This window comes from Streptococcus sciuri (assembly GCF_024814375.1).
Lineage (GTDB): Bacteria > Bacillota > Bacilli > Lactobacillales > Streptococcaceae > Streptococcus > Streptococcus sciuri.
In genome coordinates this window covers 346028-403698 of sequence record NZ_JANUXX010000001.1, presented here as the reverse complement: position 1 = coordinate 403698, position 57671 = coordinate 346028, and the positions used below count along the sequence as shown (strand labels likewise).

Genomic DNA, 57671 nt, shown 5'->3' with positions numbered 1-57671 from the left:
GGATAGTGACTTAGGTTATTTTAAAGAAGCTATTGATTATTATGCACAGTTAGATAATCGTGAGATTTTAGAGATGACAGGTGTCTCTACTTATCAACGTATTGGTCACGCTTATGCTGCTCTTGGCAAACTTGAAGCTGCGATTGAGTTTTTAGAAAAAGCTATTGCAATTGAGTATGATGATCAAACTGTTTTTGAGTTAGCTGTGATTTTATATGAGATGGGAGAGTACCAAAAAGCTAATCTCTATTTTAAACAGCTTGAAACTATGAATCCAGATTTTGACAATTATGAGTATATCTACGCTCTTTCCCTCCAAAAAGAAAATCAAGGTAGAAAAGCTCTAACATTGGTACAGCAAGGTCTTTCTAAAAATAGTTTTGACAGTAATCTCTTATTATTAGCATCGCAATTATCTTATGAGCAACACGATAGAGATTCAGCTGAAAGGTATTTATTGGAAGCTCGGCGTGTTTCGGATGATACCGAGGAAATTCTTATGCGTCTAAGCAATCTTTATCTCGAAGAAAATCGCTATGAAGATGTGGTTATGTTGGATAAAGAAACGACTGATAATATTTTAACTAAATGGAATATTGCAAAAGCTTATCGTAAGTTAGAAAACGAAGAGAAAGCCTATGAGGTCTATCAAGCTTTGGAAACTGACCTTTATGATAATCCAGAGTTTTTAGAGGACTATGCTTATCTCCTATATGAATACGGTTATAGAGAACACGCTAAGAGTATAATAGAGCATTATCTCAAGCTTGTTCCTGATGATATAACCATGGCTGATTTGTTGGAAAATCTCCGTCTTGATTAGGTAAAAAATTCACAAACTTTTTTGATAAACTTAGTTATATTCTATGTTATAATGAGAATAAGTTTGTGAAATCATCTGATTAAGAAGATTTTTAATTCTTGTTAAGTAAGGAGAGGTTGGTATGACAGATTCCAAAAAACAGTATGGTGCAGATTTAATCGTTGATAGTCTCATCAATCATAAAGTAGAGTATGTTTTTGGTATTCCAGGGGCCAAGATTGACCGTGTCTTTGATACTTTAGAGGATAGAGGACCTAAGCTTATTGTAGCGCGTCACGAGCAAAATGCTGCTTTTATGGCACAAGGTATTGGACGTATAACAGGTGAGCCAGGTGTTGTGATTACAACAAGTGGACCTGGTGTATCGAATCTAGCAACAGGTCTTGTGACAGCAACAGATGAGGGTGATCCTATTCTAGCAATTAGTGGACAGGTAAAACGTGGTGATTTGCATAAGCGTGCCCATCAATCTATGAATAATGTTGCTATGTTGGAACCCATTACTAAATATGCAGCAGAGATTCATGACCCTAATACATTGTCAGAGACAATTGCTAATGCTTATCGTCAAGCAAAGTCTGGGAAACCTGGTGCTAGTTTCCTATCGATTCCGCAAGATGTGACGGACAGTACAGTTTCTGTCAAAGCTATCAAACCCTTGACAGATCCAAAACTAGGCTCTGCCTCGGTAGCAGATATTAATTATCTAGCACAGGCGATTCGCAACGCTGTTTTGCCAGTCTTTCTTCTTGGCAATGGTGCATCTACAGAAAGGGTTACAGCTGCTATTCGACGCTTACTAGAAGTAGTGAAATTACCTGTTGTCGAAACGTTCCAAGGGGCTGGTATTGTCTCTCGTGATTTAGAGGAGGATACTTTTTTTGGGCGTGTTGGGCTCTTTCGTAATCAACCTGGTGATATGCTTTTAAAACGGGCTGACCTTGTGATTGCCATTGGTTACGATCCGATTGAGTATGAAGCACACAACTGGAATGCTGAAATTTCAGCTCGAATTATCGTCATTGATGTTGCTGAGGCGGAGATTGATACGTATTTTCAGCCAGAGCGTGAGTTGATTGGTGATATTGCAGATACACTTGATTTGTTATTACCGGCTATCAAGGGTTATGAGCTTAGCGGAGGTTCTCGCCAATATCTTCGAGGTTTGCGTGAAAATGTTGTTGAGGATATCAAGTTTGCTCGAAATGCTGAGAGTGGTCTAGTACATCCTCTTGATGTGATTGATAGTTTGCAGGCACATATCACCGATGAGATGACCGTTACTGTAGATGTAGGGAGTCACTATATTTGGATGGCACGCTATTTTAAATCTTATGAAGCACGGCACTTGCTTTTTTCAAATGGTATGCAAACACTCGGAGTTGCTCTACCTTGGGCAATTGCAGCAGCACTTGTTCGCCCTAAAGAGACAATTATTTCAATCTCTGGGGATGGTGGCTTTCTCTTTTCTGGACAGGAACTTGAGACTGCGGTTCGCTTGAGACTTCCTATTGTTCATATTATTTGGAATGATGGTAAGTACAATATGGTTGAGTTCCAAGAAGAGATGAAATATGGACGTTCATCAGGTGTTGACTTTGGACCTGTGGACTTTGTTAAGTATGCCGAAAGCTTTGGTGCCAAAGGTTATAGAGCTGACAGCAAAGAAAGTTTTAACCAGATTTTACAAGATGCCTTAGTTGAGGCGCAGAATGGTCCAATATTGATTGATGTGCCGATTGATTATAAGGATAACATTAGCTTGGGAGAGACCATTTTACCAGATGAATTTTACTAAAAGAGGAAATTATGTCAGAAGCAATTAAACTTTTTCAATACAATACCCTTAGTGCTTTGATGGCAGGGCTTTACGGAGGTACTTTGACAATAGGTGAGTTGCTAGAGCATGGTGACTTAGGGCTTGGCACTTTGGATTCTATTGATGGTGAGCTAATTGTACTAGATGGAAAGGCTTACCAAGCAAAGGGTTCAAATGGTCGAGTTGAAGTCGTTGAAGTATCAGAAGATGTTAAGGTGCCTTATGCAGCCGTTGTTCCTCATAAAGCTGAGGTGATTTTTAAACAACGCTTTGAGATGTCAGATGAGGAGTTAGAAAAGCGTATCGAGTCCTACTACGATGGAGTTAATCTTTTTCGTTCAATTAAAATAACAGGTCGTTTTTCACATATGCATGTACGTATGATTCCAAAATCAACTTCTGATCGTAAGTTTGCAGAGGTTGCAACACATCAGCCTGAGTATACAAAAGACAATGTATCAGGGACTATTGTTGGTATATGGACACCTGAGATGTTTCATGGAGTGAGTGTTGCAGGCTATCATTTGCACTTTATCTCAACTGATTATACCTTTGGTGGGCATGTAATGGATTTTGTTATTTCAGAGGGTATCATCGAAGTGGGAGCTGTTGATCAACTCGATCAGCGCTTTCCAGTTCAAGATCGTAAATATCTTTTTGCTAAGTTCAATGTGGATGAACTCAAAGATGACATTGATAAGAGTGAGTAAAAAGGCTGGATTTTCCAGCCTTTATTTTTTGATACGCATGTATTCTATCTTATCCTTGTTAGGTGTGACGCGTAGGGTTTTTTGACCAGTATAGGTGACGAACCCTGGCTTTGCTCCTGTTGGTTTATTGAGACGCTTTGCTTCAATCATATCAACTTGTACAAGATTTGATAGGCGAGCTTTAGAATAGTAAGCAGCTAGTTCAGCGGCATCAGTTTTGACTTGATCGCTGGGATTGAGATTGTCACGAATAAGGACGTGGCTACCTGGAATATCTTTAGCGTGAAACCATAGTTCTCCTTTTTTTGCCATTTTAAAGGTCAACTCATCGTTTTGGAGATTGTTACGCCCAACTAGAAGAAGTGTTTTCCCATCAGTTGCTAGATATTGTTCAGGTTTTTGGCGCTCTTGGCGTTTATCGTGTTTGCGACGTTTGATAAAACCTGTTTGTATAAGCTCGCAACGAATGTCAGCAACAGTCTTTAGAGAGGCTTGGTTGAGCGCTATCTCGACACTCTCAAGATAGTCGATGGTGTGTTTGGTCTCCTCTATAATGGTACCTAGATGCTTAACAGTTTCTTTTAATTTTTGGTATTTTTTAAAATAACGTTGTGCATTTTGACTAGGTGTCAGTGATTTATCTAGGTTAATCGTTATTTTTTGGTTGGTGTAGTAGTTGTCTAGTTCTACACTATCCCTATCATTTGGAACCAAGGAAAGATAGGTTGTTAATAGCTCTCCCTTTTGACGGAACTCTTCAGCAGATGCTGTTGCTTCTAATTCCTTTTGTTGTTTGGCGAGTTTTTTGATATTTTTATCCAATTCTGTTTGGATGCGATGAATCAAATCGCTTGCTTGCTGGCTAATGCGGTCACGCTCTGCTTTGTCGTGATAATAATAATCTAACAATTCGCAAAGACTATCAAAGCTTTGCCTACTGTCTGAAAAAGAGATAGCTGAAAAGGACTTTTGTGTTAGGCTAGGTGTTACAGGTTTAGTAAAGAAAGAGCGAAAAACATCTAGGGTCTTCTGCTCTGAAGAGGATAGAATATCTGCTAATTCACTAGCTGTATCACGTCCTAAACCTTGAAAGTGAGATTGTAGCGTTTTAGGTGTAAGTTCTTGGGTTTGTAAGATTTCAAAAAGCTGTTCATCAGCAATATCAAAAGGATTTTTCACATTCTTTTTAGGTGGTGCGATATAGCTAGATCCTGGCAAGATTGTACGGTAGCTGTTTTGCGAAAATCCGACATGCTTAATAGATTCAATAATTTTTCCTTCATTTTTATCAATGAGTAGGATATTGCTGTGTTTGCCCATGATTTCAATGATAAGAGTTACTTGAACATGATCACCGATTTCGTTTTTGTTGGAGATAGTCATCTCTAGGATACGATCATTTTCTATTTGTCTAATATCTTCAATAACGGCACCTTGGAGATATTTGCGCATCATCATGGTAAAAGTGTTAGGGTGTTGAGGATTTTGAAAATTATTTTGAGTGACTTGGATACGTCCAAATACAGGGTGAGCAGATAATAAAAGTTTATAATTTTGGCGGTTGTTGCGAATGGTGAGTACCATTTCATACTCAAAAGGCTGATTGATTTTTTGGATACGTCCATAAAGGATTAGTTTTCTTAATTCTTTTGTTAAATAATGTAGGAAAAAACCATCAAAAGACATAATATTTACAGAAAATAGCTTCTCTGTTTCCTCCCTCCAAACTTAGTCGTATTCTTATTATAACATAGGATTCTTTAAAAGATTATCTAAAAAAACACTTGAAATTTTCAGAATATAGTGTATACTCAAATAGTAGTGTATTTCATTTTGGAAAGGAGACTAGCATGACAGTCGCAATCTTAACATCATGGCAAAGCTGGCGTGGATAAGGTTGTATTTATGGTGAGCATAGATACGACTTTTGTGTGCTTCAAAAACGTATCTATGCGCTAGTCTGTTTTATTATCAAGCGTAGCGCATGGTATGGTCTATCAGGCGCTTTTTGTTTTTTGAAGTTTACGGTAAAGAAATAATATGAGGAGAAATTTACATGAAAAATAAAGCGTTGATAGCAACGTTAATTGGTTTAATTGTTTTGGTTTGTGGAGCTCTTATCTATGATGTGACCAGTCATCAAGATTACCATAAAAATAAGGTAGTTAAAGTTGGTATCTTGCAATATGTCACTCACGAAGCTTTAGATGAAATTGAGAGAGGAATTGAGGGTGGTTTGAAGGAAGCAGGCTATTCTGGGGATAATATCAAGTTGACCGTGTTGAATGCTGAAGGAGACCAAAGTAAAATTCAAACCATGAGTAAGCAATTGGTTGCCGCTAAAAATGATGTGGTGATTGGGATTGCGACACCAGCTGCTCAAGGATTGGCTTCTGCAAGCAAAGATATTCCAGTTGTTATGGGAGCTATCTCAGATCCAGTTGGAGCAAAGTTGGTCAAAAATCTTAAAAAACCAGAGAGCAATGTAACAGGGGTCTCTAACCAAGTTCCTATTAAGCAAACAGTTGAGCTTATCCAAGAGGTAACACCCTCTGCCAAAACTATCGGTGTGCTCTACGCTAGTAGTGAGGACAATTCCGTCTCACAAGTCGCACAGTTTAAAAAATACGCTCAAAAAGCAGGTCTAACGGTTAAAAAGTATGCAGTGCCTACGACCAATGAAATCAAAACTACTATGTCTGTCATGACTGGACAAGTTGATGCTATCTTTATTCCACAAGACAACACCATCGCTAGCGCTTTCACGACTGTTGTCAATGGAGCAAATAGTGCAAAAATCCCAGTCTACTCCAGTGTTGACACTATGGTGAAGCAAGGCAGTATTGGATCTATCGCACAAAGTCAGTACGGTCTTGGCATCGAGACGGCTAAGGTTGCGGTTAAGCTATTAGCAGGTCAAAAAGTAGCAGATGTTCCTGTCAAAGTTGTCGACACAGGTACTGCGACGCTGAACTTAAAAGCAGCTAAACTCTTAGGCATCACTATTTCTGATGATCTGCTTAAAAAAGCAGATATCTCGGTCAAAGAATAAGAATTAGAAAGAGAAGATTATGATTATTTCGTCTGTATCACAGGGTTTGCTCTGGGGGGTGTTAGGGTTAGGGATTTATCTGACCTTTAGGATTTTAAATTTTCCAGATATGACTACAGAGGGTTCTTTCCCACTTGGAGGAGCGGTCACAGTGACACTTATCAACAGTAACATTAACCCTTTACTTGCAACTCTAGCAGGAATGTTTGCAGGAATGTTTGCAGGTTTTGTAACAGGACTTCTTTATACCAAAGGAAAGATTCCGACTTTATTAGCAGGTATCCTGGTGATGACCTCGTGTAACTCGGTCATGCTTATGGTTATGGGACGTGCGAATTTAGGATTATCTGATCGCAGGCTGCTACCAGATTATTTTCCTTTTAGAGATGATGTCAATTTGCTCGCTTTAGGACTGATTGCAGTTGTTTTCGTCATTAGTGGTGTGCTGTATTTTCTCTACACACGTTTGGGACAAGCCTATATTGCCACAGGAGACAACCCAGAGATGGCAAAAAGCTTCGGCATCAATACTGATCGTATGGAGGTTATGGGACTTATTGTCTCTAATGGTTTAATTGCTTTATCGGGTGCTCTTGTCAGTCAGCAAGATGGCTATGCAGATGTTTCCAAAGGAATAGGTGTTATTGTCATCGGACTTGCTAGTATTATTATCGGTGAGGTGCTTTACTCGTTCAATTTGACGCTGCTTGAGCGTTTGATTGCTATTGTGATTGGTTCTATTTTGTATCAATTTTTAATTACAGCTGTCATCGCATTAGGCTTTAACACGAATTATCTCAAATTGTTCAGTGCTATTGTACTTGCCATTTGTCTTATGGTGCCGGTACTTAAACAGAAAATTTTTAAGGGGATGAGGTTGTCTAGATGAAAGCAATTGTTGAACTAAAAGATGCAACAGTTCAAGTCAATAATGGTTTTGATGAAGTTAAAACGATTCTCGATCACATCAATTTAACGATTTATGAGCATGATTTCATCACTATTTTAGGGGGAAATGGTGCTGGCAAATCAACTTTGTTTAATGTTATTGCAGGCACACTTGAGCTAACGAGTGGTAGTATTGCTATTCTTGGCAAAGATGTAACACAGTTACCTGCGCAAAAGCGAGCGAACTACCTTTCTCGTGTTTTTCAAGACCCTAAAATGGGAACTGCCCCACGCATGACTGTTGCTGAAAATCTACTTATTGCTAAATTTCGTGGGCAAAAACGTAGGTTTGTCCCACGACGAATCCATCACTATCAAGAAGATTTTGAGCAGTTAGTACAAAAAACAGGAAATGGACTTGAAAAGCATTTGGCGACACCAACAGGGCTTTTATCGGGTGGTCAGCGTCAAGCGCTCAGTCTTTTGATGGCGACTTTGCAACGTCCAGAACTTTTACTACTTGATGAGCATACAGCAGCGCTTGACCCAAAGACTAGCGTATCATTGATGAACTTGACCGATGAGTTTGTGTCTGGAGATAAGCTTACTGCTCTTATGATTACTCATCATATGGAGGATGCCTTAAAATATGGCAATCGTGTGCTAGTTATGAAAGATGGAAGTATCATCTCTGACTTAAATCAAGAGCAAAAAAGACAGCTGACCATTACAGACTACTATCAGTTGTTTGACTAACATGTAAAAAAGACTAGCGGAGACTAGTCTTTTTCTCTTGTATAGTCATTAAGAGAAAGTTTTGCTAAATTATGATATAATGAAAAGGCTATAAATCGACTTGTTAAGAACAAGGACCGTATGTAAATGAAAATATGAAGGAGTTAAAATAAAATGGAAGATATCAAAATCATGGCATTGGGAGGTGTCCGTGAAAATGGTAAAAATTTGTATATCGTAGAAGTCAATGATTCTATCTTTGTACTTGATGCTGGACTGAAATATCCAGAAAATGAACAACTTGGTGTGGATGTAGTTATCCCAAACTTAGAGTATCTGATTGAAAATAAAAAGCGTGTGCAGGGTATCTTTTTGACCCATGGGCATGCGGATGCTATTGGGGCTTTGCCTTACATCATCTCAGAAGTGCGTGCACCTGTTTTTGGTTCCCCTTTAACCATAGAATTAGCAAAGCTTTTTGTCAAAAATAATAGTTCCATTAAAAAATTTAATAATTTTCACGTGATTGATAGTGAAATGGAAATTGAGTTTCAAGATGCTGTCATTTCTTTCTTTAAGACCACACATTCTATCCCAGAAAGTATGGGAATCGTAGTGAGTACAAAAGACGGCAATATCGTTTACACGGGTGATTTCAAATTTGACCAAGCGGCTAGAAAATATTATCAAACAGACCTTGGTCGTCTAGCTGAAATTGGTCGTCAGGGTGTCTTGGCGCTTCTTTCAGATTCCGCAAATGCTACCAGTACAGAGCAAACTGCTAGTGAATTTGAAGTGGGAGATGAGATTGATAATGTTATTAGCAGCGCTGAAGGGCGTGTTATTGTAGCAGCGGTAGCGAGCAATTTAGTACGTATCCAACAAGTATTTGATGCTGCTGCTGAATGTGGTCGTAAGGTCGTTTTGACAGGATTCGATATTGAAAATATTGTTCGCACAGCGATTCGCATGAAAAAAATACGCCTTGAGGATAGTCAATTGCTCATCAAACCAAAAGATATGAATCAATTTGCTGATAATGAGATTGTTATTCTCGAGACAGGTCGTATGGGTGAACCTATTTTAGGGCTTCAAAAGATGGCGATTGGACGTCACCGTTATGTTGAGATTAAGGAAAGCGATTTAGTCTTTATTGTGACAACACCAAGTATTGCACAAGAAGCACTTGTCGCACGTACGGAAAACTTGATTTATAAAGCAGGCGGTACGGTAAAGGTTATTACGCAAGACTTACGTGTATCCGGTCATGCTAACGGACGTGATCTCCAACTCATGCTTAATCTTTTAAAACCACAATATCTCTTTCCTGTCCAAGGAGAGTATCGTGATTTGGCTGCTCATGCTGGTTTGGCTCAAGAAGTGGGAATGTTTCCGGAAAATATCTACATTATCAAATGTGGAGATATTATGGTACTTCACGAAAATGGTTTTATTCATGAGGGTGCAGTTGCTGCGAGTGATGTGATGATTGATGGAAATGCTATTGGTGATGTTGGCAATATTGTTCTTCGTGATCGTAAAGTACTCTCAGAGGATGGTATCTTTATCGTTGCAATTACGGTCAATAAAAAAGAAAAGAAAATTATCTCAAAAGCCAAAGTCCATACACGTGGTTTTATCTACGTTAAAAAAAGTCGTGATATTTTGCGCGAGGGAGCCGAGGTGGTCAATGCTAGTGTTGAAAACTATTTGGCACAAGACAGTTTTGATTGGGGTGAACTCAAGAGTGTTGTGCGTGATGATATCAGCAAGTTTTTATTTGAACAAACCAAGCGTCGTCCCGCTGTTCTCCCTGTTGTGATGGAAGTCCGCTAATACGTTTATAAGGAGATTTGCTATGGCGTTTTTAAGAATAGAATACCATTCAAAAGCACTTGCGATGGAACGTTGGGTCAATGTGATTTATCCAGATGGTTTTGAGATTGACGAATTAGAAATCGATGATAAAGATATCCCTGTATTGTACCTTTTACATGGAATGGGAGGTAATGAAAATTCATGGCAAAAAAGAACTGATATTGAGCGTCTTTTGCGTCGTACTAATCTCATTGTGGTGATGCCATCAACAGATTTGGCTTGGTACACAAATACCCAGTATCAGATGGCTTATTTTGATGCTATTGCGTTTGAGCTACCACAAGTCTTACATCGCTTTTTCCCAAATATGACGACAAAACGTGAAAAAACGTTTATTGCAGGACTTTCTATGGGAGGATATGGTGCCTATAAAATTGCGATGAAAACCAATCATTTCTCATATGCTGCTTCCTTTTCTGGAGCATTAGGATTTTCTTACGATATGCTAGATTTAGCACAAAAACTCGATGATATGACGCCATCTTACTGGAAGGGTATCTTTGGTGCATTAACACCTGAAAATTTTGAGCAACATAGCTTATCTGCTCTTGCTCAGGCATCTGATAAGAAAACGAAGTATTATGCTTGGTGTGGTTATGAGGACTTTCTTTTTGACCTTAATGAAAGAGCTGTTAAGGGTCTTAGGGACTTAGGACTGGATATTGATTATCACAAAGATCACGGAAAACATGAGTGGTACTATTGGAACAAGCAACTGGAAAAACTGTTTGAGTGGTTGCCGATTGATTACAAAAAAGAAGAACGTCTCTCTTAAGTAGGCAGAAATGTTTCCCTTCTACCTTGTTGCAATAAAAGCCAATATTTATAAGTAGATTGTGAGATGGTATATGACATTTATTTTAAAAATATTGTTTGCCTTTCCAAGAGTTGTAGGAGGTCTTGTTTGGCATCTGTTTTGGAGAATTATTAAGCTAGCTCTAGTGTTTGCTATAATTCTTTTTGTAATCAATTTTTATGCTGAACATAGTAACTCTACTCTTGCCCAAGTTATCTTTCACATCAAAGAGATGGTATCCAATTTTTTAGTTTGATGTTAGTATATGAGGTAAGCCAAACATTCTCTTACAATTGTATGATTTATGAGATACATCCCAAAGTGATGCTGTATAGCACGTGATACATGTTGATATAAAAACTTATCAGAGCAGGTTTTGCCTGCTTTTTTGAGTTATAAATACTAGTTTGAAAATGCTGTCATAAAGACTAAAAAATGGTATAATAAAACCATAAGATACTTTGTAAATAGTTAAAAGCGTAATCAATGATTAGAGTATAGGAGTAACTATGGAAGAATTCAAAAAAATAGCTGGTGTCACAGCAGCGCAGTATGTCAAAGATGGTATGACGGTAGGTCTGGGAACAGGTTCGACCGCTTATTATTTTGTCGAGGAAATTGGACGTCGCATCCAAGAAGAAGGACTCAAAATTGTTGGTGTTACTACTTCTAATCGTACGACTGCCCAAGCAGAGAGTTTGAAGATTCCTTTGAAATCAATAGATGAGATTGACAGTATTGATGTGACAGTTGATGGAGCAGATGAAGTTGATTCAGATTTTAATGGTATCAAAGGTGGAGGCGGTGCCCTTCTTATGGAAAAAATCGTTGCTACACCAACAAAAGAATACATTTGGGTAGTTGATGAGACTAAGATTGTCAAACACCTTGGTGCCTTTAAACTACCTGTTGAGGTGGTTCGGTATGGTGCAGAGCGTCTTTTTCGTGTCTTTGCTCAAAAGGGATACAAACCAACCTTTCGTGAGCAAGATGATAAACGCTTTGTAACTGATATGGGCAATTTTATCATTGACCTCGACTTAGGAGAAATAGATGATCCTGTAGCCTTTGCCAACATGCTGGACACAACAGTTGGTGTTGTTGAACACGGCTTATTTAACGGTATGGTCAATAAGGTGGTTGTCGCTGGAAAATCAGGTGTCACAGTGCTAGAAAGCATAGAACAAGGAGGTAAGCATGTCAATATTTGAACGTATTCATCTTATTGTATTAGATTCTGTTGGAATTGGAGCTAGCCCTGATGCTAATAATTTTGCTAACGCTGGTGTTCCAGATGGTGCATCAGACACTTTAGGGCATATCTCAAAAACAGTCGGGTTAGATGTGCCACATATGGCAAAAATCGGTCTGGGTAATATTCCGCGCCCTCAAGTCTTGAAAACAGTGCCACAAATGTCTCAGCCAACTGGTTATACGACTAAATTAGAAGAAGTATCACTTGGCAAAGATACCATGACAGGTCACTGGGAAATCATGGGACTGAACATTACGGAACCATTTGATACATTTTGGAACGGTTTTCCAGAAGAAATCATCACCAAAATTGAAGCATTTTCTGGGCGCAAGGTTATCCGTGAAGCTAATAAACCTTATTCAGGAACAGCAGTTATTGAAGACTTCGGTTCACGTCAGATGAAAACTGGAGAATTGATTATCTACACATCAGCAGATCCAGTGTTACAAATCGCAGCTCACGAAGACATTATCCCACTTGAGGAGCTTTATCGTATCTGTGAATACGCTCGTTCTATTACGCTTGAGCGCCCATCTCTTTTAGGACGTATCATTGCTCGTCCTTATGTAGGAGAGCCTAGTCATTTCACACGAACAGCTAATCGTCGTGACTATGCAGTGTCGCCATTTGCACCAACTGTGCTTGATAAACTCAATGAAGCAGGTGTTGACACCTATGCCATTGGAAAAATCAATGATATCTTTAATGGCGTTGGTATCAATCACGACATGGGACATAATAAATCAAATATGCATGGTGTTGATACTCTGATTAAAACCTTGAAACTTATAGAGTTTAAGCGTGGTTTTTCTTTTACCAACTTAGTAGATTTCGATGCTCTTTATGGACATCGCCGCAATCCACAAGGTTATCGTGATTGCTTGCAGGAGTTTGATAAGCGCTTACCAGAAATTATCGATAATCTAGGAGATAAGGATTTGCTCTTAATCACAGCCGATCACGGCAATGATCCAACTTATGCTGGTACTGATCATACACGTGAATATGTGCCTTTGCTTGCTTATAGCAAAGCCTTTAGAGGCAGTGGTGTGCTACCAGTCGGACATTATGCCGATATTTCAGCAACTATTGCCGAAAACTTTGAAGTTGATAAGGCAATGATTGGAGAATCTTTCTTGGATAAATTAAAATAAGGGAGAGTTGAACAGTGCTGTTTAGGTTATGTTCTAAGATAGGTGGAGAACAGAAAAACAACAAATAGAAAAAATAAGCGACAAGTCATTGCTTACTTGGATCTTAGCATGAACGGCTATATTGTAACTCTCGATGACTGTGTAGATTGGTTAGAACTAATCACAGGGGGAGGCAATGGCTATGGTGATTTTTATGCTAGTATTGATACTGCTTATGGGATGGAAAAACTACGATTGAATTAACCGAAAAATAACCTAGCTTTACTAGGATAAGATAAACCATGTATTTACAAAAAATAGTTTTCGAATCTCTTATGCCAATATTATTAAGGAAAATCAAGAATATTTTGTGAGAGACTTAAAAGTACAGTCAGGTGGTGATATTTGGTGTGTGGATGCGATTATATAGTATCCAGCCTATTAAAATGGCTTGGTGGATTAACTTCATTTACCCCTTGTACTGATTATTTTAAGCAAAGGTGGTTCTCTTTATCAAAATATACAAGAAAAATAGACGCTACAATGACTTGACAATCGTTGTCATGGACAGTTTGTTGAGATAGTTTATCAAGTCAAAAAATGAGGAAAACAATGACATTATTAGAAAAAATCAATGAAACTTGTGCTTTTTTGGCACAAAAAGGTATAAAAAATCCTGAATTTGGACTTATTTTAGGGTCAGGATTAGGGGAGCTTGCTAAAGAGGTAGAAAATAGTATTGTATTAGATTATGCGGATATCCCTAATTGGGGACGCTCTACTGTTATTGGACATGCTGGAAAGCTTGTTTACGGTGAGCTTTCTGGACGTAAAGTGCTAGCGCTTCAAGGACGTTTTCATTTTTACGAAGGCAATCCTCTCGAAGTTGTCACATTTCCTGTACGCATTATGAAATCTTTGGGTTGCGAAGGTATTGTTGTGACGAATGCAGCAGGAGGGATTGGATATGGTCCAGGGACTCTCATGGTCATTTCAGATCACATCAATATGACGGGGCAAAATCCTCTGATTGGGGAAAATGTAGATGACTTTGGTCCACGTTTTCCAGATATGTCTAACGCTTATACAGCTGACTACAGAGAGACAGCTCTTACTGTGGCTGAAAAAATAGGTATTACACTGGATGAAGGTGTTTATCTAGGTGTGACAGGACCATGTTATGAAACACCTGCAGAAATCCGTGCTTTTCAGACACTAGGAGCAGATGCAGTTGGTATGTCGACTGTGCCAGAGGTAATCGTGGCGGCTCATTCAGGACTTAAAGTGTTGGGGATTTCTGCAATTACAAACCATGCAGCGGGTTTCCAAAGTGAACTTAATCACAATGAAGTTGTAGCGACAACAGAGCGTATCAAAGAAAACTTTAAGATGCTTATCAAAGCTATATTGTCTGAATTATAAGAGAATCGGTGTCATTATTCATTTTATTATCCATAAGAATTGAAGTAGCAGATGCTTACAGGGGTTGGATAAAGGTATCTCAAGCGCTTGTGTAAACAAAAAAAGAACAGCTTTATGATGATTATGGGTAGGTAAACAATCTGTTAAAGCAGTTCTTAGAGGAGTTGATGGCAAGTGACGAAATGGTCATATAATTTACGTTTATGCTTAGCTATTTTATTCACCAGCTTTTTTACAGGTCTGGGTGGTATTCTCATGCATGAACTTTTCAATTTTGTAGAGTGGCTAGCGTATGGGAAAACAATGGAAAACTTCCTAGTATGGGTATCATACGTTACTCCTACTAGACGATTATTAGCTATTGTTGTAATGGGGATATTTTCTGCTATTTTTTGGTATTATCTACAACGTAAACATGCTTTAGTCTCCACCAAAGAACAGTCCACAAGTGAGAAAGAAAGGAAATTGCAACCTTATTTTTGGCAACATATTCTGCACACTTTTGTTCAAATTGCTTTTGTTGGGGCAGGAGGTCCTGTTGGAAAAGAGGGAGCACCACGTGAGTTTGGAGCATTGAGTGCAGGACGTATTGGACATCGTTTTGATTTGACCTTACAAGACAAACATTTACTTATTGTGTGTGGTGCTTCAGCAGGTTTAGCTGCTGTTTATCAAGTTCCCTTGTCCAGTTTTTTCTTTGCTTTTGAGACTTTTGCTTTGACTTTATCACTACGAAGTGGAGTGATTGTCCTTTTTACGACTTATGCGGCAGCGATTTTAGCTAACCCTATTGTTACCAGTCATGCTATGTATGACATTCCTAAGGTTACTTTTACCGTCAATGATTTTCCAGCACTTATCTTTCTCGCCTTGTTGATTGCTCCATTGGGAGGATGGTTTCGTTTTCTTACTCAAAAAGCAAATCGTTATCGCAAAAAAGATAAAACGATTTTGTATTTTTTACCTCTAGCATCTCTAATAACTGGATTATTTGCACTTGTTTTTCCTTCTATTCTTGGCAATGGTAGTGCTTTGATACAAGAAGCTTTTAGCGGTCTTAGCTTTTCAAGAGCTGCTATATTATTTGTCATCAAAGCAAGTGTTATTCTTCTTTGCTTTTTAGCAGGAGCTTATGGAGGGACATTGACCTCCTCTTTTGCTTTAGGTAGTTTGTCAGGACTATTGTTATTTGATTTGTCACACACTTTATTAGGTATTACGCACCCTGAATTTTTGATGTTAGCAGGTGCCGCCAGTTTTCTTGCAGTGACGATGAAAGCTCCTCTTACTGCAGCAGGCTTAGCAATTGCTTTTACGAAACAAAATCCAGCCTTACTCATTCCGATTTTATTCTGTGTTTTTTTGACCACTACATTACATCAATTTTTAAGTAAACAAAACTAAGGAGTTTTATCTATGTCTATTCATATCGAAGCTAAAGTAGGTGAGATTGCTGATAAGATTTTATTACCAGGCGATCCTTTACGCGCCAAGTTTATCGCAGAAAATTTCCTAGAGGATGCTGTTTGTTTTAATAAGGTTCGTGGTATGTTTGGTTTTACAGGTACATACAAAGGACATCTTATTAGTGTCATGGGTACTGGGATGGGAATGCCTTCTATTTCCATTTATGCGACAGAATTGATTACCTTTTATGGTGTTAAAAAGCTTATCCGTATAGGAACAGCTGGTTCTCTAAATAAAGAGGTACATGTACGTGATTTAGTCCTTGCACAAGCTGCAGCAACAACGTCTAATATGATCAAAAATGAGTGGTCTTTGTATGATTTCCCTCAAATAGCTGACTTTGAATTACTCGATAAAGCTTATCATATTGTAAAGGATCTTGGTATGACAGTTCATATGGGAAGTGTTTTGTCGGTAGATGCCTTTTATTCAGACTTTTCTGCCACTAATATCAAGCTCGGTGAAATGGGAGTAAAAGCTGTTGAAATGGAGACAGCAGCTCTATACTACCTTGCAGCCAGATACAAGGTACAGGCTTTAGGTATCATGACTATTTCAGATAGTTTGGTCAATCCAGATGAGGACACAACTGCACAGGAACGTCAAACGACTTTCACGGATATGATGACAGTTGGTTTGGAAACTTTGATTGCGGATTAGATGAGAGGGTATAAAAAAGACCACCCTATCCTTTTGAACGGTATCTCAAAAATGAGACAGAAAATCTAACGATTGAGGTGTTTTTTATGAGATTAACCGATGACGATAAATTAATGTTTTACAATTTGAGAAAACAAGGAATGTCATAGCTTAAACTTATGGATCAGTATGGAATTGAAGTTGTTAAAAAAATAAATATTATCCATGAGAATTAAAACAAGAAATGTTGGATAAAGTTTTGATGAATGGTCAATCATAAAATCAGAACTCCCAGATTATACGTTACCAAATTGTGACATGCTCCCCAATTGGATAGCACAATGCAAGAAAAATGGGTGTTTAAGAGAGGAAAATGCTTTTTTGCAGTATTGCTGCTAATCGCTTCATATCTAACTTTTTGAGCTTAAAGAAGTTTTGCAGATATATTTGCAACCTAATCTGTTTCGTACAACTATCTCCAAAAAGTTAAAAGTAGATTTGACTGAGAGACGAAGTCAAAGTTCGCAAACAACAGTGACAATTAGAGAAAGCGTCAAAGGAGGATTCAGACTAGTTTCCTTATAGGCTTTAGCTTGACGCTCAAAAGATAAGAACTATGGGCTTAAGAATCAGATTCAACAAAGTGCAAAGCTTTATGAAACTTATGAATCTGATTGTACACCTTCAATGTGAACATCAGTGCTCATCATACAAGGGGAGACTAGCAAGAAAGCTGATAATTTTATCTAACGTCAATTTAAAGCTTCAAAACCATACGAAAAATGTTATGTAATTACCATTCCAGTTAGTTCACAAAATCTCTATTTATCACTAGTTTTATCATGATTTTCTTAATCAAAAAGGATTCGTCCCATGTGTCCCGTAAAAGCAGAAGCCTAGACAATGGCATGATAGCGTCCTTCTTTGCTATCTTCAATCATCAATATTTTATAGTTTTGAGAAAATTTTAAGTTATTTGATGTTCTTAAATAAGTTATTATGATTGTTACAATAACAGGTGTAAAGTCAGACTAAAAGGACTTAGCCCTACATAATACAGAACGAAATCCTATCAGTAATTACTTGTCCAACCTTTTAAGAGCGCACACTTTAAGGAAGAATGCTTTTTGTTTAATTCTTTACATATCTCTCAAAAAATCTGTTATAATCTCAATCGGAGGAGAAATAGTATGTCTACATTCACACGATTAGATACTAAAATTTTAGTTTCTGTGCTGATAGCAGTGTTAGTTTCTTGGTTGATTCCAAGCATATCTGTCTTACCTGCAGTTTTTGCTGCGCTTTTGTGTGTGCAAGATGAGCAAAAAGGAACTTATAAGGCGGGATTAAATCGGCTACTGGCTACTGTTATTGGTGGCGTGTTTGGTGTCCTCATTACTATACTCGTTAATATCTGGTCTTCAAAAATCTTCATTTTTATAGCGCTAGCCTTTGCAGTTAGTCTCACTCTTTGGGTTAGTAAAGTCGCTAAACTTCCCCCTTTTATCGCTCGTATTTCCGTTTTAACTTTCTTTTTGGTTGTTTTTATTGGTCAAGGACAGAGCATGCATTATATCCTTGAGAGGTTAGTTGCTACCTTGTTTGGAGCTTTCATTGCTTGGGGTGTTTCAGCTAGCCTAAGTAAGTGGTAATCTGTCTTTGTTTTGATATATCAAGTGAGATATAGAAAAAAGTGCAATTTCGGTCAGGAATGCACTTTTTTAATCATTTAAGGGAACTTCTTCAAGAAGATAATCAATAAATTTTTCTCCCATCTTAGAGAGGTTAGCTTTTTCGTGACGGATGTAAACAATATCAATCATATCCTCAACATCTAGTGGGATAGAGACGATATTGTCGCCATTTAGTTTGCTATTTAGGATACCTGTTGCAATAGTATAGCCATCTAAACCAATAAGTAGGTTGAAAAGTGTCGCACGGTCGCTCACAACGATAGATTTTTTATGAGGAATTTGTGACATGATTTCTTCAGAAAAGTAAAAAGAATTGTGAATACCTTGATCATAACTCAGATAAGGGAAATCTTCCAAATCTTCTAGGCGGATGAGTTCTTTCTTAGCGAGGGGATTGTCTTTACTGACAAAGATATGAGGATGTGCCTTGAAAAGGCTGGTATAAGTCAAGTGATTATCGTCAAACATCTTAGTCAATACGTCACGGTTGTAACTGTTGAGAAAGAGTACACCGATTTCAGAACGAAAATTTTTCACATCGTCAACGATTTCCCAAGTGCGTGTCTCACGCAAAAAAAGTTCATACAGAGTCATGTCTGCCTCGCCTAAAAGCGAAACAAAGGCATTCACCACAAAAGCGTAGTGTTGAGATGAGACGCTAAATAGCTCGCGGTGTGTTGTTTTAGATTTGTAACGTTCTTCAAGAAGGGCGGTTTGCTCAACGACTTGTCTAGCATAGGATAAAAACTCTACGCCATCCTTAGTGAGAGTGATTCCTTTTGGATTTCGGTTAAAAATATCAATACCCATCTCACGTTCCAAATCGCGTACGGCATTTGAAAGACTTGGTTGTGTGATGAAAAGTTGTTTGGCAGCTTCGTTCATACTACCAGTTTCGACAATTTTAATAATGTAGTGTAACTGTTGAATTCGCATGCTTTTAGTTTAGCTTAAAAAAGCTTTATTTTCAAGCATATAGTCATATTTTAACTGGTGATTTTTAATTGAAAAAAGGATAGATTGTCATTTTATGGTTGAACGGAGAATTTTTTTAATATATTTTGATTTACTGCGTTTTAATTATGGTATACTAGTAGACATGGGGCTAGTAATCTGTCTCAACAAAAAGATATAGTTAGTATGAGCCGCTTATTGAAATAGGATACTAATCGTATATTGTGAAATCACTTAGTATGATTGTAAAGTTTTTTGACTTAGGTAGAAAAAATACTTGATAAGGAGAAAAAAGATGTTATACTCATCAGCACAGCACAGCACAAGTTGATTATGTAATTGACTGTGTTTTTTGTCGAACCTTAAAGAAGACTTTTTCACAAAACTGTGAGGAGGTCTTTTATTATGCATAAAAATAATATTTTTCCACCAGAATTAGTGAATACTATTTGCTTGGGGGATTCAATTGAAATATTAAAACAACTACCTGAATCCTCCGTTGACCTTATATTTGCAGATCCTCCCTACAATATGCAGTTAGAAGGGAAATTGAAACGTACGGATGGCAGTATCTTTCAAGGAGTAGATACTGTTCAATGGGATAAATTTTCAACTTTAGAATCCTATAAACGATTCACAAGAGCTTGGTTGATAGAGGCTCAAAGGGTTTTAAAAAAGGATAAATCTTCTTTATGGGTTATTGGTTCTTTTCAAAATATCTACATTGTTGGAGATATTTTACAAGAACTAGGTTTTTGGATTATTAATGATATTGTTTGGTCAAAAACAAATCCAACTCCCAATTTTTTAGGGACAAAATTTACCAATAAACAAGAGACTTTAATTTGGGCAACACCTACTAAAAACACTAAGTATCACTTTAACTATAAAACAATGAAAGTTTTAAATGGTGGGAAACAGATGACTAGTGTTTGGGAGATTCCAGTAGCGTCAGGAAATGAACGTATAAAAACGGACGATGGAGAAAAGCTACATCCGACCCAAAAGCCAGAAAAGTTACTATACAATATCATTATTTCATCTAGTAAGCAGAAAGATTTAATTCTAGATCCATTTATGGGTTCTGGCACTACAGGTGCATTAGCTAAACGATTGGGTAGAAATTTTTTTAGCATTGAACGAGATGAGAAATACCGAGAATATGCCATAAATAGAATAGAGAATGAAGAAACGATATCGGACGATTTTACCAATGCTAAATTTGATATAAAAGCTCCTAGAGTAAGGTTTTGTGAACTCGTTAATTTGGGATATATTTCTAGAGATGAAAAAATTTTCTTTAAAAAAACGAATCATTATGCTTATGTATCAACAGAGAAGGAACTTTTTTATAATGGGAACCATTATGGTATATCAAAGTTAGGTGGTGTTCTAAGTGGTAAAGGGTCAAATGTTAACGGATGGGACGTTTGGTTTGTGGAACGTGACGAAAAGCGTATTTCTTTATCAATGATTAGAAGTGAATATAGAAGAAAGGAACTTGGTTTTGATGATAAATGAAGAATTAAAATCAATAATGGATGAATATATACCATCTAATTTTATAAAATCTACAATAGAGAAACTAGCTGATAGCCCTGAGCGGCTAACAGGTGTTTTACACGCTAATACTTTTGAATTAGGTAGTATAACATCATTTGGTTATTCTAGGAACAATTCTTTTGGTAATGCTATTGAAAGTGTTTTCAGAGAAATTATTGCATCTAATGGATGGACTATTGAAAAGACTAGTTACAATTTAGATGATTATCATTTAAAAACGCCAAGAATGAATAAAAAGAAAAAGATATCGGTTGACCAAGTATTCTCAAATAACATAAATGTTATTTTCATTGAACAAAAAATAAGAGATGACCATGATACTTCAAAATGGGAAGGGCAATGGAATAATTTTGAATATAAGTTAAAAGTTTTAACAGAAGTATATAAGGAGAAAGAAGTTATCGGTATTATGTGGATGATTGATGATAATTTTGAAAGAAATAAAAATAGTTATTTAGATAAAATTGAAAGAATAGATTCTCTCTTTCAAAATAAAGTGTTTTTAATCTATGGAGATGATATTGATAATACATTAAATAAATTGGATGGTCAGCAAAATCTTTATTATCAACCTTTATATCATTTTTTGAATAATTGGCATAACGAAAGTGTAAAAGTACCGGATTTGAATTTTGATAAATATACATATGATTGCTTAAAAGTTTTTCAGGGGTTAAATGAAAAACAAGCTGTTAATTTTTTTACAAATAAAGAAGTCATAGAAGAAGTTTTCCCTATTATCTTCCCCCATATGCAAGCTATAAAAACCTATCTTTTTATGTTACAAAACAAGGACAAAAAAAGTAAAAAAGAAGAAGTGATACTACCAATTCTTGAAAAATTAAATAATCAATTTGATGTTGTTTCAATGTGTAAATAATCATTTTATAGCAAATTTCTTTGTTGAAATATTGATAAGCATGCGGATTTGTTTGCTTTTTTAGAGCGATTGTGTTATATTTGAGGTGTTATATAGTCTTGATAGAAGTAGCAGGTAGGGTTCAGTGTCCAATGAACAACAAGATAAGCATCAGTTGAAAATTCAAAAATTATTAGTCAGTATCCATTTTGTGACACTCTTTCGTGATGAGCTGAGATGGCTGGATAAGTCAAGTTCATTGCAGGGGACAGGATATTCTACAGCACAAGTTAAAAATGATACAAAGGATATTTTGCAGGCTATTGATGCTATGGAAAAGCAAACACGCTTGATTCAATCTATTTTTTGGTATGATGAATCCTCTTTTAAGCTTATGGATAGAACTTTGGAAGTTGTTGAGACTTGGCTTGCTGGAATTGAAAATATCTTTGAAATCTGTCAGAGTAAGGAAGTTTTTCAAGCCATTATTAAGGACAAGGGGCATGTCGGCTTTGCTGTTTTATCAGACGTTTACACGTCTCTTATTACTATCTATCGTTCTTTAAGTGGGTTTGATGATGAGATGCAAGCACAGGTTGCTTCCATTGTCGCAAAGACTTTAGTCACTGAAAATGGCACAGATGTCAGTTTTGATAATTAACGTTCTTGATAATGATTGTTAGAAATGCTAGAATGGAGAACGTGCAACCCTTTAACATAGTCCAGAGAGGCTAAGAAGGGGTACGAATAAAAAGTTTGGAAGTATTCTTTCCTACTATTTTTGTGTACCTCGCCTCTTTGGAGCGAGTTTTTTTGCTAAGGAGGCAAGTACATGCTACTAAAGGAAAATATGATAATTGTCTCACAACGTGAGATAGCACCGCGTATTTATGAGATGGTTCTGACAGGTGATTTGGTCGATAGTATGACAATCGGGCAGTTTTTGCATATTCGTGTGCCAGATGCCACTAAGCTTTTGCGTAGACCTATTTCGATTTCACAAGTGGATAAGACAAAGAAAGAAGTGACGCTTGTTTATCGGATTGAAGGTGCAGGTACAGAGCTATTTAGCAAACTTTGTGCAGGTGATATTTTAGATTGTATGGGACCACAGGGCAATGGTTTTCATATTGATTTTTTAGAAGAAAAAGAGGCTGCTTTAATTGTTGGAGGTGGAATTGGTGTCCCTCCTCTTGTCGAGCTTGCAAAGCAATTGCATGAACGTGGTGTTTGTGTGACAGCGGTCTTAGGATTTGCAACTGCAGATGCGGTTATTTTGGAAAATGAATTGGCATGCTATGCTGATGTTATTGTGACCACAGATGATGGCTCCTACGGTATTAAAGGCTATGTCTCAACAGTGATTGACGAGATGACACAGACGTTTGATGCGGTTTATGCTTGTGGAGCGCTAGGGATGCTAGCCTATGTTGATCGTAAATTTGAAAAGCATCCTCATGCGTATATTTCTCTAGAGTCACGTATGGCATGTGGTATGGGGGCTTGCTATGCTTGTGTAGTACACCTTAGAGAACAATCAAATGTTGCGAATAAACGTGTTTGTGAGGAAGGTCCTGTATTTGAGACAGGCAGCATTATCTTAGAGTAAGGAGTTGTTATGTCTGATAATCGTTTAGCGGTCAATCTTCCAGGATTGGCTTTGAAAAATCCTGTCATACCTGCCTCTGGCTGCTTTGGCTTTGGGCAAGAATACGCCAAATATTATGACCTCAATCAGCTAGGCTCTATCATGATAAAGGCAACCACACGTGAGGCTCGCTTTGGCAATCCGACACCACGTGTCGCAGAGACGCCATCAGGCATGCTCAATGCTATTGGTCTGCAAAATCCGGGAATTGATGTCGTTCTGGCTAAAAAGCTAACTTGGTTAGAGCGCCATTTTCCAGAACTCCCTATCATTGCTAATGTAGCAGGTTTTTCCGTTGAAGAATATGCCTATGTTTCGCAAAAAATCTCAACGGCAAACAACATAAAAGCAATTGAACTCAATATTTCCTGTCCCAATGTTGACCACGGTAATCACGGTCTTTTGATTGGTCAGGTACCAGAGCTGGCTTATGAGGTAGTCAAGGCGAGTGTCGAGCATTCAACTGTACCAGTCTATGTTAAATTGACTCCAAGTGTGGCTGATATCACAACGGTTGCTAAGGCAGTTGAAGATGCAGGTGCCGCTGGTCTGACCATGATAAATACTCTTGTCGGCATGCGTTTTAACTTAAAAAATAGACGTCCCATTATTGCAAATGGAACTGGCGGGATGTCAGGCCCAGCTATATTTCCAGTAGCGCTTAAACTCATTCGTCAGGTGGCTATGTCAACACAATTGCCTATTATCGGTATGGGAGGTGTGGATAGCGCTGAGGCTGCAATTGAGATGATGATTGCAGGTGCATCGGCTATTGGCGTTGGGACGGCTAATTTTACAGATCCTTATGCTTGTCCTCGCATTATTGCAGATTTACCAGCAGTCATGGAGAAATATGGAATTGAAAGTCTTGAGACCTTACGAGATGAAGTGAGACAAAGTTTGACAAATCATTGACAAAACGTCTTCTAAAACGGTATAATAAACGTTATAATAAATAACCTTTAAAGATAGTCCAGAGAGGCTGATAAGGTGTCTGCGAGAAAGTAACAGGGGTATGGTTTACCCATTTTTGTGTCACCTTGCCTCTTTGGGGTGGGGTTTTTGTGTATGGAGGAAAAAATGATTGAAGAACGTCCGATTATAGCTCTTGATTTTCCCTCTTCTTCTGAGGTTAAGACTTTCTTGGCACGATTTCCAAAAGAAGAAAAGCTTTATGTCAAGATTGGTATGGAGCTCTACTATGCTTGTGGCAGTGAGATTGTTTCTTATGTTAAAGAACTAGGGCATAGTGTCTTTTTGGACTTGAAATTGCATGATATTCCAAATACAGTCAAATCTGCTATGAAAGTGCTTGCGCAATTGGGGGTTGATATGACCAATGTCCATGCCGCAGGAGGGGTAGAAATGATGAAGGCTGCTCGACAAGGATTTGGTCAAAACGGTAAGTTAATAGCGGTTACCCAATTGACTTCAACTAGTGAAAATCAGATGCACAGTGATCAAAATATCCAAACAAGTCTTGCTGAATCAGTCATTCACTATGCACAAAAGACTGCAGAAGCTGGACTTGATGGCGTCGTTTGTTCCGCTTGTGAGGTTGAGGTGATTAAGAGGGCAACGTCTTCTGCTTTTATCTGCTTGACACCTGGTATTCGTCCTAAGGGTAGCCAAACAGGTGATCAAAAGCGAGTGGTGACACCGGCTCAAGCAAGGGTTATTGGAAGTGATTATATTGTTGTTGGGCGTCCTATAACACAAGCTACAGATCCAGTTGCAGCCTACAAGGCAGTTTATAAGGAATGGAATCAGGAATAAAGTAAATGGGAAAAGTAATATTCAAAGATATTTTCGGTGATGGTTTTCGCTATTGCTATGATGATGGTAAACAGGAACATTTCGTCTCTTCTTTATTTGGTGACAGTTATAGGGGAGATAAAGGGTCACGCATAGAGCCTGCTTTTTTAGGCGGTTATAAAGTAACACGTTACGATGGGCATATGGAAACTGCTCGTATCTAAAGATATCAAAGGAGAAAAAACATGACATTAGCTAAAGACATTGCACGTGATTTATTGGACATCAAGGCTGTTTATCTCAAACCAAATGAACCGTTTACTTGGGCAAGTGGGATTAAATCTCCAATTTACACAGATAATCGCATCACCCTCTCTTATCCAGAGACACGTACCTTGATTGAGGACGGTTTTGTAGAGACAATCAAAAAAGCTTTTCCTGACGTTGAGGTTATCGCAGGGACTGCGACTGCAGGTATCCCACACGGAGCGATTATTGCTGATAAGATGCGGTTGCCATTTGCCTATATCCGTAGCAAACCAAAAGATCACGGTGCTGGTAATCAAATTGAAGGTCGTGTGGTCAAAGGTCAAAAAATGGTCATCATTGAGGATTTGATTTCGACAGGAGGATCTGTACTGGAAGCGGTGTCAGCAGCTAAGCGCGAGGGAGCAGATGTTCTCGGCGTGGCAGCTATCTTTACCTATGAGCTGCTAAAAGCAAGTCAAAACTTTACTGCAGCTGGTGTGAAATTAGTCACTTTGTCTAATTATAGTGAGTTAATCAAAGTTGCTAAAGTGCAAGGATACATTGATGCAGATGGTCTGACTTTACTGAAAAGATTTAAGGATAATCAAGAAACTTGGCAAGACTAAAATGATTCATCGAAATGCTTTGTTTGTTGTGATTTGCTATTTAAAAGTTAAACAATCCCTGACAAGAGGAGAAATCTATGGAGCATTCGAGCTGGCATGCTTTGATTAAGCAAGAAGTACCAGAACGTTACTTTGCTAAAATTAACCAATTTATGGATTATGAGTACGCTCATGGTGTGATTTATCCGCCACGAGAGAAAGTTTTTAATGCGATACAGATGACTCCTCTAGAGGAGGTCAGAGTGGTTATTTTAGGTCAAGATCCCTATCACGGTCCTAATCAGGCACAGGGATTGTCCTTTTCTGTCCCAGAGAATATTCCTGCACCACCGTCTCTTCAAAATATTCTTAAAGAATTATCAGATGATTTAGGACAACGTGACCATCATGATTTGACACCATGGGCACAGCAAGGGGTGTTGCTTCTAAACGCCTGCTTGACAGTGCCTGCTGGGAGAGCAAACGGACATGCTGGGCTCATTTGGGAACCTTTCACAGATGCTATCATTAAAGTAGTCAATCAAAAGGAAACGCCTGTTGTCTTTATTCTTTGGGGTGGATATGCTCGTAAGAAAAAGGCGTTGATTACTAATCCAATTCATCATGTCATTGAAAGTGCACACCCAAGTCCACTTTCAGCATATCGTGGTTTCTTTGGTAGCCACCCTTTTTCACGAGCAAATGCTTATTTAACTCAAGACGGGCTTGAAGCAATCGATTGGTTAAAATAATGGGAAAAACAGATGATTTATTTTTTAGCAAGTAATCCCATCATTTATGAAAAAAGACGTCTTAATCCCGCAAATGCTTTTGTTAATCTTTTGAAAGAACATCTACCTAGCAAGTTTAGCGCTCTTTTTGTATGTTCGGATCCGAACGATAACACGTTTACAGATCAATATGCTGCTGATGTAAAAACGGCTTTTGAAGCCGAAGGCATGACATTTGAAAAATATGCGGTGCTGGATAATCGAACGGCAAATCAGGCTTTTAGCTTGGTAGCTGAGGCGGACTTGCTTTTCTTAGCGGGTGGGCATGTGCCTACGCAGAATGCTTTTCTGAATTCAGTTAGTATGCGTGAACTGCTGCAAAGCAGCAATAAACTTGTCATCGGCTCAAGTGCAGGTTCTATGAATGCGGCGGAGCTTGTTTATGCACAACCAGAAGAAGCAGGCGAAGCGATTTCAAAAGATTATCAGCGTTTTTTAGCTGGTCTTGGAATTACCCAAGTCCAGTTAATTCCACACTATCAAGAAACAAAGCATCACATACTTGATGGGCTTCGTGTTTTCGAAGATATTATCTATCCAGATAGTAATGGTCGCTGTTTTTACGCCATTTGTGACGGTAGTTTTCTGTATGGGAATGGAACTGTTGAAATGATTTACGGTGAAGCTTACCGTATCCAAAATGGCGCATTGTCGCAGATAAATGCTGAAAATGAAACTTATCAATTTAGAAAGTGAGTTTAGTATGTTATTAATTAAAAATGGTCGTGTTGTTGATCCCAAATCTGGCTTTGATCAGGTTGCAGATGTTCTTGTTGACGGCAAAAAAATTATTAAAATTGCTGATTCGATTGAAGAAGCTAGCGCTGAAATCATTGATGCTACAGGGCTTATTGTAGCACCGGGTTTGGTGGACATTCACGTTCACTTTCGTGAACCTGGTCAAACTCATAAAGAAGATATTCATACAGGAGCATTGGCAGCAGCAGCAGGTGGTGTGACGTCTGTAGTCATGATGGCTAACACGACACCGACCATTTCAACGGTGGATACATTGAAAGAGGTTTTAGCTTCTGCTTACAAGGAAGCTATTCACATCTACAGTGTAGCGAGCATCACAGAAAGTTTTGATGGTCAGCATTTGACGGATTTTTCTGCTCTTTTAGAGGCAGGTGCAGCTGGTTTCTCAGATGACGGTATTCCTCTGACTTCTACTAAAACTTTGCGTAACGCTTTGAAATTAGCTAAAAAAAGTGATGCACTGATTTCTCTTCATGAGGAAGATCCAGAGCTGAATGGTGTTTTGGGACTTAATGAGGATATTGCACGTAAAGCATTTCATGTCTGTGGGGCGACTGGTGTGGCAGAATACAGCATGGTGGCGCGTGATGTGATGATTGCCTATGCAGAGGAAGCACGTCTTCACATTCAGCACTTGTCTAAGGCAGAGTCTGTCGCATTAGTTGAGTTTATCCAGGGACTGGGTGCCAAGGTTACAGCAGAAGTATCTCCTCAGCATTTTTCTAAGACGGAGAGTCTGCTCTTGTCTGCTGGTGCTAACGCTAAAATGAATCCACCACTTCGTCTTGAAAGCGACCGTTTAGCTGTTATTGAAGGACTAAAAAAAGGTGTTATTTCTGTCATTGCAACGGATCATGCCCCTCATCACGCAGATGAAAAAGCAGTCGACGATATTACTAAAGCGCCATCTGGCATGACAGGTCTTGAAACATCGCTATCGCTTGGACTCACTTACTTAGTTGCCGCAGGACACTTGAGTTTATTAGATTATTTAGCAAAAATGACAATTAATCCAGCTCAACTTTATGGCTTTGATGCAGGCTACTTAGCGGAAGGTGGCCCAGCAGATTTAGTTATCTTTGCAGATAAAGAGGAACGTATAGTAACGAGTCAATTTGCCTCAAAAGCAGCTAATTCGCCTTTTATTGGAGAAAGTCTCAAAGGAGTAGTGAAGTACACTGTGGCAGACGGTGTAGTTGTCTATCAGAATCATCATTAAGAGTATAGTCGTGAGGAACTCCTTACGATTTTTTGGGAACTATCGCTATTTGTTTAGAATTTTGATACAATAAACAACTAAGGAGTGAAAGAGATTCATCGGAATGGAGTGTCATGGAGCGTCATAAGCAAGATTATCAATTGTCATCAGAGTCAATCCTAAGACCTGTTTATCGAGGCGTTTTGGTTGGATTGCTTGTTGGGATCTTAGTCGGTGTATTTCGCCTACTGATTGAGAAGCTATTAACACAGGTGCGCACTCTTTATCAAGAATCGCATGATAAACCGTATATATTGATTGTGATTATTGCTTTTAGCCTTACCGTAGCGCTTATCGTAGCTTTTTTGATAAAGTCAGATCCAAATATTAAAGGTTCGGGAATTCCTCATGTGGAGGGAGAATTGAAAGGGCTTTTGCATCCTAATTGGTGCTCAGTTGCTTGGCGCAAATTTTTAGGTGGTGTTTTAGCTATTTCATCTGGCTTGATGTTAGGACGTGAGGGACCTAGTATCCAGTTAGGGGCTATGGCAGGTAAGGGTCTGTCAGAACTCATGAAAGCAGGACGAACAGAACAACGTATCCTGATAGCTAGTGGAGCTGCAGCAGGACTATCAGCTGCTTTTAATGCCCCCATAGCTGGTCTCCTTTTTGTCGTTGAGGAGGTTTACCACCACTTTTCACGGATGGTCTGGATAACAGCTCTCGTCGCTAGTCTTGTCGCAAATTTCATTTCTTTAAATATTTTTGGGTTAAATCCAGTGCTTGCTATGCCAAAAAAACTAGCATTTTTAGAGCTTCATCAATATTGGATTTATTTACTTTTAGGTCTTTTACTTGGTATATCGGGCTATATCTATGAAAAGGCTGTACTCAATATTGGGAGATGTTATACGATTTTAGGAAAGATATGTCATCTACCAGCGCCTTTCTATGTTGTGTTAGCTATGCTCTTTCTTTTTCCGATTGGGTATTTTTTTCCACAACTTTTAGGAGGTGGAAATAGCTTGATTGTATCATTACCTAGTAGCTCGGTAGGAATTTGGACAGCTTTTTTGTACCTTGTTATCCGTTTTGTCTGGAGCATGTTGAGCTATGGTAGTGGTGTTCCTGGTGGCATTTTTCTCCCTATCCTAACTCTTGGAGCGCTTTCAGGTATGGTATTTGGTTTGGGAATAGTCGAGTTAGGCATTATTAGCCGACAATTTTTGCCTTTATTTGTTACTCTTGGCATGGCGGGCTACTTTGGAGCGGTATCAAAAGCACCGCTAACTGCTATGATTTTGGTAACCGAGATGGTTGGTGATTTGAGACAACTTATGGCACTTGGTATCGTGACTTTGGTAGCTTATTTAGTTATGGATTTGCTAAAAGGAGAACCAATCTATGAAGCTATGTTGGATAAAATGTCTCCTAAGAAAGCTACATCAGTCGTAGAGCCAACTTTGATAGAGCTCACCGTCTCAGAGAAAATGGCAGGAAAACGTGTGAAAGACTTACTATTGCCAAAAAATGTTTTAATAACAACGCAGCTACATACAGGTGAGGCAGAAGTTGTCTCTGGAGATACGGTTTTACAAGTAGGAGACACCATTTTTCTTGTTGTAAATGAACCTGAAATTGGAGCTGTTCGAGCTTATTTTATGTCCTAAAAAAGTGAATGAGACGTCTCATTCACTTTTGTTATCTTCTTGGAAGGTGTCACTGTCGTCGTATTCTTTTTCTTCAATCACTTTATTTTGTATTTGATTGCTTTTTGTTTGTCTGTGTTTTTCGAGGAGACGTTTACCATTGTCTATCAAATGGAGAGCTTTGAAACTACGAAGAAAGAGCTTCCATAAAAAGACCAAAACAGATTCTAAAAAAAGTAGTACTTCGATAATAATAACACCTAGTAAACTCCATGCCATAAATAAAGTAATTAAAAACTGTGAAAAAATCTGTTTGGTGTTGCCTAGCTGATTGTTATGAATGGCGAGTGTCTCTAAAAACAAGTCTAAAATGCCTTGTAGGAGAGTAGATTTAACGGATTTTTCCCCATCTATCTCAAGTACTTTTTCTTCAACGAATGGTACGACCACTGTCATATCAGTGTCCTGATAAAGTTCTATACGATCGCCGGCTTTTATTTTGAAATCAAATAACTCCCTTTTTAGCTTAAGCAAATGTCCATCCGCATCACGCAGATAAACCTTATCCTTATCATGTTTTAAAACGTAATACATATGATGTCCTAACTTCCTAAAGTACCAAAAGCATACCAAAAATAAGGTATTTTGTCAATGTAGTTTTCCCTAATGACATGACTTCTTTAAATAATTGAATTTTTTTCAAAAAGTTATTGACAGTTTTCTTGTTTTCCTGTAAAATGATATTTGCTTTTGGGGTATAGCCAAGCGGTAAGGCAAGGGACTTTGACTCCCTCATGCGTTGGTTCGAATCCAGCTACCCCAGTGAACCTCATTGGTTTTATACATTGATTTTGGTCCGTTGGTCAAGGGGTTAAGACACCGCCTTTTCACGGCGGTAACACGGGTTCGAATCCCGTACGGACTATCTTGACCAGTTGCAGAGTGCAGCTGGTTTTTCATCGCTATCATGGTACAATAATAAAGACTAAGTTAAGTGGAGTAGACATGAATTATTTTAATGTTGGAAAAATTGTCAATACACAAGGTCTTCAAGGTGAGATGCGTGTGTTATCTGTGACGGATTTTACAGAAGAACGTTTTCAAAAAGGTTCAAAATTAGCGATTTTTGATGATAAAGACCGTTTTATTATTGAAGTTGAGATTGCTAGTCACCGTAAACAAAAGAATTTTGATATTGTTAAATTTAAAGGTATGTATCATATTAATGATATTGAAAAATACAAAGGTTGCACTTTAAAAGTTGCTGAGGAAAATTTATCTAATCTTGATGATGGTGAATTTTATTATCATGAAATCATTGGACTTGATGTTTATGAAAATGATGTTTTGATTGGTCAAGTCAAGGAAATTTTACAACCTGGCGCTAATGATGTCTGGGTAGTGAAACGTAAAGGAAAACGTGATTTATTGCTTCCATACATTCCACCAGTTGTGCTTAATGTGGATGTTGCTGGCAATCGTATTGATGTTGATGTTTTGGAAGGACTTGACGATGAGGATTGATATTCTAACACTCTTTCCAGAAATGTTTGCCCCACTTAAACATTCGATTGTTGGTAAAGCTACTGAAAAAGGTCTGTTGGAAATCAACTATCATAATTTCCGTGAGAATGCAGAAAAAGCTCGTCATGTCGACGATGAACCATACGGTGGCGGTCAAGGAATGCTTCTTAGAGCACAGCCGATTTTTGATACCATTGATAAGATTGACGCTAAAAAGCCGCGCATGATTCTTTTGGACCCAGCAGGGCGTAAATTTGATCAAAACTACGCCGAAGAGTTGGCACAAGAGGCTGAACTGATTTTCATTTGTGGGCATTATGAGGGCTATGATGAACGCATTAAAACCTTGATTACCGATGAGATTTCTTTGGGCGATTTTGTTTTGACTGGTGGAGAATTGGCTGCGATGACGATTGTTGATGCAACGGTTCGTTTGCTTCCTCATGTCCTAGGAAAAGAAGCTAGTCATCAAGATGATTCTTTTTCATCAGGGCTTTTGGAATTTCCACAATATACACGTCCGTATGATTTTCGTGGTATGAAAGTACCAGACGTGTTAATGAGCGGTCATCATGAGAATATCCGAAAATGGCGTATTGAGCAAAGTTTGCGTAAGACGTTAGAACGTCGTCCAGATTTATTGGAAAATTATGTTTTTAGCAAGGAAGAAGAAGCTATTTTTCGAAAGATTCTCGCAGAGAAAGACGCGAAAGCTAAAAATATGTGATATAATAGGAGACATGCGGACTGTATGTCTCTTTATTTTTGAGGAGGTTTCATGCGGACAGAAGAGGTCATTGTTCTTTCTTATCAAGAAAGTTGGAAAGATGATTTTGAAAAAATTGCGCAAGAATTGCGTGCTGTTCTTGGTGAGTTAGCTATTAGAATTGAGCATGTTGGAAGCACAGCTGTTGAAGGCTTAGCAGCAAAGCCAATCATTGATATTGATGTTGTGATTGCTCAAGAGACGGATTTATCTATGGTTGTTGAAAAATTAGTAAGTATTGGATATGTTCATGAGGGAAATCTAGGGATTGAAGGCAGGGAAGCTTTTGCTTATTCTGGTAAAGAGTATTTGCAATGTCATCATCTTTATGTTTGTCCTGAAAATTCACCTGAGTTGAAACGACACCTTGCTTTTCGTGATTATTTGCGCAGTCATCCTGATACAGTTGCGATTTATGGAGCAACAAAAATGAAAGCAGCGTGGCTATTTCCCAAAAATATCGAAAGTTACATGGCTTATAAAACATCAGTCATCGAAGAAATTTATAAGGAGTTGGAAAAATAAATGTCAGAAAATCGTGAAATATATGATATTACCGTTATTGGTGGTGGTCCTGTGGGTCTTTTTGCTGCTTTTTATGCAGGGATGCGCGGTGTTTCAGTAAAAATTATTGAAAGTCTATCAGAGCTTGGCGGTCAACCTGCTGTGCTATATCCTGAAAAGTTGATTTACGATATTCCAGCCTTTCCAGCTGTCTCAGCTGCTGAGCTTTCTGAGCGTTTGATTGAGCAGTTAGCTCGCTTTGAGGATAGGGTGTCTATCTGCTTGAAAGAAGAAGTTCTGACTTTTGGTAAAACAAATGAGCATTTCACAATCAAAACAACAAAAGGTGATCATTTGTCAAAATCAATTATCATTGCTTGCGGTAATGGTGCATTTGCTCCCCGTACATTAGGACTTGATGGAGAGGAAAAATACGCTGATAATAATCTTTTTTATAATGTTCATAAATTAGACCAATTTGTTGGCAAAGACGTTGTTATCTGTGGTGGTGGTGATTCTGCCGTTGACTGGGCAAATCATTTGGATGGTTTGACTAAAAGCGTGACAATCGTTCACCGTCGTGATGCTTTTCGAGCGCATGAACACAGCGTTGAAGTGCTAAAACAATCACATGTGAACATCATGACTCCATATGTGCCAGTTGCTTTAGATGGTGATGGTCAATTAGCTAACAGTTTAACGATTCAAAAGGTTAAATCAGATGAAACTGTTGAGTTGCCATTAGATGCTTTGATTGTTAGCTTTGGCTTTTCAACATCAAATAAAAACCTTAAAAATTGGAATGTTGATTATAAACGTTCAAATGTTTTGGTAAATTCTCTTCTTGAGACTAGCCAAGCAGGTGTCTATGCAATCGGTGATGCAGCGGATTACGAGGGCAAGATTGATTTGATTGCTACTGGATTTGGTGAGGCACCAATAGCTGTCAACCAAGCAATCAAGTATATCTACCCAGATCGAGATATGCGAGTGGTTCACTCAACTTCTCTGATAAAATAATGTCACAAATCATGATATATCAAAACGTTTGAGTGTACTCAAACGTTTTTTGACAATCTAACGTGGTATATTAGTTTTTTGAGTAAAATGCTTGACATATATGTGAGTAAGAAAGAAAAAATGATATTTAAAAAAGTAAAGGAGATATTCAGTTTTATAAGTCGAGATACAAGCAGAGATAATCATTTCACAGGGGGTATACCATAGGTGCTCTCAGATATGACAGATAACGTTAGTATTGTAGATGGGAGTACAGTAGCATCATATGATAAAGAGGTAGGTAAGTTTGATATAGCAATAACAAGTAGAATAACCGATACAAAGACTGCTCAATCATTAGACAGTACGGAATAAGAATCTGAAGTAGCAAATGAAGAAAAAGCAGAAACAATATCTAGCGATGTTAAGGATGTCCCCAGCTATTACAACTAACTAAGTATAGAACACCTATTTCAAAGACAAGTAACAACAATGCGGATAAGTTTGGCTTGATGATATATCTTATCTACATCATTAGAATTGGGAGTGGTTTTTAAAAAGAAAAACTTAAAAGATTCATAAACAAACGAATGCTATTTATTAATGGTGGTTATTGGAAACAATCCGCAAAGGAAGCGAGTTTCTCTTCTCTTTTTTACTAGTTTTTGAAAGAATTTGCTTGACAATGATAGAAAATGGAGTATAATAATATCTGTAATCGTTTGCAGGAGGTGGACGTTATTCTCAAATCAAAACGTAAGCAAGTTATCATGGAGACGCTTAAAAGAGATCAAATGGTCACATTGGAGACTCTGATGCGCTTGATTGATACATCTGAATCAACGATACGTCGTGATTTAGACGAATTAGAAGTTGAAAATAAATTGAGGCGTGTGCATGGCGGTGCTGAGTTGCGACAGGGGTTACAAGATGAGCTAACCAATCAGCAAAAATCTATCAAAAACTCTCATGAGAAAGCGCGAATTGCAGAAGTTGCTTCTCAAATGATTGATCAGCGTGATGTGATTTTTATAGATGCAGGTACAACAACAGCATTTCTCATTGAAAAGTTGCACAGTTTAGAGGTGACTGTTGTGACCAATTCAATCCATCATGCGACTGCTCTGGTGGATAAGGGGATTAAGACAATTATCATCGGAGGTACGGTTAAACTGTCAACGGATGCTAGTGTTGGGCATATGGCCATTGAACAGGTCAATCGCCTTAATCTTGATAAGGCTTTTATTGGGATGAATGGTATTGATAGCGAGTTTTTGACGACACCTGATTTTGATGAGGCAACTATCAAACGAGCTGTCATTGCCAATAGTCAGCAAACGTTTGTGTTAGCAGATGCTTCTAAAATTGGTCAAAAAGCCTTTGTCAAAGTTGATACGATTGATAAGGTAGTGATTATAACAGACAAATGTACGACAGCTGTTGTACAGGAATTACAGAAAAAAACGAGGGTGATAGAGGTATGATTTATACAGTAACGTTAAATCCATCCATTGACTTTATCGTTCGCTTGGATAGTTTAGCACTTGGTAATGTTAATCGTATGACAAGTGATGATAAATTTGCTGGTGGAAAAGGAATCAATGTGAGCCGTGTCTTGAAACGTCTTGATATTGAAAATACAGCCACAGGATTTATCGGTGGATTTACAGGGCGTTTTGTGAAAGATGGCTTGGTAGATGAAGGCATTGCAACAAAATTCGTTGAAGTTTCTGAGGATACACGTATTAATGTCAAAGTTAAAGCGGATGAAGAAACAGAAATCAACGGTGCAGGTCCCTACATCTCAACAGAAAAACTTGAAGAATTAGGCGCTATTCTTGCTAGCCTTTCAAGTGAAGATACTGTTGTTTTTGCAGGTTCAGCTCCAAGTAGTCTCGGAAACCAAGTTTATAACACATTGATTCCGATTGCTAAAAAAGCCGGTGCAGAAGTTGTTTGTGATTTTGAAGGACAAACACTTTTAGATGCCTTAAACTATCAACCACTTTTGGTGAAACCGAATAATCATGAATTAGCTGATATTTTCGGTGTTGAATTAAACGGTCTTGCTGATATTGAAAAATACGCCCGTAAAATTCTCGCTAAAGGTGCTAAAAACGTCATTATTTCAATGGCTGGCGACGGTGCATTGTTGGTAACACCAGAAGCAGCATACTTTGCAAAACCAATTAAAGGCACTGTCAAAAATTCTGTGGGTGCGGGCGATTCTATGGTTGCAGGATTTACAGGCGAATATGTCAAATCTGGCAATCCAATCGAAGCTCTTAAATGGGGGGTCGCATGTGGGACAGCAACAACATTTTCAGATGACTTGGCAACTGCTGAATTCATAAAAGAAACTTATCAAAAAGTAGAGGTAGAAAAAATATGAAAATTCAAGACTTGCTCAGAAAAGATGTCATGATTCTTGATTTGAAAGCAACTTCAAAAGAAGCAGCGATCGATGAAATGATCACAAGCCTTGTTGAACACGGTGTGGTAGATGATTTTGATGCTTTTAAACAAGGTATCATGAACCGTGAAGCGCAAACATCTACTGGTTTAGGTGATGGGATTGCCATGCCTCACAGTAAAAATGCAGCTGTTAAAGAAGCAACTGTTTTGTTTGCTAAATCTACTGCAGGTGTTGATTATGAAGCATTGGACGGTCAACCAACTTATCTATTCTTCATGATTGCAGCACCAGATGGCGCAAACGACACTCACTTGGCTGCTCTTGCTGAATTATCGAAATATCTTTTGAAAGATGGTTTTGCTAATCAATTACGTCAAGTGATATCAGCTGATGAAGTTATTGCAACATTTAACGCAGCAGAAGAAGAGAATAAAGTCAAAGAAGAAGTGAGAGATACTTCAGTTTCAGATGATAAACCACTTATCGTAGCGGTTACGGCTTGTACAACTGGTATTGCGCACACTTATATGGCAGAAGAAGCTCTCATCAAACAAGGAGACGAAATGGGTGTCACAGTTCGTGTTGAAACAAATGGTGCATCAGGTGTCGGTAATCGTTTGAGCGCTGATGAAATTGCACGTGCAAAAGGTGTTATTATTGCAGCTGATAAAGCTGTTGAAATGGCACGTTTTGATGGAAAACATCTTCTTTCACGTCCGGTTGCTGATGGTATTAAAAAATCTGAAGAACTCATCAATATCATCCTTGATGGCAAAGCAGAAACTTACACAGCTTCAGCTGATAAAGCATCATCTTCAAGCGATGCTAGTGAAAAATTGAGCCTTGGTGGTGCTTTTTATAAGCACTTGATGAGTGGTGTTTCTCAAATGTTGCCATTCGTTATTGGTGGTGGTATCATGATTGCCCTTGCCTTCTTGATTGATAATATTATGGGTGTGCCAAAGGATCAATTGAGTAACTTGGGAACTTATCATGAGCTTTCTTCCCTTTTTAAAAATATTGGTGGTGTTGCTTTTAACTTTATGCTTCCAGTATTAGCAGGTTATATTGCTTATTCAATTGCTGAAAAACCAGGTCTTGTTGCAGGTTTTGTTGCAGGGTCTATCGCAGCAACTGGCTTGGCTTGGGGGAAAGTTCCCTATGCTGCTGGCGGTGAGACAACGCTGTCTCTCTCTGGTGTCCCATCAGGATTTTTAGGAGCTTTGGTTGGTGGTTTCTTAGCAGGTGGTGTTATTCTTCTCCTCAAAAAACTTTTAACTGTTCTTCCTCGCTCGCTAGAAGGTATCAAATCTATCTTACTCTACCCATTGCTTGGTGTGTTTGTAACAGGATTTCTGATGCTTTTTATCAATATCCCAATGGCAGCGATCAATACAGGATTAAACAATTTTCTTGAAAGTTTATCAGGTAGCTCAGCAGTTATCATGGGACTAGTCCTTGGTGGAATGATGGCTATTGATATGGGCGGTCCTTTCAATAAAGCAGCCTATGTCTTTGGTACAGGAACACTGGCAGCAAGTGTGGCAGATGGCGGTTCAGTCGTAATGGCAGCCGTTATGGCTGGTGGTATGGTTCCTCCTCTTGCTGTCTTTGTAGCGACTCTTCTTTTTAAGGATAAATTCATCCAAGAAGAACGTAACTCTGGTTTGACGAATATTGTTATGGGGCTTTCATTTATCACAGAGGGTGCCATTCCATTTGGAGCAGCAGATCCTGCACGTGCCATTCCAAGCTTTATCGCAGGTTCAGCCCTAGCAGGAGCTTTGGTCGGTCTTTCTGGTATCAAACTAATGGCACCACACGGAGGCATCTTTGTTATTGCCCTAACAAGCAATCCATTCCTATATATTCTCTTTGTGTGTATCGGTGCTATCGTTTCAGGTATTCTTTTTGGTGCTCTTAGAAAATCGGCTGAACATCGTCAATAACAAAAGAAACTGGGCTTAGCTCAGTTTCTTTTGTTATAATTAAAAACTATAGATAACCTTAGTGAATTAGTTAAAAACTATATCTATACATAAAAAGATAGTATGTATAAAAGTATTGATTTAGTAGGATTTGACGTGTAAAATATTAGACATAACAAAAAAACAAGCTATAATTTTAACTAGCAAAGATATAGGAGGAAACTATGACTAGAGTTTCAAATTTGGGGTATCCGCGTTTAGGGGAGCAACGTGAGTGGAAACGTTTGATTGAGAGCTACTGGGCAGAGAAGATTAATAAGGAAGAGCTTGAAAAACAGGCTCGAGCTTTACGTCTTTCTTTTTTACAAAAGCAGGCAGATGCCGGTGTGGATTTGATTCCAGTGGGAGATTTTTCTCTTTATGACCATATTTTAGATTTGTCTGTGCAGTTCGGAATTATTCCAGAACGTTTTAGCGATCAATCGATTGATTTGGATTTATATTTTGCTCTTGCACGTGGTAATAAGGCTAACGTTGCATCTAGTATGAAAAAGTGGTTCAATACCAACTATCATTATATCGTACCAGAATGGACAAACAAACGTCCACAATTGACGAATAGTCGTTTGTTGGATTTGTATAAGGAAGCTTATCAAGTGATAGGGGACAGAGCAAAGCCTGTCATTACAGGACCAATCACTTTTGTAGCTCTTTCATCAGGTGTGACGGATTTTACAACAGCAGTGAAGAGTTTATTGCCTCTTTACAAAGAAATCTTTACAGAATTGGTTGATGCAGGTGCGACCTACATCCAAGTAGATGAACCTATCTTTGTGACTGATGAGGGTGATGATTATTTGGAAGCTGCTAAGATAGTGTATGGCTACTTTGCTAAGCAAATTCCTGATGTCAAGTTGATTTTTCAAACGTACTTTGAAGCCTTGATTGATGCTGAAGTTTTATCTAATCTGCCAGTAGCTGCCTTTGGTCTTGATTTTGTGCATGGCTTGGAGGAAAATCTTGATGCGGTAAAAGCAGGCCTATTTAGAGACAAGGAAGTTTTTGCGGGTGTTGTTGATGGGCGCAATATCTGGGCGAGTGACTTTAGAGAAGCATCAAATCTGTTAGAAATTTTATCAGAGAATACAGCTAGTCTTGTTGTACAGCCTTCATGTTCTCTTTTGCATGTCCCTGTGACAACGAAAAATGAGACTGATTTGGATTCTGTTTTGAAAAACGGACTAGCCTTTGCAGATGAAAAATTACAGGAAATTAAACGATTGGCAGAGCATTTGGATGGGGAGGCGAACCCTCTCTATGATGAGCATATTAAAGCTTTTGATGCTCTTCAAGCAGCGGATTTCCGTAACGTAGAACTTGAGGATCTTAGTCAAGTAAGAACTGCTCGTCAGTCAAGTTATGATATTCGTCGACAAGTACAACAAGACCGCTTGCACTTGCCGTTATTACCAACAACGACGATTGGTTCTTTTCCGCAATCTCAAGAAGTACGCCGTATACGTCTAGCTTGGAAGCGTGGTGATATTAGTGATAAGGAGTACCAAGATTTCATCCATTCTGAAATTGCACGTTGGGTAACTATTCAAGAAAATCTTGATATTGACGTCTTGGTACATGGTGAATTTGAGCGTGTGGATATGGTAGAGTTCTTTGGGCAAAAACTCGCTGGTTTCACGACAACTAAGTTCGGTTGGGTGCAATCTTATGGTTCACGTGCGGTGAAACCTCCAATTATCTATGGTGATGTCAAGCATATTCAGCCGTTGACAGTTGAGGAGACAGTCTACACACAAAGTTTGACAAATCGTCCAGTTAAGGGAATGTTGACAGGTCCTATTACTATTACCAACTGGTCATTTGAGCGTACGGATATTAAGCGTAGCGATTTGTTCAATCAGATTGGGCTTGCTATCAAGGATGAAATCAAATTGCTTGAAGATGCAGGAATTGCTATTATCCAAGTCGATGAAGCAGCGCTTCGTGAGGGATTGCCACTCCGAAAAGCTAAACAAAAAGCTTATCTTGAGGATGCTGTCAATGCTTTCCATATTGCGACATCTTCGGTTGAGGATAAGACTCAGATTCACACACATATGTGTTACTCTAAGTTTGATGAGATTATTGATGCTATTCGTCAATTGGATGCTGATGTTATCTCTATTGAGACGAGTCGTAGTCACGGAGATATCATTGAGTCCTTTGAGACGACTGTCTATCCTTTAGGTATTGGGCTGGGTGTCTATGATATTCACTCCCCACGTGTGCCAACAGAAGAGGAAATTGTAACCAATATTGAACGTTCACTTCAACAATTGTCACCTAAACAATTCTGGGTTAATCCTGACTGTGGGCTTAAAACACGTCGTGAACCTGAGACACTTGCAGCACTTAAAGTACTGGTATCAGCTACTAAAAAAGTGCGTCACAAACTAGGATATGAATAAAAAGAAAAGTGATTTCGTTGAAAACATGTGAGATGGACACCTTCAGAGTGATGGTAAAAGGACTTGCTTTTTTCGAGCAAGTCTTTCTCACATGATAATAGAAAGAGAGAATTTATGGTAAGGCAACCGTTATTAGAGCATTTATCATCTTCGATTTTAGTGGCTGATGGCGCTATGGGAACACTATTATATGCCAATGGTTTAGATACTTGTCATGAATATTATAATCTTAGCCACCCAAAGGAAATTGCTGCTATACACAAAGCTTATATAAAAGCTGGGGCAGATGTTATACAGACCAATACTTACGGAGCGCAACGACATCGTTTATCAATTTATGGACATGAAGATGAAGTTAAGCAAATTAACCAAGAAGCTGTAGCTATTGCTCGCAAGGAAGCTGGAGCAGATGTGTATGTTTTGGGAACTATCGGTGCTTCTAGGGGGCTTCGTCAATGTGAACTAAGTATAGAGGAAATTGTCGCTGAGACTTTAGAGCAAGCAGGTTATCTTTTAGAGACTGGTGAGCTAGATGGTCTACTACTTGAGACGTATTACGATATTGATGAATTGATAGCTGTGCTTACTGCTTTGCGTCCTCTGACAAATTTGCCTATTATTACTAATATCGCTCTGCATGAGGCAGGAATCACTGAAAATGGTCACCCTTTGGTAGAAGCTTTTAGTCGGTTGGTCATGCTAGGGGCTGATGTTGTTGGACTTAACTGTCATCTTGGTCCTTATCATATGATTAAGTCATTCAAGCAAATACCCTTGTTTGCACAGGCCTATTTGGCAGCATATCCTAATGCTAGTTTGTTATCTTATGAATCAGATAATGGTGATGGTGGGCATTATAGTTTTAGTCAGAATGCTCAGTATTTTGAAAAAAGTGCCCAATTTTTAGTCGCAGAAGGAGTACGTTTACTAGGTGGTTGTTGTGGGACAACACCAGATCATGTCCGAGCTATGAAACGTGTAGCTGCTCGTTTATCACCTGTGACCCATAAGCGTGTAACACCATTGCTAAATGAGCAGGAATTTATCCAAAAAACACTTAAGAAAGATTCATTGGTGGATAAGGTGAAGCGTGAGGTAACTATCATAGCTGAGTTAGATCCGCCAAAAACACTTGACATTGGAGCCTTTAAAAGTGGGATCAAAACAATCGATGCTAAAGGTATTGCTGCTATTACACTGGCAGATAATTCTCTAGCCAGAACGCGTGTGTGCAATCTCAGCTTAGCAGCGTTGCTAAAAGAAAGTACAAAGACACCTTTTTTGCTTCATCTGTCTTGTCGTGATCATAATATGATTGGTTTGCAATCACGTCTCTTAGGTATGGAGGTGCTGGGAATTGAGAATATCTTAGCAATCACAGGAGATCCTTCTAAAATGGGGGATTTTCCAGGTGCAACAAGTGTTTATGATGCTACAAGCTTTAAGCTATTACAGCTCATCAGACAACTCAATAAAGGCAAAGGTTATAGTGGTGCAAGCTTGAAAAAAGCGACTAACTTTACAGTTGGTGCTGCTTTTAATCCAAATGTGAAAAATCTATCACGCAGTAGTCGTTTAATCGAGAGAAAGGTAGCATCAGGAGCGGATTACTTTATTACCCAGCCTATCTTTAATACCCAAACGATTAAAGACTTAGCTCATATCACTGAAACGTCTTCCCTCCCCTTTTTTATCGGTATCATGCCGATTACAAGTTATAACAACGCTGTTTTTCTTCATAATGAAGTGCCTGGTATTTATCTGTCAGATGAATTTTTAGCAAAACTAGAGGTTGTTAAAGATGATAAAGAGACCTGTCAAAAATTGGCCTTGGAGGAAAGTAAACAATTAATTGACTGCGCTTTAGAGTATTTTAATGGGATTTATCTCATCACACCATTTATGCGCTATGATTTGACAGTAGAGTTGATTGATTATATCCAGGAAAAAGAAAAATACCAAAAAAGAGATTAGCTAGTGAAACTCCGCTCATTGAGAGGAGTTTTTTTGCTGCAACTGTATCGTCGTTGAGTAATATATTAATATTTGATATAATGCTACTAATGAGACAAGGATGGGATGATATGGAGTTATTATATACAGATATTAGTCATGATATGACAGAGATTTTGGTAAAAAGAGCGACTCAGGAAGCTAAAAAAGGGAAACGTGTTTTCTATATTGCCCCAAATTCGCTGTCTTTTGAAAAGGAGAGAGAAGTGCTTTGGCGTCTGGAGGAGCAAAGCTCTTTTGCTATTACAGTGACACGCTTTGCACAGTTGGCTCGCTATTTTGTCTTAAATAGCCCAAATCCTAAAGAAACGTTGGATGATGCAGGTTTGGCAATGATTTTTTATTGTGCTTTGAGACAATTAGAAGATAAAGACCTACGAGTTTATGCGAGATTAAAGGGAAACCATCAGTTTATCCGTCAGTTGGTTGATTTGTATAAGGAATTACAAGCAGCTCAGTTGACTGTTCATAATCTTGAGTTATTGCACTCTAAAGAAAAATATGAAGATTTGGTGACTATTTTTTCACAGGTAGAATCTTTGCTTCAAAAAGGGCAATACGATAACCAGTCAAAGCTTGCTTTTTTTGCTGATCAGTTAAAAATGGGGTATATGGATAAAGCGCTAGAACATGTTGTTTTAGTTATTGATGGATTTACCCGTTTTTCAGCAGAAGAGGAAACACTCATTCATCGTCTAGAGGAACGCTGCGATGAAATTATCATCGGTACCTACTTGAGCCAAAAGGCACAACGTTCTGCTTTTTCGATGGGAAATATCTACCAAGCCAGCCTTGATTTTATCCGTGATTTAGCAAGTCAATATAAGGTGAAGCCTCAGTATATCGAGTCCCATTGGCAAGGGGGATTAGCTTTTAAAGAAGTGTCACAGCTTTTTGAGAGCAATCATGATTTTACAGCAAGTGGCGAGAAAGTTAGTGATATAGCAAAGAGCGCTATTGAGATTTGGGAGTGTGTCAATCAACAAGAAGAAATTGAGCAAGTAGCGCATGCCATACGCCAAAAGCTTCATGAAGGTCATCGCTATAAGGATATACTCGTACTTCTAGGAGATGTTGAGAGCTACCACCTGCAAATTGGACAGATTTTTGAGCGTTACGCTATTCCTTATTATCTAGGAAAATCAGAAAGTATGAGTGCCCATCCTTTGATTAATCTCATTGAGAGTTTAGAGCGCATTAAGCGCTACAACTTCCGAGCAGATGATGTTATGAACCTTCTTAAGTCAGGTCTATACGGAAGGATAGAACAGGCAGATTTAGATTATTTTGACCAATATGTCACTTATGCTGATATCAAAGGGCAAAAAGGCTTTTTAACGGATTTTACAGCTTCAGAAGATCATTCATTTAATCTTGAGCGATTGAATGGTATCAGAAATCAAATTATACAACCTCTAGCACGACTCATCAAATCTCGTAAGCAATCTGGAAAGAGTTTATTGCGAAAACTTTTCACCTTTTTTGTGGACATTTCTCTCACAGACAATATGGAACGCTTTGCGGCGTCTTTATCTGAGATTGAACGTGAAAAAGAAGAACAGGTTTGGAAGACTTTTACTTCCATTTTACAGCAATTTCAAACTATCTTTGGTGACGAAAAATTGACACTTGATGAATGTTTGTCGTTGATTAGTAATGGTTTGCTACAAGCTGAGTATCGTATGGTACCTGCAACGGTTGATGTGGTATCAATTAAGTCTTATGATTTGGTGGAACCACACTCAAAGCCTTTTGTTTTTGTCCTTGGTATGACCAAGTCTCACTTTCCCAAAATAGCACAAAATAAAAGTTTAGTCTCTGATGAGGAACGACAGCTCATCAATGAGCAAAAAGAGATAGATGGGCATTTTGATATTATCAGTCGTGAACATATCAAAAAGAATCACTTTACGGCGCTTTCTCTTTTTAATGTTGCAACAACGCAGCTTATCTTGAGCCAACCACAGGTTCTAAATGAAAATGAGGATGATATGTCTCCTTATCTGAGAGAGCTTGTTACTATGGGGGTGCCACTGTTAGTCAAAAAAAAGACATCTTTTTCAACTGATGGCACTAGCATTGGTACTTACAAGGCTCTCCTTTCTCGTTTGGTTGGTTTTGCTAACGATAGTCCTGCTCTTTATGAGGTGCTTGATAAACAAGAGGAAACTTTTTGGTCTGTTCTTGTTCGCCATTTGCGCCAAAAGCTAGACAAAGAAGGGCTTCATATGCCACTCTTAAAGGACACCGTCATAACTCACCCCGTCTCAAAAGAAGTGATGGCAGTTCGTTTTCCACCAAATGAAGCTCTGCATTTATCTTCCTCCGCACTAACGACTTTTTACAATAATCAGTATCAGTATTTTCTACGGTATGTTTTGCGTTTGAAAGAGAGAGAAAGTATTCATCCAGATGCTAGACATCATGGTACTTATCTACACAGAGTTTTTGAGCTAGTCATGAAAGATTGCTCTTCTGATGACTTTGATGATAAATTGAATCAGGCGATTAAGACTGCTAATAATGAAGAGGCTTTTCAAACACTCTACGGTTCAGATGCGCAAGGTCGCTATATTCTGGGTGTTTTAGAAGATATTGTTAGAGCGACAGCAACGATTTTCAACCGCTCTCATTCCTTTAATCGTGTTCAAATGGAGGAGGAGTCATTTGAGCTGCTTTTGTCTGATAAAATCGTGATTAATGGTATTATTGATCGTGTGGATCGTTTATCAGATGGTACTTACGGTGTTGTCGACTACAAATCAAGCAAGCAAGTCTTTGATATTGAAGCTTTCTTTAATGGTCTTAGTCCTCAGCTGATCACCTATCTCTCTGCTTTGCAATCACGTTATCATCTTTCTCTCAATCAGATTTTCGGTGCTATGTACTTGCACATGCAAGAGCCAAAGTTATCTCTTGACAAGGTGACGTCGCTAGATGAGTTGCAAGCCAAAGCTCACCAAGAAATTATTTACAGAGGATTATTTTTAGAAAAAGAAAAAGTCCACTTAGCAAACGGTAATTATAAGCTAGATACACTTTTTAGTGAAGAAGAGTTAGCTATCATGCTTGGGTATAACGAACGTCTCTATCAGAAAGCAAAGAATGTCATTAGAAGTGGACATTTTCTCATCAATCCTTACACTAAAGATGGTAAGGTTGCATTGGGAGAACAGATAAAAGCGATTACAGGGTTTGAAGCGGATAGACACATGCCGTACAGTCGTAGGCTCTATCATTTACCGAGAAAAGAAAAACACCAAGGTTTTTTGACCTTGATGGCACAAAGTGAGGAGGACGATAGTGATGAAGTGTAAGCCTTTTTTAACCGACAGGGAAATCAAGCACTTACAAGACGAGGAGAGCCATACAAATAAAACGCAAAAGCGTACACCAGAGCAGATTGAAGCTATTTATGCTAACGGAACAAACATTCTTGTGTCGGCTTCAGCTGGTTCTGGAAAGACTTTTGTTATGGTAGAGCGGATTATTGACCAGATTTTAAGAGGTATTCCTATTGAGCGTTTATTTATCTCAACTTTCACTGTTAAGGCAGCTGGTGAATTAAAAGAACGTTTAGAAAAAAAGTTGATTGAAAAGATAAAAGAAAGCACAGATACCGATACCAAAGTTTTTTTGAGTGAGCAACTCGCCGCTGTTCAAAATGCTGATATTGGAACGATGGATGCTTTCACGCAAAAGCTGGTCAGTCAGTACGGCTATACGTTGGGTATCTCACCGACATTTCGAATAATGCAGGATAAGAATGAACAAATTTTACTGAAAAACACGGTCTTTTCTGATTTGTTTTCTGATTATGCTTCGGGAAATGAAGCTGAGCTTTTTACGCATTTGGTCAAAAATTTTGCAGGACGTAGCAAAAACACAACACCTTTTAGATCTATTGTGTATCAGATTCATGATTTTATCCAATCTACTGCCAATCCCAAGCAGTGGCTAAAAGTTCATTTCCTAAGAGGTGCTAAAAGCGCTACTAATTACGATGCTATTCCTAAATCAGACATTGACTTACTACTTGTCTCTATGCAAGAGACAGCAGATAAGTTACAGGATGTGACGGATTTAGAAGGGTACAAAAAACTGACTGCCAAAAAAGTGCCTACTGCAACTTATAAGAAACATCGAATGATTATTGAGCAGCTTAGAGAATGGTCATTTCATTTTGAGACACTGTATGGCATTAAATCTCTTGGCCGTTTAGCAAAGGATATTTTTGAACTGATTCCTAAAAGTAGCTATGTCACAGTAGCAGGAGAGCGTTATGCAGTTTTTGAGGATCTTCAAGATCAACTCATTCTTTTTAAACATTTGGATATTATCCTGAAATACCAGCTAGAGAGCCTCCCAATGTTGGAGTTATTACAAACTTTTGTAGAGGATTTTTCAGATCAATACCTGCAGGCTAAAATCCAAGAAAGCGCCTTCGAATTTTCAGATATTAATCACTTTGCTATTGGTATATTGGAGAAAAATCCAGCTATTAGAGCTCTTTATAGAGAGCGTTATCACGAAGTTATGGTTGATGAGTATCAAGATAATAACCATATGCAAGAACGCTTACTAGAGCTGTTATCAAATGGGCATAATCGTTTCATGGTAGGTGATATTAAGCAGTCTATTTATCGTTTTCGCCAAGCTGATCCGCAGATTTTCAATCAAAAATTTAATGATTATCAAAAACATCCAGAACATGGCAAGATTATCCTGTTAAAGGAAAATTTTCGTAGTCAATCAGAGGTCATTGATAGTACGAACAGTCTTTTTAGTCGCCTCATGGATAAAGACGTTGGTGAGATAGTTTATGATGAGAGCCATGAACTAAAAGCAGGAAGTCGAAAACAAAAAAAACTTCATCCAGAGAATAAAACCCAACTGTTATTTTTGGATACAGATCAGTCTGATGAAATTTTAGAAGAGAACGAGGATCAAATGTCACCAGGTGAGGTACGATTGGTCGCAAAAGAAATTATTCGTTTGCACAAAGACGAGGGAGTTCCTTTTAGTGATATTACGCTTCTTGTCTCCTCACGAACACGAAATGACCGTATCTTACGCTCCTTTGAGCAATATGGGATTCCGCTTGTGACAGATGGCGGAGAAAAACATTTTCTCAAGTCTGTTGAAGTCATGGTTATGCTAGATACACTAAGAGCTATTGACAATCCACTTAATGATTATGCTTTAGTTGCGCTCTTACGATCTGCTATGTTCCAGTTTGATGAAGATGATCTCGCCAGACTTTCTGTTCAATCTTCATCATCACAGTGTGCTTTTTTTGACAAACTGGTAAAAGCCTCCTCACACTCAGGTGCACACAGTGAGCTTATTACAGATGAGCTTATCCAAAAATTAAAGCTTTTTCAAAAGACCTTTACTACTTGGCGTCTTTATGCCAAGACTCATTCCCTTTATGATCTCATCTGGAAAATTTATAATGACCGTTTTTATTATGACTATGTGGGGAATTTCCCTAGAGCAGAGCAACGTCAGGCAAATCTCTATGCCCTTGCTTTACGTGCAAATCAGTTTGAGCAGTCTGGTTTTAAAGGTTTGCCACGATTTATTCATATGATTGATAAGACTCTTGAAAATCAAAATGATCTAGCAGATGTCGAGGTTTCTCTACCTAAAAATGCTGTCCATCTCATGACTATCCATAAAAGTAAAGGTCTAGAGTTTAAGTATGTCTTTATCCTCAATCTGGATAAAAAGTTTAGCATGACAGACTTGAATGCACCTGTGATTTTAGATCGTGAGATGGGAATTGGGATAAAGTATCTGGCAAACATGAAAGATGACGTCAATGAAGAGATGTTACCTAGTCTTAAAGTTAGCATAGATACTCTTTCTTACCAACTCAATAAACGTTCTCTTTTACTGGCTACCTTGTCTGAACAAATGCGCTTACTATATGTCGCTATGACCCGTAGTGAAAAAAAGCTCTATCTGATTGGTAAAGCTAGTGCTAGCAAATGGTCTGATAAATATGACGGTCATTTTCAAGAAGGACGGTTAGCACTTGCTGAACGTAAAAGGTGCAGAACTTTCCAAGATTGGTTTTTAGCACTTTGTGCAGCATCGTATCAGAATAACTTTCCTTTTTCAGTCAGCTTTTTCCAAGATGAGGATTTGAGCGATGAGAGAATCGGTAGTATTTCACAAAACCTTCCTTTTAATCCTGATAATCAAGCGCATAATCGTCAATCAGATGATATTAAACAAGCTTTAGATATGCTGGAACAGGTTGATAAGCTTAATCACCGTTATCAAGCTGCTATTCACTTGCCAAGCGTGCAAACACCTAGCCAGGTTAAAAAGTTTTATGAGCCGATTATGGATAGCGAAGGTGTAGCAGTCATCGATTCCTACCGTAACAAGCAGCGTTTTTTACTACCGAGTCTGACTGGAGAAAAAGTGGAATCGACAGTTATTGGATCAGCTATGCATGAGCTAATGCAACGTTTGAATGTGACCGAAAAAGTCACCATGCAAACCATCACAAGAACTTTATCAACTTTATCAGCTCACGAAAATGTCAAAGCCAGTCTCAATCTGGATATGGTATTAGCTTTCTTTACAGAGAGCAATCTTGGGCATCTTATTCAAAAACATAGTGATAAACTTTATCGTGAAGCTCCTTTTGCCATGCTCAAGACAGATCCAGTCAGCCAAGAACAGTTTGTCATTCGAGGAATTGTTGATGGGTATTTGCTCTTTGAGGATAGGATTGTCTTATTTGACTATAAGACAGATAAGTACACTAATAGTAATGTGTTGGTAGAGCGCTATAGAGGACAGATGGCACTTTATGCTGAGGCGCTTAGTAAGTCTTATAATATCGCCACCGTTGATAAATACCTTGTGCTATTAGGTGGCAGAGCAATAGAGGTTGTCCATATTTCTTAAAGCGCTTCGCTTGTTCATTGCTATTTAAATATTCAAATAGGTTTTACAATTTAGTTGATAAGGAGAAACTTATGCGTGACAATCACTTACATACTTTTTTTTCATACGATTCCAAAGCGCAATTTGAGGATTATTTGCGAGCTTACTCAGGTGAAATTGTGACAACAGAGCATTTTGACTTGTCCAACCCTTATAGCCAGCAGGATGATATTCCTGATTATGAGCGCTATTGTCATGAGATTGAAAGACTCAATGCTCTCTATGGTAATCGTATCAAAAAAGGAATCGAGATTGGCTATTTTCAGCCACGTGAGGCGGACATCAAAGCTTATCTAGCAGGTAAAGATTTTGATCTCAAGCTACTATCAGTTCATCATAATGGCATTTACGATTATCTGGATGATAAAGTTGAAACCTTGCCAAAAGATGCTGTCATTACCGATTATCTTAAACGTCTGGATGATGCGATTGGGCGCGTGGAAGCTGATGTCCTTGCCCACTTTGACTACGGTTTTCGTCGCTTTGATGTGACGACTGCTGAGTTAAAGAAGTACGAAAATCAGCTATGTTCTATTTTTCAAAAAATGATGGATAAACATCTTGCTTTTGAGTTAAATGCAAAATCTATGTATCTCTATAATCATGAGCATCTTTATTGTTATGCGCTAGAGTTGTTAACCAAGCTAGGTTGCAAATGCTATTCTATCGGCTCTGATGGTCATCAGTTAGAACATTTTCGCCTGAATTTTGACAAGATTACAGCGTTATTAGCAGATTATGGTATTTCTGAGAGTCAATTGATCAGCTGACAGCTTACAAAAATAGAAAAAGAACTCTAGTTGTGTTCAGAGTTCTTTTTCTATTAACCAACAAAAGTATTGATTTCTTTTTCGATATGAGCAATTTTACGCTCTGATTCATCTAGGCTACTGCCGACAGTTGCAACGTAGAATTTAATTTTAGGTTCTGTACCAGATGGACGGACAGCAAACCAAGAGTCATCGGCTAAAAGGTATTTTAAAACATTGCTAGGTGGTGTCGTTAATGCTATCACACGACCATCCTTAGCGGTAGCTGTTTGTTTTTCAAAATCTTCCAGAAGGACAATATCTGTTTTATTAAATTGTGTTGGTGCATTGTCTCGGAATTTATCCATGATAGCTTTAATTTGCGCAGCACCATCCACACCTGAGAGGGTTAATGAAAGTGTTTTTTCAGCGTAATAGCCGTATTCTCTGTAGATTTCCTCAATACCATCAGATAGTGTCATACCACGTGAGCGGTAGTAAGCAGCGATTTCAGCAACGATAAGAACAGCTTGGATAGCATCTTTATCACGAACGAACGGTTTAATGAGATAACCAAAGCTTTCCTCAAAGCCAAACATATAAGTGTGGTTGTGTTTTTCCTCAAATTCTTGAATTTTTTCTGCGATAAACTTAAAGCCTGTCAAGACGTTAAACATAGTTGCATCGTAGCTTTCAGCGATCTTTGTGACTAACTCAGTTGATACGATTGACTTAGCAAGCGCAGCATTATTTGGAAGTGTACCTGCTTGCTTGTGAGCTTCAAGGATATATTTAGCAATGATAGCACCAATTTGATTACCAGATAGATTTCTATAGGTACCGTCTGCTTGACGAATCTCAACACCGAGTCGATCTGCATCGGGATCAGTTGCGACAAGAACGTCAGCGTCAACTTTATGGCCAAGTTCTTCAGCAAGAGCAAAAGCTTCTTGGTTTTCTGGGTTTGGAGATTTTACGGTAGAGAAATCTGGATCCGAAACAGCTTGAGCTTCAACAACTTGAACAGAATCAAATCCAGCTTGAGCAAGTGCGCGACGAGTCAACATTTCTCCCGTACCATGTAGTGGTGTGTAGACAATTTTCATGTCTTTACCATATCGTTCAATCAACTCTTTATTGATAGTAACATCAGAAACTTCCCTGAGATAGGCACTATCAACATTTTCACCAATGACTTCGATAAGACCAGTGGCTTTTGCTTTGTCAAAATCAGCTAGTGCAATATCAAATGGATGTGCAATGGCACGAATATAGTCAGTCAACGCATCAGCGTCAGCGGGTGGCATTTGCCCCCCATCTTCACCGTAGACTTTGTAGCCATTGAATGGTGCAGGGTTATGGCTTGCAGTTATCATGATACCTGCAAATGTATGTAAATGACGCACCGCAAAGGAAAGCTCTGGTGTAGGACGCAAACTCTCAAAGACATACGCTTTAATGCCATGTTCGGCCAAGACCTGAGCAGACTCAAAAGCAAACTCTTGTGAGAAGTGGCGAGAATCGTAAGCGATGGCGACACCTCGTTTCTTAGCTTCATCACCTTTAGAATTAATCAATTGCGCAAGTCCTTCTGTCGCTTGGCGAACAACGTAAATGTTGATACGGTTTGTCCCAGCACCGATAAGTCCACGCATACCAGCTGTACCAAACTCTAAGTGGGTGTAGAAAGCATCTTCTTTTGTCTTGTCATCCATAGCAACAATTTCATCTCGTAGATAATCAGGTAAATCTTTAAAGTCAAGCCATTTTTGACAACTGTCCTTGTAAGACATAGGTAAATCACTCCTTAATTTAAAATGTAAATCCCAACGAATGGTTAAGAAAATATACAACCGTTTTCATTATAACATTGTTTTCTTAAAAAGGCACGCTTTTTGAAGAAAAAGCAAAAAAGCAAGATAACGATTTGTCACATAAAAAGATGATTAAAAGTCGGTACATTTCTTAATAAAAATAGTTTAGTTTCAAAAATAACATATAGTATAAATGATGTCAAAAACTCTTAAAAACCGCTTGACAAAGTCATTCGGGGGGGGGTATAATAAAAGCTATGTGAACAATTTCAAGGATAAGATGGGGTTTAAAGGGAATGAAACCTTGAAAAACTGCCATAACATAAAAAGAGTACAATAAAAAAGAGTTGTATTCTCATAGTAAAGGAGTTTTCATGACTGGTTCTAGTCGTCGTAACAGACGAGAAACAAAAAAAATGAAATCCACACTAACTATTATCAATAGTGTATTAGTGGCTATTTGTGGAGGATTATCTTTTTACACAATTTATGCTATGTATAGCTATCATTTTTTAGCTTTTCGCTATATTAATGTTTTGCTAACAACGCTATTATTGGGTGCTTTGGTTGTAAGCTTGATTTTGATTCTCCTAAAACGTGCTAAGAAGATAACCACAACCCTGCTAGCTATTGTTTTGGTCGTTACCTTTAGTATCATATTTGCTTTTCGCTCTGCTATCAACCTTGGAGAAAGTTTGAATAAATCGACTTTTTATTCCGAAGTCGAGATGAGTGTCGTTGTGCCAAAAGATAGTTCTATCACATCTATTGACCAAGTAAAGACAGTAGAAGCACCAACTTCTAGCGATTCTGAGAATATCGCCGCCTTGATCAAACAAGTCAAAACGGATAAAGGCATAGATTTGCAAACTACGACTGTGGATTCTTATCAAAAAGCTTACACCAATCTTATGGAGGGTAGCTCTCAAGCTATGGTGTTAAATAGCGCCTACTCTAGTCTTTTGGAGTTACAGGATAAGGATTTCTCTTCTAATCTCAAGACACTCTACACTTATAAAGTTAAGAAGGCGACAAAGTCTAGTGCAGTATCCACGGATAAGGATAGTTTTAATATCTATGTATCTGGGATTGATACCTATGGATCGATTAGTACAGTGTCGCGCTCAGATGTTAATATCATCATGACTGTTAATCTAAAAACGCACAAGATTTTATTGACTACTACTCCGCGCGATAGCTATGTGCAAATTCCAGATGGAGGCAACAACCAATATGACAAATTAACACACGCAGGGATTTATGGTGTTGACACGTCTCGTAAGACTTTGGAAAACCTTTACGGTATTACAATCGACTATTATGTTCGTCTTAATTTTACATCTTTCTTGAAATTAATTGATGAAATCGGTGGCATTACCGTTTACAATGATCAAGCTTTTACTTCTTACACCAATAAAAATTACAGTTTTGGAGTGGGAAATGTCACTCTGAATTCAGAAGGTGCCTTGGCTTTCGTTCGTGAACGGTATTCGCTTGAAAATGGAGATAATGACCGTGGAAAAAATCAAGAAAAAGTTATTTCTGCAATCGTCAATAAATTGGTATCCTTCAATTCTTTGACAAAGTTATCTGCGATTGTCTCTAATTTACAAGACTCTATCCAAACAAATATGCCTTTATCTGATATTATGGAGATTGCCAATTCACAATTATCTTCTGATGATAAGTTTACAGTGGCGTCACAAGCTGTCTCAGGTACAGGTTCAACAGGTCAGCTAACCTCCTATGCTATGCCATCAGCTAGTTTATATATGATGCAACTCAATCAAGATAGTATTGATAAGGCAAAAGCGGCAATTAATGCAACGCTAAATGGAAATTAAAGGGAAAAATATGATTGATATTCATTCACACATTGTTTTTGATGTTGATGATGGGCCAAAGACTCTGGAAGAAAGTTTAGCTCTGATTGGTGAGAGTTATAGGCAGGGTGTACGTACTATCATCTCTACTTCACACCGCCGCAAGGGCATGTTTGAAACGCCTGAGCAGACGATTTATGAGAACTTCCAAATTGTCAAAGAAACTGCACAAGAGCGTTATGAAGATTTAGCTATTCTCTATGGAGGCGAGCTCTTTTACACAGAGGACTTACGTCAAAAGCTTGAAAAAGGTGTGGTGCCGACTTTAAATGACACGCGCTATGCTCTGATTGAATTTAGTATGTTGACACCTTGGAAAGAGATACACTCTGCTTTGACAAAAGTTTTGTTATTAGGGATAACACCTGTTGTAGCTCACATTGAACGCTACAATGCTCTAGAGTACAAGGTGGATCGTGTAAAAGAGTTGATTGATATGGGGTGCTATACTCAGATTAACAGTAATCATGTATTAAAACCTAAGTTTTTTGGCGATAGCGAGAAAATTTTTAAAAAGCGTGCACGCTATTTTTTAAAGGAAGATGTGGTGCACTGCGTTGCCAGTGACATGCATAATCTTAATAAACGTCCACCTTATATGCAAGAAGCTTATGATACCATCTTTAAAGATTATGGACGACAAAGAGCACATGCTTTGTTCAAGGGAAACCTTGAGAAAATACTAAAAAATCAAATATTATAGGAGACTGTATGAACGTAAAGGAAACTTCTACCATCGAAATTGATGTCATTGTTTTATTTAAGAGTCTATGGCACAAAAAGTTTCTTATCCTTTTTGTATCTTTGTTTGTGGCTGTTCTGGCTTTTTTAGCGAGTACTTTCCTTTTACAAAAGGAGTACACTTCAACCACACGTATCTACGTGGTTAATCGTACAGATAACAATATCACTAACCAAGATTTACAAGCAGGCAGTTACTTGGTCAATGACTACAAAGAAATTATTACTTCAGCTGATGTCATAAATCAAGTGATTGAAAAAGAAAAACTATCTCGGGCACCAAAAGTGTCTGTTGCTATTCCAAGTGATACACGTGTGATTTCAATATCTATAAAAGCTTACAGTGCCAAGGAAGCAGCAAGAGTTGCTAATACTATTCGTGAAGTTGCAATACAAAAAATCAAAGATGTTGCTAAGGTTGAAGATGTCACGACACTTGAAGTTGCTAAAGTTCCTAATGCACCATCTTCACCAGACGTTAAACGTAACACGCTTCTGGGCTTTCTAGTGGGAGCTTTCCTCACTATGGTAGCTGTCATCCTAGCAGAAGTTCTTGATGACCGTGTTAAGTCAGCTGAAGATGTGGAAAACAAATTGGAACTCACCCTCCTAGGAACTGTCCCTGATATGAATAAACTATAAGGAGATATGATTGATGACACGTTTGACGATTGCTTCTAAAAAGCAAAGCTTATACGAGAAAGCCGAGGAATATTATAACTCTATTCGGACTAATATCCAGTTTAGCGGTAGCGATATTAAGAGTATTGTCCTCACCTCTGTTCAGCCAAACGAAGGCAAGACTACGACAGCTGTCAATCTCGCCATTTCTATGGCTAAAGTAGGTTTTAAAACTCTATTGATTGATGCGGATACTAGGAACTCTGTGCTGTCAGGGACTTTCCGAGCAGAAGGTAGTATAGTGGGTTTAACCAGATATTTGTCTGGTAATGCCGAGTTAGCAGAAGCTATCTGTGAGAGCGATGTTTCTAATCTCATGGTTATCCCATCAGGGCAAGTGCCACCTAATCCCACTAATCTCCTACAAAATACCAATTTCACTCACATGATGGAGATGGCTAAGCAATTGTTTGATTATGTGATTGTTGATGCGCCACCGATTGGCTTAGTGGTAGATGCAGCAATTATTGCTAAGCATTGCGATGGTGCTATCATTGTCACCGAATGTGGAGCTATTAAACGTCGCTTTATCCCTAAAGCCAAGGAGCAGTTAGAAAATAGTGGCACGCAATTTTTAGGAGTTATTCTTAATAAAGTGCATCATAGTGTTAGCGCTTATGGTGAATATGGTAATTATGGCGACTACGGTGAGTATGGAAGAAAGAGTAAAAAAACACGTAGGAGGAAGTAATTTTTATGTTCAGTGAGCCCCCCCAAAAAAAAACTATCTACCTTATCGGAGATAGTTTGGCGATTATTTTTACTTTTTTGGTACTAGCTTGCTTTTTTAACCATCCTTTCTTATACAATCCTAAATTTCTATTTGCTGTCGTTTTTTGTGGTGAGTTCTACGCTATATGGCTTGACACTTACTCAAGTGTTTTTATGGGAAGCTATAGAGAGGAAATAAAATCTGCCTTTATTTTTTCGCTGGTAATACTTGTCATCAGTGTACTTGTAGTTTACGGTACTCATCTTTTAGGAAGTGATGCTATTGTACCTTTAGATGGGCACTATATGTTTAGCCAGCTCTTTTTGGGGACAGGTTTGCTTTTTCTAGGTCGTTTGTTGGTCAAGTTATTAAGCAAAGTTCTTTTTGTAGAGACGTCAAATGTCATTTTGCTGACCAATTTTAAAAGTGAAGAGAAGTTGGTAAGAGAGCTCTATCAAAATGGCTACCGTGTTTTGGCTTATTTTAGTCAAAATGCTCCTTCTGTGCCATTTTTGCAAGTGCCAATTTTACATGATTTTGAGGAAGTACGCCGCCTTTTATCTCAAAACGAAGTTTCAGAAGTTTTTGTCACAAGTGATGCTTTTAGTGACTTTGATAGAAATCGTGACCACTTCAATGCTCTAGGTCTATCTGTGAATTTAGCATTTGATGTCAGTAGAGAAGAAAACCTCTCCAAACTAACTTTTCATAGGATTGGATCCATTTCGACATTGACTTCATCGCTCAATCATATCCACTTAGGAAGTTTGATATTTAAGCGCTTGTGTGATATTGTGTTCAGTATCATTGGACTTTTTATCACAGGGATTGTGGCGATTATCATCTATCCTATCGTTCAAAAGCAATCTAGAGGCTCTCTGATTTTCAAGCAAAAGCGTGTTGGAAAGAACGGAAAAATCTTTGAAATCTATAAGTTTCGAAGTATGTACTTAGACGCTGAAAAGCGTAAAAAAGAACTCATGAAAGAAAATGAGTTGACTTCTGATTTGATGTTTAAGATGAAAGACGATCCTCGTATTTTTCCTTTCGGACAAAAAATGCGAAACTGGTCTATTGATGAACTGCCACAGTTTATCAATGTTCTAAAAGGGGAAATGTCCCTCATCGGTACGCGTCCACCAACGGTGAACGAATACAGTAAATATGAG

Annotated in this window: 49 protein-coding genes, 2 tRNA genes and 1 pseudogene (2 of these 52 running past the window's edge); 48 read left to right on the top strand and 4 right to left on the bottom strand. The window is 38.3% G+C overall.

From position 1 onward, the window contains the following. The 3 genes from NXS10_RS01945 to budA form a co-directional block, all read left to right on the top strand. On the top strand, window positions 1-823 hold the 3' portion of the coding sequence (locus tag NXS10_RS01945; RefSeq protein ID WP_259137341.1) for a tetratricopeptide repeat protein. Its footprint begins 416 nt before the window's first position; only the last 823 of its 1239 coding nucleotides appear in the window; its start codon lies beyond the left edge, outside the window; its stop codon occupies window positions 821-823. Between the two features lie 121 nt (window positions 824-944). Beyond that, window positions 945-2621 (top strand): acetolactate synthase AlsS, encoded by a 1677-nt coding sequence (gene alsS / locus NXS10_RS01940; protein WP_259137060.1) that lies wholly within the window; start codon window positions 945-947, stop codon window positions 2619-2621. Between the two features lie 11 nt (window positions 2622-2632). Next, window positions 2633-3352: an acetolactate decarboxylase gene (gene budA, locus NXS10_RS01935; RefSeq protein WP_259137058.1), complete on the top strand. Its 720-nt coding sequence runs from the start codon at window positions 2633-2635 to the stop codon at window positions 3350-3352. Between the two features lie 21 nt (window positions 3353-3373). Here budA and NXS10_RS01930 read toward each other — a convergent pair whose 3' ends face one another. Next, window positions 3374-5038 (bottom strand): Rqc2 family fibronectin-binding protein, encoded by a 1665-nt coding sequence (locus tag NXS10_RS01930; RefSeq protein ID WP_259137057.1) that lies wholly within the window; start codon window positions 5036-5038, stop codon window positions 3374-3376. 370 nt (window positions 5039-5408) lie between these two features. Between NXS10_RS01930 and trpX the strand changes: the two genes are divergently transcribed. The 13 genes and pseudogenes from trpX (at window position 5409) to NXS10_RS01870 (ending at window position 18269) form a co-directional block, all read left to right on the top strand. Continuing rightward, complete coding sequence (trpX, locus tag NXS10_RS01925) at window positions 5409-6404, top strand: tryptophan ABC transporter substrate-binding protein (RefSeq protein WP_259137055.1); 996 nt, start codon at window positions 5409-5411, stop codon at window positions 6402-6404. A 19-nt stretch (window positions 6405-6423) separates the two neighbouring features. Next, window positions 6424-7293 (top strand): ABC transporter permease, encoded by an 870-nt coding sequence (locus NXS10_RS01920; protein WP_259137053.1) that lies wholly within the window; start codon window positions 6424-6426, stop codon window positions 7291-7293. Then, on the top strand, window positions 7290-8048 hold the full coding sequence (locus tag NXS10_RS01915; RefSeq protein WP_259137051.1) for an ABC transporter ATP-binding protein: 759 nt from the start codon (window positions 7290-7292) through the stop codon (window positions 8046-8048). Before NXS10_RS01920 ends, NXS10_RS01915 begins: the two co-directional genes overlap by 4 nt. Window positions 8049-8201: 153 nt before the next feature. After that, complete coding sequence (locus NXS10_RS01910) at window positions 8202-9863, top strand: ribonuclease J (RefSeq protein WP_259137049.1); 1662 nt, start codon at window positions 8202-8204, stop codon at window positions 9861-9863. A gap of 22 nt (window positions 9864-9885) precedes the next feature. Further along, complete coding sequence (locus NXS10_RS01905) at window positions 9886-10680, top strand: alpha/beta hydrolase (RefSeq protein ID WP_259137046.1); 795 nt, start codon at window positions 9886-9888, stop codon at window positions 10678-10680. Between the two features lie 530 nt (window positions 10681-11210). Beyond that, window positions 11211-11912: a ribose-5-phosphate isomerase RpiA gene (rpiA, locus tag NXS10_RS01900; protein ID WP_259137044.1), complete on the top strand. Its 702-nt coding sequence runs from the start codon at window positions 11211-11213 to the stop codon at window positions 11910-11912. Continuing rightward, on the top strand, window positions 11899-13110 hold the full coding sequence (locus NXS10_RS01895) for a phosphopentomutase (protein WP_259137043.1): 1212 nt from the start codon (window positions 11899-11901) through the stop codon (window positions 13108-13110). The genes rpiA and NXS10_RS01895 overlap by 14 nt, the downstream gene beginning before the upstream one ends. A 42-nt stretch (window positions 13111-13152) precedes the next feature. Next, the gene (locus NXS10_RS01890; protein ID WP_259137041.1) at window positions 13153-13353 is read left to right on the top strand and encodes a hypothetical protein; all 201 of its coding nucleotides are present in this window, start codon (window positions 13153-13155) and stop codon (window positions 13351-13353) included. Window positions 13354-13701: 348 nt separating this feature from the next. After that, entirely contained in the window at window positions 13702-14511 is an 810-nt protein-coding gene (locus tag NXS10_RS01885; RefSeq protein ID WP_259137039.1) for a purine-nucleoside phosphorylase, read from the top strand. A 174-nt stretch (window positions 14512-14685) separates the two neighbouring features. Next, window positions 14686-15915, top strand: a complete 1230-nt coding sequence (locus NXS10_RS01880) for a chloride channel protein (RefSeq protein ID WP_259137036.1) — start codon at window positions 14686-14688, stop codon at window positions 15913-15915. A 12-nt stretch (window positions 15916-15927) separates the two neighbouring features. Further along, entirely contained in the window at window positions 15928-16638 is a 711-nt protein-coding gene (deoD, locus tag NXS10_RS01875; RefSeq protein ID WP_259137034.1) for a purine-nucleoside phosphorylase, read from the top strand. Window positions 16639-16825: 187 nt separating this feature from the next. Beyond that, window positions 16826-16974: pseudogene (locus tag NXS10_RS08685) on the top strand (IS3-like element ISLgar1 family transposase); the annotation flags it as partial. Window positions 16975-17807: 833 nt separating this feature from the next. Beyond that, window positions 17808-18269, top strand: coding sequence for an aromatic acid exporter family protein (locus NXS10_RS01870; RefSeq protein ID WP_259137032.1), 462 nt, complete (start codon window positions 17808-17810; stop codon window positions 18267-18269). A 69-nt stretch (window positions 18270-18338) separates the two neighbouring features. Here the strand turns inward: NXS10_RS01870 and NXS10_RS01865 are convergent, their stop codons facing one another. Beyond that, entirely contained in the window at window positions 18339-19247 is a 909-nt protein-coding gene (locus NXS10_RS01865; protein WP_259137031.1) for a LysR family transcriptional regulator, read from the bottom strand. 423 nt (window positions 19248-19670) lie between these two features. Here NXS10_RS01865 and NXS10_RS01860 point away from each other — a divergent pair, with 423 nt between their 5' ends. The 12 genes from NXS10_RS01860 (at window position 19671) to NXS10_RS01805 (ending at window position 30362) form a co-directional block, all read left to right on the top strand. Further along, window positions 19671-20786: a DNA-methyltransferase gene (locus NXS10_RS01860; RefSeq protein WP_259137028.1), complete on the top strand. Its 1116-nt coding sequence runs from the start codon at window positions 19671-19673 to the stop codon at window positions 20784-20786. Continuing rightward, a complete protein-coding gene (locus NXS10_RS01855) occupies window positions 20776-21708 on the top strand; it encodes a TdeIII family type II restriction endonuclease (RefSeq protein WP_259137026.1) in 933 nt (310 codons plus the stop codon). The genes NXS10_RS01860 and NXS10_RS01855 overlap by 11 nt, the downstream gene beginning before the upstream one ends. Window positions 21709-21832: 124 nt before the next feature. Then, the gene (locus tag NXS10_RS01850; protein WP_259137024.1) at window positions 21833-22348 is read left to right on the top strand and encodes a hypothetical protein; all 516 of its coding nucleotides are present in this window, start codon (window positions 21833-21835) and stop codon (window positions 22346-22348) included. 171 nt (window positions 22349-22519) lie between these two features. Continuing rightward, the gene (locus NXS10_RS01845; RefSeq protein ID WP_259137021.1) at window positions 22520-23296 is read left to right on the top strand and encodes a dihydroorotate dehydrogenase electron transfer subunit; all 777 of its coding nucleotides are present in this window, start codon (window positions 22520-22522) and stop codon (window positions 23294-23296) included. A 9-nt stretch (window positions 23297-23305) separates the two neighbouring features. After that, window positions 23306-24250, top strand: coding sequence for a dihydroorotate dehydrogenase (locus NXS10_RS01840; protein WP_259137019.1), 945 nt, complete (start codon window positions 23306-23308; stop codon window positions 24248-24250). A gap of 165 nt (window positions 24251-24415) precedes the next feature. Then, window positions 24416-25111 carry an orotidine-5'-phosphate decarboxylase gene (pyrF, locus tag NXS10_RS01835; RefSeq protein ID WP_259137017.1) on the top strand — a complete coding sequence of 232 codons (696 nt, stop codon included), beginning with the start codon at window positions 24416-24418 and terminating at the stop codon, window positions 25109-25111. 5 nt (window positions 25112-25116) lie between these two features. Beyond that, on the top strand, window positions 25117-25314 hold the full coding sequence (locus NXS10_RS01830) for a hypothetical protein (RefSeq protein WP_259137015.1): 198 nt from the start codon (window positions 25117-25119) through the stop codon (window positions 25312-25314). A 21-nt stretch (window positions 25315-25335) separates the two neighbouring features. Beyond that, window positions 25336-25965 carry an orotate phosphoribosyltransferase gene (gene pyrE / locus NXS10_RS01825; protein ID WP_259137013.1) on the top strand — a complete coding sequence of 210 codons (630 nt, stop codon included), beginning with the start codon at window positions 25336-25338 and terminating at the stop codon, window positions 25963-25965. Window positions 25966-26042: 77 nt separating this feature from the next. Then, window positions 26043-26696 (top strand): uracil-DNA glycosylase, encoded by a 654-nt coding sequence (locus tag NXS10_RS01820; RefSeq protein WP_259137010.1) that lies wholly within the window; start codon window positions 26043-26045, stop codon window positions 26694-26696. Between the two features lie 12 nt (window positions 26697-26708). Next, window positions 26709-27431: a Type 1 glutamine amidotransferase-like domain-containing protein gene (locus tag NXS10_RS01815; RefSeq protein ID WP_259137008.1), complete on the top strand. Its 723-nt coding sequence runs from the start codon at window positions 26709-26711 to the stop codon at window positions 27429-27431. A gap of 7 nt (window positions 27432-27438) precedes the next feature. Next, the gene (locus NXS10_RS01810; protein ID WP_259137007.1) at window positions 27439-28713 is read left to right on the top strand and encodes a dihydroorotase; all 1275 of its coding nucleotides are present in this window, start codon (window positions 27439-27441) and stop codon (window positions 28711-28713) included. A 113-nt stretch (window positions 28714-28826) separates the two neighbouring features. Next, window positions 28827-30362, top strand: a complete 1536-nt coding sequence (locus tag NXS10_RS01805) for a ClC family H(+)/Cl(-) exchange transporter (RefSeq protein ID WP_259137005.1) — start codon at window positions 28827-28829, stop codon at window positions 30360-30362. An 18-nt stretch (window positions 30363-30380) separates the two neighbouring features. Here NXS10_RS01805 and NXS10_RS01800 read toward each other — a convergent pair whose 3' ends face one another. After that, entirely contained in the window at window positions 30381-30935 is a 555-nt protein-coding gene (locus NXS10_RS01800; RefSeq protein ID WP_259137003.1) for a hypothetical protein, read from the bottom strand. 157 nt (window positions 30936-31092) lie between these two features. Between NXS10_RS01800 and NXS10_RS01795 the strand changes: the two genes are divergently transcribed. The 15 genes from NXS10_RS01795 to NXS10_RS01725 all read left to right on the top strand — a co-directional run bounded on the left by NXS10_RS01795 (window position 31093) and on the right by NXS10_RS01725 (window position 50692). Continuing rightward, a tRNA-Gln gene (locus tag NXS10_RS01795) sits at window positions 31093-31164 on the top strand. 30 nt (window positions 31165-31194) lie between these two features. After that, window positions 31195-31266, top strand: a tRNA-Glu gene (locus NXS10_RS01790). Window positions 31267-31346: 80 nt separating this feature from the next. Beyond that, the gene (rimM, locus tag NXS10_RS01785) at window positions 31347-31865 is read left to right on the top strand and encodes a ribosome maturation factor RimM (RefSeq protein ID WP_259137001.1); all 519 of its coding nucleotides are present in this window, start codon (window positions 31347-31349) and stop codon (window positions 31863-31865) included. Beyond that, window positions 31855-32592, top strand: coding sequence for a tRNA (guanosine(37)-N1)-methyltransferase TrmD (trmD, locus tag NXS10_RS01780; RefSeq protein ID WP_259136999.1), 738 nt, complete (start codon window positions 31855-31857; stop codon window positions 32590-32592). Before rimM ends, trmD begins: the two co-directional genes overlap by 11 nt. A gap of 51 nt (window positions 32593-32643) precedes the next feature. Next, window positions 32644-33156, top strand: a complete 513-nt coding sequence (locus NXS10_RS01775) for a GrpB family protein (RefSeq protein WP_259136997.1) — start codon at window positions 32644-32646, stop codon at window positions 33154-33156. Further along, on the top strand, window positions 33157-34155 hold the full coding sequence (locus tag NXS10_RS01770; RefSeq protein ID WP_259136994.1) for an NAD(P)/FAD-dependent oxidoreductase: 999 nt from the start codon (window positions 33157-33159) through the stop codon (window positions 34153-34155). It begins immediately after the preceding gene. Window positions 34156-34374: 219 nt separating this feature from the next. Beyond that, entirely contained in the window at window positions 34375-34509 is a 135-nt protein-coding gene (locus NXS10_RS01765; RefSeq protein ID WP_259136991.1) for a hypothetical protein, read from the top strand. 320 nt (window positions 34510-34829) lie between these two features. Further along, window positions 34830-35618, top strand: coding sequence for a DeoR/GlpR family DNA-binding transcription regulator (locus NXS10_RS01760; protein ID WP_259136988.1), 789 nt, complete (start codon window positions 34830-34832; stop codon window positions 35616-35618). After that, entirely contained in the window at window positions 35615-36526 is a 912-nt protein-coding gene (gene pfkB, locus NXS10_RS01755) for a 1-phosphofructokinase (RefSeq protein WP_259136985.1), read from the top strand. Before NXS10_RS01760 ends, pfkB begins: the two co-directional genes overlap by 4 nt. Continuing rightward, window positions 36523-38499 (top strand): fructose-specific PTS transporter subunit EIIC, encoded by a 1977-nt coding sequence (locus NXS10_RS01750; RefSeq protein ID WP_259136983.1) that lies wholly within the window; start codon window positions 36523-36525, stop codon window positions 38497-38499. Before pfkB ends, NXS10_RS01750 begins: the two co-directional genes overlap by 4 nt. A 203-nt stretch (window positions 38500-38702) precedes the next feature. After that, window positions 38703-40943: a 5-methyltetrahydropteroyltriglutamate--homocysteine S-methyltransferase gene (metE, locus tag NXS10_RS01745; RefSeq protein WP_259136980.1), complete on the top strand. Its 2241-nt coding sequence runs from the start codon at window positions 38703-38705 to the stop codon at window positions 40941-40943. Between the two features lie 114 nt (window positions 40944-41057). After that, window positions 41058-42917 (top strand): bifunctional homocysteine S-methyltransferase/methylenetetrahydrofolate reductase, encoded by a 1860-nt coding sequence (locus NXS10_RS01740; RefSeq protein WP_259136977.1) that lies wholly within the window; start codon window positions 41058-41060, stop codon window positions 42915-42917. A 110-nt stretch (window positions 42918-43027) separates the two neighbouring features. Then, window positions 43028-46273 (top strand): ATP-dependent nuclease subunit B, encoded by a 3246-nt coding sequence (gene rexB / locus NXS10_RS01735; protein ID WP_259136975.1) that lies wholly within the window; start codon window positions 43028-43030, stop codon window positions 46271-46273. After that, complete coding sequence (gene addA / locus NXS10_RS01730; RefSeq protein ID WP_259136973.1) at window positions 46263-49883, top strand: helicase-exonuclease AddAB subunit AddA; 3621 nt, start codon at window positions 46263-46265, stop codon at window positions 49881-49883. Before rexB ends, addA begins: the two co-directional genes overlap by 11 nt. Window positions 49884-49954: 71 nt before the next feature. Continuing rightward, window positions 49955-50692 carry a PHP domain-containing protein gene (locus NXS10_RS01725; protein WP_259136971.1) on the top strand — a complete coding sequence of 246 codons (738 nt, stop codon included), beginning with the start codon at window positions 49955-49957 and terminating at the stop codon, window positions 50690-50692. 53 nt (window positions 50693-50745) lie between these two features. Here the strand turns inward: NXS10_RS01725 and NXS10_RS01720 are convergent, their stop codons facing one another. Next, window positions 50746-52464 carry a phospho-sugar mutase gene (locus tag NXS10_RS01720; protein WP_259136969.1) on the bottom strand — a complete coding sequence of 573 codons (1719 nt, stop codon included), beginning with the start codon at window positions 52462-52464 and terminating at the stop codon, window positions 50746-50748. 395 nt (window positions 52465-52859) lie between these two features. Here NXS10_RS01720 and cpsA point away from each other — a divergent pair, with 395 nt between their 5' ends. The 5 genes in view from cpsA to NXS10_RS01695 are tightly spaced (at most 13 nt apart) and all read left to right on the top strand, a layout consistent with a single transcriptional unit that may run on beyond the window. Continuing rightward, window positions 52860-54329, top strand: a complete 1470-nt coding sequence (gene cpsA / locus NXS10_RS01715; protein ID WP_259136966.1) for an LCP family glycopolymer transferase CpsA — start codon at window positions 52860-52862, stop codon at window positions 54327-54329. 10 nt (window positions 54330-54339) lie between these two features. Next, on the top strand, window positions 54340-55071 hold the full coding sequence (gene cps4B, locus NXS10_RS01710) for a capsular polysaccharide biosynthesis protein Cps4B (RefSeq protein ID WP_259136964.1): 732 nt from the start codon (window positions 54340-54342) through the stop codon (window positions 55069-55071). A gap of 8 nt (window positions 55072-55079) precedes the next feature. Then, window positions 55080-55751: a Wzz/FepE/Etk N-terminal domain-containing protein gene (locus NXS10_RS01705; protein WP_259136962.1), complete on the top strand. Its 672-nt coding sequence runs from the start codon at window positions 55080-55082 to the stop codon at window positions 55749-55751. Window positions 55752-55764: 13 nt separating this feature from the next. Then, window positions 55765-56481, top strand: coding sequence for a tyrosine-protein kinase (locus NXS10_RS01700; RefSeq protein ID WP_259136959.1), 717 nt, complete (start codon window positions 55765-55767; stop codon window positions 56479-56481). Window positions 56482-56486: 5 nt separating this feature from the next. After that, window positions 56487-57671: the 5' portion of a sugar transferase gene (locus NXS10_RS01695; protein WP_259136956.1), read on the top strand. 198 nt of this gene lie beyond the right edge of the window; only the first 1185 of its 1383 coding nucleotides appear in the window; it begins with the start codon at window positions 56487-56489; the stop codon falls past the right edge of the window.

Bases quoted from the DNA above. Each gene is read 5' to 3' on its own strand.
- budA (WP_259137058.1), top strand. From the start codon at position 2,633: ATGTCAGAAGCAATTAAACTTTTTCAATACAATACCCTTAGTGCTTTG.
- NXS10_RS01805 (WP_259137005.1), top strand. From the start codon at position 28,827: ATGGAGCGTCATAAGCAAGATTATCAATTGTCATCAGAGTCAATCCTA.
- cpsA (WP_259136966.1), top strand. From the start codon at position 52,860: ATGACTGGTTCTAGTCGTCGTAACAGACGAGAAACAAAAAAAATGAAA.
- NXS10_RS01915 (WP_259137051.1), top strand. From the start codon at position 7,290: ATGAAAGCAATTGTTGAACTAAAAGATGCAACAGTTCAAGTCAATAAT.
- NXS10_RS01740 (WP_259136977.1), top strand. From the start codon at position 41,058: ATGGTAAGGCAACCGTTATTAGAGCATTTATCATCTTCGATTTTAGTG.
- NXS10_RS01910 (WP_259137049.1), top strand. From the start codon at position 8,202: ATGGAAGATATCAAAATCATGGCATTGGGAGGTGTCCGTGAAAATGGT.
- trmD (WP_259136999.1), top strand. From the start codon at position 31,855: ATGAGGATTGATATTCTAACACTCTTTCCAGAAATGTTTGCCCCACTT.
- NXS10_RS01765 (WP_259136991.1), top strand. From the start codon at position 34,375: ATGACAGATAACGTTAGTATTGTAGATGGGAGTACAGTAGCATCATAT.
- addA (WP_259136973.1), top strand. From the start codon at position 46,263: ATGAAGTGTAAGCCTTTTTTAACCGACAGGGAAATCAAGCACTTACAA.
- rimM (WP_259137001.1), top strand. From the start codon at position 31,347: ATGAATTATTTTAATGTTGGAAAAATTGTCAATACACAAGGTCTTCAA.
- NXS10_RS01720 (WP_259136969.1), bottom strand. From the start codon at position 52,464: ATGTCTTACAAGGACAGTTGTCAAAAATGGCTTGACTTTAAAGATTTA.
- NXS10_RS01865 (WP_259137031.1), bottom strand. From the start codon at position 19,247: ATGCGAATTCAACAGTTACACTACATTATTAAAATTGTCGAAACTGGT.
- NXS10_RS01810 (WP_259137007.1), top strand. From the start codon at position 27,439: ATGTTATTAATTAAAAATGGTCGTGTTGTTGATCCCAAATCTGGCTTT.
- cps4B (WP_259136964.1), top strand. From the start codon at position 54,340: ATGATTGATATTCATTCACACATTGTTTTTGATGTTGATGATGGGCCA.
- NXS10_RS01725 (WP_259136971.1), top strand. From the start codon at position 49,955: ATGCGTGACAATCACTTACATACTTTTTTTTCATACGATTCCAAAGCG.
- rexB (WP_259136975.1), top strand. From the start codon at position 43,028: ATGGAGTTATTATATACAGATATTAGTCATGATATGACAGAGATTTTG.
- alsS (WP_259137060.1), top strand. From the start codon at position 945: ATGACAGATTCCAAAAAACAGTATGGTGCAGATTTAATCGTTGATAGT.
- NXS10_RS01800 (WP_259137003.1), bottom strand. From the start codon at position 30,935: ATGTATTACGTTTTAAAACATGATAAGGATAAGGTTTATCTGCGTGAT.
- NXS10_RS01855 (WP_259137026.1), top strand. From the start codon at position 20,776: ATGATAAATGAAGAATTAAAATCAATAATGGATGAATATATACCATCT.
- NXS10_RS01815 (WP_259137008.1), top strand. From the start codon at position 26,709: ATGATTTATTTTTTAGCAAGTAATCCCATCATTTATGAAAAAAGACGT.
- pfkB (WP_259136985.1), top strand. From the start codon at position 35,615: ATGATTTATACAGTAACGTTAAATCCATCCATTGACTTTATCGTTCGC.
- NXS10_RS01775 (WP_259136997.1), top strand. From the start codon at position 32,644: ATGCGGACAGAAGAGGTCATTGTTCTTTCTTATCAAGAAAGTTGGAAA.
- pyrE (WP_259137013.1), top strand. From the start codon at position 25,336: ATGACATTAGCTAAAGACATTGCACGTGATTTATTGGACATCAAGGCT.
- rpiA (WP_259137044.1), top strand. From the start codon at position 11,211: ATGGAAGAATTCAAAAAAATAGCTGGTGTCACAGCAGCGCAGTATGTC.
- NXS10_RS01820 (WP_259137010.1), top strand. From the start codon at position 26,043: ATGGAGCATTCGAGCTGGCATGCTTTGATTAAGCAAGAAGTACCAGAA.
- NXS10_RS01705 (WP_259136962.1), top strand. From the start codon at position 55,080: ATGAACGTAAAGGAAACTTCTACCATCGAAATTGATGTCATTGTTTTA.
- NXS10_RS01905 (WP_259137046.1), top strand. From the start codon at position 9,886: ATGGCGTTTTTAAGAATAGAATACCATTCAAAAGCACTTGCGATGGAA.
- NXS10_RS01870 (WP_259137032.1), top strand. From the start codon at position 17,808: ATGTCTACATTCACACGATTAGATACTAAAATTTTAGTTTCTGTGCTG.
- NXS10_RS01700 (WP_259136959.1), top strand. From the start codon at position 55,765: ATGACACGTTTGACGATTGCTTCTAAAAAGCAAAGCTTATACGAGAAA.
- NXS10_RS01845 (WP_259137021.1), top strand. From the start codon at position 22,520: ATGCTACTAAAGGAAAATATGATAATTGTCTCACAACGTGAGATAGCA.
- NXS10_RS01750 (WP_259136983.1), top strand. From the start codon at position 36,523: ATGAAAATTCAAGACTTGCTCAGAAAAGATGTCATGATTCTTGATTTG.
- NXS10_RS01930 (WP_259137057.1), bottom strand. From the start codon at position 5,038: ATGTCTTTTGATGGTTTTTTCCTACATTATTTAACAAAAGAATTAAGA.
- metE (WP_259136980.1), top strand. From the start codon at position 38,703: ATGACTAGAGTTTCAAATTTGGGGTATCCGCGTTTAGGGGAGCAACGT.
- NXS10_RS01840 (WP_259137019.1), top strand. From the start codon at position 23,306: ATGTCTGATAATCGTTTAGCGGTCAATCTTCCAGGATTGGCTTTGAAA.
- NXS10_RS01830 (WP_259137015.1), top strand. From the start codon at position 25,117: ATGGGAAAAGTAATATTCAAAGATATTTTCGGTGATGGTTTTCGCTAT.
- deoD (WP_259137034.1), top strand. From the start codon at position 15,928: ATGTCTATTCATATCGAAGCTAAAGTAGGTGAGATTGCTGATAAGATT.
- trpX (WP_259137055.1), top strand. From the start codon at position 5,409: ATGAAAAATAAAGCGTTGATAGCAACGTTAATTGGTTTAATTGTTTTG.
- NXS10_RS01895 (WP_259137043.1), top strand. From the start codon at position 11,899: ATGTCAATATTTGAACGTATTCATCTTATTGTATTAGATTCTGTTGGA.
- NXS10_RS01920 (WP_259137053.1), top strand. From the start codon at position 6,424: ATGATTATTTCGTCTGTATCACAGGGTTTGCTCTGGGGGGTGTTAGGG.
- NXS10_RS01770 (WP_259136994.1), top strand. From the start codon at position 33,157: ATGTCAGAAAATCGTGAAATATATGATATTACCGTTATTGGTGGTGGT.
- NXS10_RS01885 (WP_259137039.1), top strand. From the start codon at position 13,702: ATGACATTATTAGAAAAAATCAATGAAACTTGTGCTTTTTTGGCACAA.
- NXS10_RS01760 (WP_259136988.1), top strand. From the start codon at position 34,830: ATGGAGTATAATAATATCTGTAATCGTTTGCAGGAGGTGGACGTTATT.
- pyrF (WP_259137017.1), top strand. From the start codon at position 24,416: ATGATTGAAGAACGTCCGATTATAGCTCTTGATTTTCCCTCTTCTTCT.
- NXS10_RS01860 (WP_259137028.1), top strand. From the start codon at position 19,671: ATGCATAAAAATAATATTTTTCCACCAGAATTAGTGAATACTATTTGC.